A 45,576-nucleotide genomic window follows, 5' to 3' on the forward strand; every position below is an offset into this window, starting at 1 on the left:
TACAAGGCATGATGGATTCGATTTAGAACTGTTTATGATGAGAATTTACAGACGGCACAAGAGGTAGGGAATATCTTCTTGTCTTGGAAACTGTGATTCATAACGAATTACTTCTTTATGGTTTTTTCGTATAAAAAGTTGTTATATGTGCCGTCCAGATAAGATATTGTTTTTTTCAATGAGAGACACTTGCGGACAATTTGATTTAACATGATTGTCACTGTTTCTCAGGTAGGGTTATAGGTTGCATCAATGTTTAGGTTTTCTTAGTCTTATAGGTTTAAGAATGTATACTGTGTATTTATATGAATGAAGATAGATTGTATCTTAGAGTTAAATTTTTAGATTTCATATTTACATTTTCAAATGTTTTTTCTTATTTCTTTATAGTTTGTACATCATGTTAGAAGTATTTTAATATTGGATAACAATCACATTAAAATGTTATACAGATGAGATCTGAAGATCTAAACTCACACGGTTCAAGGTGATCATTATTTCAATAAGAATATAGTGTGAGGAGAATGCCATTTTACAGGCTTTGTTTTAAGAGATATCTCTTAAAGCTCACTTTACGCTGGCGCTCGTGAATGGTACAATGATAAATCCATTGAGCTCCATCATCTTTACACTTATGAAGAAATAAGCTGACGCTATCATATACTTTGCCTATTTGTCAGCCTCCGATGTTGCAATAGATTTTAGCACTTGAGGCATTTATCGGCATTTTTGTGCTTTTTTATACAATTTTTACTTAATACTAATTCCTCTTATGACGTGTAAGAGAGACGGTTTTGTTTGATTCAATATAAATAGGTTTGAAATGAGAAAACATTACGATATTCGGATTTCTCATTGAACATGGCAAACAATAAAACATGATTATAAATCAATGTATTTTTAGAATGAAAAAATTTGCTTTTATCGTGTTTTTTTACTCTTTTTGATATTTTATTATAATTTGTAATTGGTAAACTCAAAATACAGCTCTAAGGTTAAGTGTTTTATATCTATCGAAGTGACTGTGGTTATATCTAACTGTTTGGACAACAAGTGTATACCAATAGACATGAAAGAATTAAGAAAAACAGGGGATAGATCAGGAAATAAACAATATTTTTTAGAACAGAAGCCTATGCTTGTCGAAAGAATTTTAAAATCCAACTTCTAATCTGTTGCAAAATGATGTTGTTATTACGTTTGTGATACTTTTAGATGGCTTCCCCCAAGAGGCGCTATCAGAACGTAAAAAATATTAGAAACACTCCCTAAGGCATGCCCTTTGTAGAGGCATGTTGCAAAATCTTATTTCCGAACCTTTATTTACGCATCCCGCACCTTGGAAGAATACGATAATTCAATAATTTATTTATACTATAAAGTTGAATGGTGGGCGTGACAGGGATTGAACCTGTGACCCCTACGATGTCAACGTAGTGCTCTCCCGCTGAGCTACACGCCCATTCATTGATGTTGCATACACCATATAGAATGCCAAACGTCAATGCCTAATTTCATTTTCTCTTTCAACAGATGCAAATAACTTTAAAAATACTTTTTAAGCAGCGATAAGGATCTTTTCAACTTCATTGACGAGTTCACGTAAGTGAAATGGCTTAGAGAGAACCTTTGCATCAGGAGGGGCATCACTATTTGAATTGAGTGCTACTGCTGCAAAACCTGTAATGAACATTACTCGTAAATCAGGGTCAATCTCAGTAGCACGTCGTGCAAGTTCGATTCCGTCCATCTCTGGCATCACAATATCAGTCAGGAGAAGGGAAAATGGCTCTTCTTGTAAACGTTCATATGCGCTAATACCATTATCGAAATCGGCGACTTCGTAGCCTGCACGTTCTAAGGCTTTTACGAGAAAGCGACGCATATCGTTATCATCTTCTGCGAGCAGGATTCGTTTCATGATTATGTTCCAATGGCTCCATTTGTCAGAGTTTTGCCGCATCAATTATACAATATAGAGTATTTAGAAAAAAGATGGTAAAATGCTCATAATTGAAATGAATGGCAAAATGGTTAATTCTTACATTCTTATTCAGAATACAGCATATTCGTTGTGAGTTGGTTAAATTCGAAATATATGTGATTTTGAAAAAAGAAGGGGGGCTCTAAAACTTCTAAGATGATTCATTGCTATCTTTTCTTTTAAATTTGCTGATTATTATCAGAATTCCATTAAAAAACTTATGAAAACCATTATTGTAGGGACTTCCTATATCGAGAAATTAAAAGAATATTATGTTAATTTATTGTTTTTAAAAAGTTCTCCTAAGAAATAGAAATTTTATAGTTGTTTGTTTTTATAGAGATTTGTAATAAATATTATAAATGCGCTTTATTTCCAGTTTTTTTCCTTAAATAGATGAAAAATATTATTTTTCTAGATATAATATTAAATGAGTATTTTATAACAAATCAAAAATAGTATTTTGATGCTTTATTTATAAATATGTATCATGTTATATTAAGATAGATTTATTATTTTTATTTATATAAATAGTTTTTTATTAAGTTATTTTTTATGATATAAAATAATATTGTTTAATGTAATGATATACTTTGTATATTAGTTTTTTTATTAGAATGCGTGGTGAATATTTAGGTCATGGCTTGTCTGTAGAGGCTAGAAAACGAATCATATGAGTGGTTGGAAAGTAAAATCCATTATATTAAAAAGTGTTTGTAGATCCAATGCTCGTAGAAAATTTCTTTTTTGATAGGGCGGAGCAGAATTAAGGTTTAGTGTTATTTTACAGATACATTATAGGGAATAAATGCATCAAATGCAGCCCAAAATTGCTTTTTATAATCTTCGTTAACCATAATTGTATCCAGTTCAGCGCCTGTAATAGTAATACTTTCTGTCAGACGTGTGTGTTGGCATAATTGCTGCACTTCAATGTTGTTTGCAATATTATTTTGATTGGCAAGAATAAAGAGTGTTGGGATTCGTAAATCTCCATGAAGTACATTTCTCTTCACAGAATCAATCGCATTAAATACTGATGCTATCCATTGGGATGTTGGGGGCTTAATGGAAGAGAGCGGCACTTTATGTATGTGTCCCAATTGTATATTTTTTTGTTTTGTTTTGTTTAATTTTTTACCATCTTTCGCTGGTATAAAGCCAAGACCTATATCAGAAAGAAATTGTGTTAATTTATGTTGAAAACCATTTGTTTTATTGCCGAATGGAGCAAAAAGGGGAGAAACACAGAGCAATCTATTAAACTGATGATTAATGAGATCTAATCCGCTAAGTGCTATCAATCCACCTATGCCGTAGGCAAGCATAGAGTAAGGTGGCGGACAATTAGGATAAACAATATTTTTAAGAAATTTATATAAGTCATTAATATCGTTATTTATATCAAAATAATGATGTCTGTTTTGTTTTCTTATCTTGAGGGATGTTTTTTCTTGATCAAACCAGTCAAATATTGCTGTATGAAAACCGCGTTTAGAAATTTCATTTATTAATAAAAAATATTTTTCTAAAGCATTTGCGTAGCTTTTGAGAATAACAATTGTTCCCTTAGATTTTTCCACCTCAGGATATGTTATAGCAAAACGAATTTCATGATCTATTGCTATTTTAAGAGTACCATGATGGACATTAAGAGGAGTGGCCCCCCAGTCTATGGGATAAAGAGGTGTTTCCAATTGAAATCCTTTACAGTGTATTTGCTGCTTAGTGCTTTGACATTTATGTAATGAAGAAAAAGGATTTAAAAAGGGGTATATTGCTTTTTAGATAGTTTTTATCAATTTAGGTCCCAAAGAGTTGAAATAAAGAAAAACGATTACTAGATAATATAGTGCGGTTGCCATGATGGGGCCGCAGGTTCACAAGTAAGTTTGCCATGTTGGAACTTTGTGAATTAGTTATAAATTATAGTCGCTCTAGAGGAGGGCAATATTATGCGTCAAGTAGATTTTTCACCATTTTATCGTTCCACAGTAGGTTTTGATCATCTTTTTAACTGGTTTGATTCTAGAACACAACCAGACGAAGTTTCTTCTTATCCCCCTTATAATATCGAGCGTTTAACTGAAGATTCTTATAGAATTTCTATGGCTGTTGCTGGTTTTTCTCAAGATGAAATTGATATTGAAACGCATTGTAACCAGCTGATCGTTAAGGGAGACAGAAAGTCTAAAAATGATGATGAAGAGCGAGAATTCCTTTATCGAGGTATTGCTTCGCGTGCTTTTGAACGGCGTTTTCATTTAGCTGATCATGTTAAGGTTATTGGGGCAGAACTTGGAGATGGACTTCTTCATATTCAGCTTAAAAGGGAAATGCCAGCTGAATTAAAACCTAAAAAGATAACCGTACAGATGTCACCATCCATTACAAAAAATGATAACAGCGACATTATTGTGTAAAGAAAATTTAGAAAATATGAGATCGAATAATTATAAATTTTTCTGAAGAATAAAAAACGCGAGACAAAAGGTCTCGCGTTTCGTATGTGTTTTCCTAAGAACGAAGCGCATTTAAATAAAACAGCTTATCTCGAATTTATGATAAAATATCATTGCACATTATTCTATGTTGAAGAAAAATTTCATGTGTGTGCAATTGAAATGCATAATAATTCACTTTTTAAGTAAGCTTATTTTATAGCATTTTAAAAATGGTCGGAGCGGCGGGATTTGAACCCACGACCCCTTGACCCCCAGTCAAGTGCGCTACCAAGCTGCGCTACGCTCCGAGTTTGTGTAAAACGATTAAATGACTGTTTCTTTAAAGGCAAGAGAAAAAATAAACAGAATAATCTAAAATGCTCTTGCACTTAGAGCTTTTGAAAGTAAAAATTTTGGACATCAATATTTTGTTGTTAATTCAAGATAAATAACGAATTTGTAAAATTCTTTGTGATCATTAAATTTTTAGCACTATAGTTAATAGATGTATGCATTTAATTACTTTTGAGATTGTGAGGGGGTAAGATTGGTGACTTTAGGGGTATGAATTGGAGCAAATGAGTGCGGAAGGTATATTTTTTTTTCTTACCTAATCGTTACTTTTCTAAAAAGATAAAGATTTTCAAAAGAAGAGGAGTGAATGTATGGTTTTGAAAAGTTTTCGTTTTTTTAGAGTTTTTATAGATGAGGTATTTTGCATTTTATGTGGACAAAAAATTGTAAGTACTGGATTATATAATCACAAATCTCATTTTACGGGTATGTATTTTTATCCAAATAAACAAGGTCAGAATGCTTTAATTTATGTTTTGTTTTTTTTCTGAAATATCAGATAAAATATTATAGAGGAATAACTTTCAAAGTGTCTATTGAACTAAGAAAAGAGTAAACTATGAGCCGTTTTTCGGTAATAAATTTGACGCAAGCAGCAGTGGATCGTGTTAAAGCGATTATGGATGCAAAAGATGCACAGGGTATTCTTGTTGGTATCAAAAAAGGTGGTTGTGCAGGGATGGAGTATACAATTACTCTTGTCAAAGAAAAGGGGATAGATGCGGATGTTGTTGAAGTGAATGGTGCCCGTGTTTTTGTAGCACATGATGCGGTATTATTTTTATTAGGGACGCAGATGGATTATGAAGTGACAACGCTGCGGTCTGGTTTTATCTTTAAAAATCCTAATCAAGTTTCAGCATGCGGGTGTGGAGAATCGGTGGAACTTCGTCCTGCTACGCAGGATCAATATAAAACAAATTGAGCTGAGCTAAATTATAATTTAGTAATTTTAGAGGATATTGTTCTTTTAGGTAGAAGAAATCTACTATTTTTTATTGTTCATTTTTAGCTTGCTTCCAAAGTGCTTCCATTTCATTCAAGGATGCGTCAGTGAGTGTTTTAGATTGAGTGGATAGCTTTTCTTCAATATAGGCGAAACGATTTCGAAATTTTATATTCGTTTTTTTTAATGCTTTTTGTGAATCAATCGCTAAGTGGCGCGCGAGGTTAAGGAGTATAAAGTAGAGATCTCCAAACTCTGCTTCTATCTCTGAGTTTTGTTTATTTTTGATGGCTTCTTTGAGCTCTTCGAGTTCTTCTTCTATTTTTTCAAAAACTTTATCACTTTTTTGCCAATCAAAACCTACTTTAGCTGCTGCTTCTTGTAAAGCAAGTGCCTCTTGGTTTGCTGGCTGGATTTGTTTTACTTTTGCGAGTATGCTTGTGGAGGAATTGTTGTTTTTTTCTTCGCACATTCTTTTTTGTTCAACCTGTTCTCTTTTTTTTATATATTCCCACTCCTCTTTTATAAATCCTCGTTTTTTTTGCTCGGCATTTCCAAAAACATGAGGATGGCGTCGAATCATTTTTTCCGTGATTGCATAAACAACATCTTCAAAAGTAAAGCTGCCTTCTTCTTGTGCTATGGTAGCATGATAGACAACTTGTAAAAGAAGATCCCCAAGTTCTTCACAGAGATCCTTTCGATTCTTTCGTTCAATGGCATCGATGACTTCGTAAACTTCTTCGAGCATATAGGGTATGAGGGATTCAAAAGTTTGTTTTTTATGCCAGATACAACCATTATCAGAGTTTCGTAATGCAGTGATAATTGCTGTGAGCTCTTTGATATCTTTTGAGGCTAACATTTTGCACTTCCTTTGTAAGCAATAGAGCTTATGTTAGATGTCCCAACGCCTATGTAACCACATCCATTGTCCAGGATATTCACGGACCCAAGATTCAACAATATCATTTAATTTTTGCGTAGAAGCAGCTATATCGATATCATTTTTTTCATCACGTGGAAGTTCTACATGTTCATATAACTCTAAACGATGACGTCCACTAGGCAAACGAATACAACGTGCTGGATAAATATCACAGTCATATTGTCGAGCAAGTTTTATAATTAAGGGGTTTGTTTTAAGAGGTCTGTTAAAAAATGTTCCCATGATACCGCGGCGAAATTTTTGATCAACGAGCATACCAACATTTTCACCTTCTTCTAATTTGGCTGCTAATGCCCATGCTGCTCCGGCCTTGGAGGGAACAAGGTGTCCCATAGAAGTTTGTCGTGCTTTAAGGATTCGTTTGGCAACATAGGGATTATTGGGTGGTCTAAATAATACCGTAACATTAAGATCAAAACTTTGTGCACAAATAGGCAGAAGTTCAAAATTTCCAGTATGTGCGGTGAAAAAAATATGTGGTTTTTTTTCATTTTTTAATCGCTCAAATATTTCAATACCTTTAACCTCAATGAAACCTGGCTCGTCTGCATGAGGATCAAAATCAAAAATTTTATCAAGAAAAATATATTCGGCTAGGAAACGTCCTATATTTTCCCACATTTCTATTGCAATCGCACGGAGTTCTTGCTCTGTTTTTTCTGGATATGCACTCCTAAGGTTTGCAAGTGTGATTTGATGACGATGTACAAGGGGACCAATTTTTTTTGCTAACCAAGCAAAAAAAGAAATTCCCATTTTGGCTGGAAAACATTTTAGAATAAATAAAGAACCAAAGAGCAGATATGCCCATAACAAGTAGGATATTTTTTTAGCTATAATTTTAATACGATATATGAGATTTTTAAGAGAAAGCTTCATCATGATTTAATCGATTTTAAGGATAATTTTACCAAAAACATCACGGCTCTCCATTCGTTTTAAAGCTGTATCAATTTCATCCAGCCCAACAATTGTATCAATGACAGGGTGTACGGCTTTTTGTGCCATTTTTTGCATGGCATTTTTCATATTTTCCATACGGCAGCCAAATGAACCGAATATCTTAAGCTGTTGCTGGAATAATTGCATGAGATTTATTGGTGCTGAAACACCAGAGGTAGAACCGCAAGTCACTAAACGTGCTCCTTTTTTCATACATAACAGAGAACCGTTCCATGTATCTACACCAACATGCTCAAAAACAACGTCAACACCTTTTTTTTGGGTTAATTTACGCACTACACCTTCAAAACGATCTTTACGATAATTAATCACATGATCTGCCCCAAGAGAGTGTGCTTTTGCAATTTTTTCATCTGAACCTACAGTTGTGATAACTGTACAGCCCATGTGTTTTGCAAGTTGAATGGCTGCAGAACCAATACCTGAACCACCAGCCTGTATCAGGATTGTTTCTCCTGCTTGTAGTTTTGCGTTATCGAAAAGCATATGTTCTACGGTACCAAAAGTAATTGGAGCAACTGCTGCCTGCAATTCATCACATTGGGGTGGTGATGGAACTAATAAACGTGCTGGCAAATTGACAAGCTCACACGCAAATCCATCAAGGTGAAAACCGTAGACTCCCTTTACCTGACTGCAAAGATTATCCCGTCCTTCATGACAAGCTTGGCATACTCCGCAGGTTTGTGCACCATAAATTGAGACAATCTGTCCAAGTTGGAGATGTTCAACGCCATCTCCTATTTGTATAACCTCACCAGAGGCTTCTGCACCAATGATGAGTGGCATTTTTCTTTTCGCAAAAGCCATGCCACGCCATCCCCATACATCAATATGATTAAGAGCAACGGCTTTTATCCGCACAGTTACTTCACCTATACTAGGTGAAGATGGCGGGGAAATATTGGTGATTTCAAGCCGACGATCATCGAAGAGTTGCAGTGCACGCATTATCATCCCCCTTAAATATATTATTAGGTTAGCGTTATAAAATTTTATTATTAAAGGATTATCCTTTATATGCAGTGATAACAAGACTCATATTTTGACCACCAAATCCAAATGAGTTTGACAAAACCGCATTGACACAGGCCTTACGGCTATGATGAGGAACAACATCTAAAGGGATCGCAGGGTCAGGATTATCATAATTTATTGTCGGTGGAAGTATCCCCGATTGAATGGTTAAAAGCGAAAAAACCGCTTCTATTGCACCAGCAGCAGTTAATGTATGCCCAATCATTGATTTATTAGAAGAGACTGGAATATGCTTTAAAAGATCACCGAATACTGTTGATAATGCAAGATATTCCATTTTCTCATTTTCAGGTGTTGAAGTTCCGTGGGCATTAATATAGTCAATTTCATTGATGGTTATTTTTGCATCGTCTAAAGCTTTGCGAACGGATTCAATTGCTGGTGATGCATCGGGTTTTGAACGTGTACGGTGAAAGTCATCGGCGGTTTCTCCACAGCCAGCTAAAATTCCTAAAACTGTAGCATTACGGTTTAATGCGCTTTGAAGAGATTCAAGCACAAGAGCGCCTGAGCCTTCTGCCATAACAAAACCATCTCGATCACGGCTAAAGGGTTTTGCTGCTTTTTCTGGAGGCTCATTCTGAGTTGAAAGAGCAGATAGTAACGAAAAACGGATGAGAGATTCTGCTGAAACTGATCCATCTGTCGCAATTATGAGAGCTCGATTTGTTTCTCCCCGTCTAATAGACTCAACACCTAATTGAATTGCTGTTGCACCAGATGCACAGGCAGTGGAAAGTGTAACAGGAAGTCCTTTTGTGCCAAATGTTTTTTGAAGTTTTTCTGCAATTGCACCAAATTGTGTGGCTTCAAAAAGCGTCTCATGGAGTTTATCCTTACAGACTTTAAGAAGATGTGCATAAGAAGGCTCATTATTGAATTCTTCCTCTTGATCAAGACTAAAACGTGCTTTCCATTCAAGTTCAACAGGAGGAGCAGCTAGAAAGAGTGGTCCATTAAATTTTTTTTTATCAATAGCAGCTTGTTCTAAAGCTTCTTCAGCAGAAAGATGTGCAAGCTTCTCAGAGAGAGCTGAAGCACCAAGTGTACTTTCTTTAAGAAAATCAATTGTACCAGCAATATATGTATTTAATCCCTCAACGGGAAAACGTGTTATTTTGTGGATACCACTTACACCACTTGTTAATTTTTGCCAATTTTCATGTTTCCCTTGTCCCAGTGATGTGACAATGCCTGCACCAGTTATTGCTACAAGTGGACGCCCAAAATGATCATGATATTTCACTATAGAAATTCCCCTTCAAACAGCTGTAAGACGCACAATACCTTCAGCTCTTTTTATACCAATAGTTGTAACAAATATTTCACGTACTTCTTTAGAAAAAGGTTTTTCATGAGGACTTAACGCTGGAAAACAATGTTTTTTTTCAATTGAAAGTGCTGCAAGAGCTAGAGCTAGAGGAAATTGTGCTTCCCTCATATAACCAAATAATGTTGTAATGCCACGATAAGATAGATCAGCATTATCAAGAGCATTTTGTTCTGCTTTTGTTGCTTCGTGAGCTCCTGAGGCTGCTGAAATGGCTAAGGCAGATTTAGCGCCAGCAGTTTTCAACATTGTTGCAATTGACTCTCTAAGTGGAATTTTGGTTCTATCTGTTTGGTTTGTAATAATTTGGTTAATTTCAGCATAAGCACGTGCATTGCGTTTTTTGGCATGTTCTCCACTTTCAACAACTAGGAAGATACCACCAGAACCGGCTATGATACCGCCGCCGGGGTGGATTTCACGATCCCACACTGGGCTCCATCCATTATGGGTTAAAAGACCACCAAGCTCATGCGCCAACAACATATCATAACTTTGTGCATTATAGGAACTTCCTACAAGAGCATGGGTGCTTTGACCTGATTTAATACGAGCTACAGCAATTTGAAGTGCAGAAAGACCACTGCCTTCTTCTCCCATAAATGTACGAGATGATCCAGTGACTTTATGAACAATTGAAATGTTTCCTGCCAAAAGGTTTGAAAGTTGTGCCAAAAATAATGTTGGGCGAAGTTCAGTTGAAAGAGCAACATTTAACATAGAGGCATGATCGGCAACTGCGCGCGCTTTAGAAAGAATCTGTGTATCAACAGTAATATCACGTTCTCCCCCACTTGCAGCTACGATCATATCCATTGTTGAAGTGAGTTGTTCATTATTTTTCATGCCGGCATCATCAAGAGCAAGACCAGCCGCATAGGTACCAAGACGCTGCCATGTTCCCATTTGCCGTTGATCACTTTTTTTAGGAATTTGTAAACTCCAATCAATTTCGGGCAATTTATGAACCGTGTAGGGTGAAAAAGTTGTATAATCTAGGTTTGGTGTACGGATTGGATCATTTAAGAGATTCCAATGTTGATCAGTTCCTTCCCCCAGAGAGCTTATGAGACCTATACCAGTGATGAATACAGATTGATCATGCATGGCGAAAAAACTACTCCGCCTGTTTTAAGGCAACGAGATCATCAATTTTTGCACAAAGGTTTTTAAGAACAAAGTATTCTTCTGTTGCAACGGTACCTTCGTTGACTTCTTGTGTCCATTGTTCTAGAGGGACTTTTATTCCGAAAGCTTTATCAATAGCGAAAACAATATCAAGAAAATCAAGACTGTCGATTCCTAGATCGTCAATTGTATGACTTTCAGGTGTAATTGTATTGCGATCAATTTCACTGATTTCTGCAATGATATCAGCAACTTTATCAAACGTGGAAGGCAATGTACGGATTCCTTATTATAGAGTTAGTAAATTCAAAATACATTTAATATTGTTCTTCTAGCCTTTTTTCTCTTTTAAAAAAAGACTTAATCCAGAATATAGCTGTCTTTATCTATAGAGAAAAGAGGTTTACAGTACATGAAATACTATATCTCAATATTTAAAAAACTTTGAAATTTTATTACGCATTTATTTTACGAGACTATTTTTTCTATTGGCAGCAAGGACAGCAAGGGCTGTTATATTAACAACTCCCCGGGAAGTTACTGAAGGTGTTAAGATATGGGCGGGACGTGCTGCCCCGATTAGAATAGGACCAACATGGAGTGCATTTGTGAGGCTTTTAACAGTGTTGAGCGTGATATTGGCTGAATCAAGTGTTGGAAAGACAAGCAAATTAGCTTCACTTTTAAGACGAGAATTAGGAAAAACACGATCACGAAAAACTTTGGAAAGGGCAGCATCAGCATGCATTTCACCATCTGCTTCTAAATCAGGGTGTAATTTGGCAAGAATTTCTGTTGCACGTCGCATTTTACGCGCACTTTCTGTGTTTTTAGAACCAAAGTTTGAGTGTGATAATAAGGCTGCTTTTGGTGTTATTCCAAATGCTTCAACTTCTTGAGCTGCCAACACAGTCATTTCAGCGATTTCTTCTGCAGAAGGATTTTCATTGACGTAAGTATCTGTAAGGAAAAGAGTACGTTGTTGAGAGATAAGCAAACTCATAGCAGAAAAACGGTGAACATTAGGATCAAGACCGATAATTTGTTCAATCAATTCAAGTTGGCGTTCAAAGCGTCCTTCTAAGCCGCAAATCATTGCATCTGCTTCTTCACGCATAACGGCAAGGGCAGCAATAGCCGTTGTTGATGTTCTCACTACTGTTTTTGCCATTTCAGGCGTAACACCACGCCTTCCTGTATAATGAAAAAATAAATTAACATAATCACGAAAACGTGGATCATCTTCAGGGTTTGTTAATTCAAAATCTATACCGGGACGAATTCTTAAACCAAAGCGTTTTAATCTTGCTTCTACGACATGTGGACGGCCGATAAGGAGGGGCGTTGCTGTTTGTTCTTCAATGACAACTTGTGCTGCACGAAGGACGCGTTCATCTTCACCATTGGCATAGATGACGCGTTTACGTTTTGCTGTTTTTGCTGCAGCAAAAACAGGTTTCATTGTTAAACCAGAAAGAAAGACAAATCGATTGAGGATATCATAGTAGGCCTCCATATCTTCAATGGGACGAATGGCGACACCAGTTGTCATTGCTGCTTTAGCAACAGCGGGGGCAATACGCAGTATTAAACGCGGATCAAAAGGAGAGGGGATCAGATAGTCTGGTCCAAAATTGGGTGGTTCTTTTGAGTATGCACGTGCTACAACATCTGAAGTTTCTTCACGTGCAAGGGCAGCAATCGCATGAACAGCGGCCATTTTCATTTCTTCATTAATTGCACTAGCACCTACGTCTAATGCACCACGGAAGATATAGGGAAAACAAAGGACATTATTAACTTGATTGGGATAATCAGAGCGTCCTGTGCAGATCATTGCATCTGGTCGTATAGAGCGTGCTTCTTCAGGCATAATTTCTGGTACTGGATTAGCTAGCGCTAAAATGAGTGGATTTTGAGCCATTCTTTTAAGATATTCAGGCTTTAAAACACCACCCGCAGATAGGCCTAGAAAAATATCCGCATCATCAATAATATCAGATAAAGTTCGTGCGTCCGTTTTTTGTGCGTAATTGATTTTCCAACGATCCATAAGGGTCTTGCGACCTTCATAAACAACTCCCTCTAAGTCACTAAGCCAAATATTTTCAACTTTTGCCCCAAGACGAACCAAAAGATTAAGGCAAGCGAGGGCAGCAGCACCTGCACCTGAGGTAACTATTTTTGCATTTTCAATTTTTTTTCCTGAAAGATTTAAGGCATTTAATACAGCAGCAGAAACAATAATGGCAGTTCCATGTTGGTCATCATGAAAAACTGGAATTTTCATTTTAGCACGAAGCTTTTCTTCGATGTCAAAACATTCAGGAGCCTTAATGTCTTCAAGATTAATACCACCAAATGTAGGTTCTAAGGTCGATATTGTTTGTACCATTTGTTCTATATCGGATGCATCAATTTCAATATCAAAAACATCAATATTCGCAAATTTTTTAAATAAAACGGCCTTGCCTTCCATAACTGGCTTGGAAGCGAGTGGACCAATGTTTCCTAAACCAAGAACAGCAGTTCCATTGGATATAACAGCGACTAAATTAGCACGGGAGGTATATTGAGCAGCAAGATTGGGATCTTCATGAATCGCAAGACATGGTGCTGCAACGCCTGGAGAATAAGCAAGAGCTAAATCACGTTGATTATCAAGAGGTTTTGTTGCTTGTATTTCCAATTTTCCAGGTTTTGGGTGTTGGTGATAAAAAAGTGCGGCACTGTCAAGTTCAGCTTTTGGTGAACTGAAATCACTATTTCGTTCTCTAGACATTTTTATGATATCCAAGTTAGCGTATGTGTATATGAGATGTTCCATCTACGATAAGGTTTTGTCCACTAATAGATCCTCATTTCTCTGAATATCAAAATGCATGAGTATGAGAAAACTCTTCTGGATCGTAAAACCAGTTTGATGATTCTTTTTGTTTGTGCACAATGAATAATTTCATTGATAGCAGCACGATTAGTTTTTTCTTTCCTTAATAAAACGCGTAAAAATTGATTAGTCTACAAACAAATAAAATATTACTAATGATTACATTACCAAGCCATTATTTTTTTTGCAATGCTTACAAATTAAGGAAAAAAAAGAAGAGTGTTTTCTATTAACTTCATCTTCTTTATTTAAATTTCTATAGGGAGATAGAAGAAATTTTAAATAACAATTTGCAATTTATAAATTGTTTTTGCAGCTATTTAAAAGGAAACTGGAACTTTAAAAATGGAAGTCATTTTGTTTATTACTCAATTGAACTCTTAATAATGCGAGCTGTATATTTTTAATATACTTACAAATCTGTGTTTTAATAAACGAAAAGTATATCCGAAACAGCTGTAATTGCATGTTTTATACCTAAAGTTCATATATTCCGTATAATGCGTTACTTTATAATGAATCATCTCGTATGTTGAATAGAAAATTTGAATACAATAAGCTTCTTTTATTTCAAATTCACCTAATATAATAAAAAAACATTTACTTACATAATTCAAACGAGAGTAATATGTGGATAAAAACATTAAAAAAATAAATAGAAGTGTTTCTATAAGCTATTTTAATACAAAAGCATGAATTTTTTTCACAATTAATAAAAATAATTATTACCGATTTTGTACCTTTATGAAACTATGAAAAATAAAGAAGTTAAGAAAAAGATAAGGAAATAGAAAACATGCTTTATCATTCTTAGAATGATATGTTGTTTGATAAGCCATTACGCTTCTTTAGGGTTATTGCTTAGGATATCAAAGAAAACTCGCATGCCAATTATCCCAACCTTTGAAGTACAAAGCTACAGTTGAAAGAAAAGTACTCTATGATAAGCCATTAAAACAACTGGAGAGAGAGAGAAAGTGGAAAAAATATTTTTTCCACTTTTCTTATTTGTTATTGGATTCGACCACTTGCATGAGCAAGCATAGTGTAAACTTTTCCGGTATCTGATATCAAGTACTTGCGAACTGAGTTGGAAGAGCCAGAACTGCGCGATATATCACGTAAGAGCTTTTCGAAATCTGTAACATATTGATTCACTGAACGTTTAAACCCAAAATCGCTCATATATTTTTTCTTAATCATTTCAAATATTTTTTGTCCATTTAAGGTATAAAGGCGTTCTGTTACGATGTTTTTTTGTCCACGTTGATAATGATCCCATAGCTCAACAATGGCATTGTGATTAATAGCTTGCACTATACCAGAAGCTAATGAATTAAGAGAGCAGTTTGCAGGAGATGGTTTTGTTTGCACTGATGTTAAAACATCATCACTAGGGGGAGCATCATAAAATGTTTCTTCACGTGAAGCTCTTTCTAAGAGATTTGATACCCATTTATTTGGTCTTTTTTTGCTTTGATCTTGTTGCAAGATAGGCTTAGGTGGCACAATCTTTTTAACAGACTCAGTGGAACTGTCACTTTTTTGATTAAATATTGATGATGTAGGAAATGCTGATATTAGCTGTTTTTGTACGCTCTTTTGATCATTTTGTATAACACTGACTAAATCTTGTAACGCTGTAATCTGTTCATTCAAAGCTGTGCGAATTGTTTGCGTTGTTTCTTTTGTTTTTTCTGGAAGTTTTTTTACATTTTCATTGATATCATTATTAATCTTTGAAAGCTCTAAACGAACTTCATCAGCGGAGCGACGTATATCTTCTGCTGCTTCTGAAAAACGCGTTGATGCTTCACTAACAAGCTTATTAAGTGATTGTTGGAATGAATTTGTGGAGTTACGCGCATTCTTATCAGAGCGTTCAAGTGCTAAGTTGAAGATTTTTTCATAATGCCCAATCATTTGATTAATTTCATGAGACTTTGAAACAAGAGCATCGCTTAATACAGAAAGCGTATTATGTTTTTCTTCAAGTGTTGCACTAAGTGAATTTTCAGACTGTTCAAGAACATGAATAGTTTGGGAAAGTGTCTTTGCATGTTCACCAAAACTGCTCGTTATATGATTAATTTGTTCAAAGGTACTCTTTGAAAGTCCTTGCAGAATTTCAACATTAGTATTGAGCGCTTGATTTGAGGCTGACAAACGCTCTGCTACTTGGTCCGTGTTGCGGAAAAAATTATTCGTACTCTCATTAAACTGCCCATCAATATTTTGAACAGCCGATAATAAAACATTACTATTTTCGTGAAAATTGTGAATTGATTGATTCAACTGTGTTAAGATGGATGAGACATTATTAACAAGCTCTTCCTTCATAATCGTTATTGTTTGAAGTGTTTCAGAGTTGGCTTTGGTTAAGCTATTCACTAAAGATTCATTATGTGCATAAATTCTTTGTTCAGCATCTTGTGTGGAAAGAGAGAGTTGTTCACCGATATGCTGTGTTAAAGAATCAATTGATTCTGTCGTATTTTGCGCTGCTTGATTTAAGTGATTTGTAAGCTCTGTTATTTTTCCAACATGTTGTGAAATTTGTGTTGTTGTTTGATTTCCAGCATCTTCCAGACGGCTCGTGACATCAGAGAGCTGATATCCTAAATTATTTTTAAGATTTTGCATAGAGTGATGAAGAACATCACAGCGTTCATTAAGGACTTGCTCTATTGCTGTTGTTGATGTGTGAATAGTTTCATTCAATAATGCTTGTGCATTATGACTGGCTGTTGCGAAAGCTTCGACAGTATGCGCTGTTTGTTCAGACAGAACGGACAGAACTTTTTCACTGGTATCATAAACAGTTTTTTTGACATTTGATACAATGCGATTGCCTGATTCTGAGAGAATATTTTCTGCTTGTGCAGTAACATTTGTAACAGATGAAAGAATTTGTTCACTCGTAGAAGAAAGAATATCAGAAGCTTTTATAATCTTATTATGCAGGTTATCTGTAACTGTATTAACAGAGTCTTCTAAGGTTACACGCATATTGTCAACACTACTTTCCAGCGCTTGTTGAATTATCTGACTTTGCTCATTATTAAGAATGAGAGACGTTTTTAACGTGTCAGAACGTTCCTCAATAACAGATGTTTGCATATCAATGGCTTCACAGATTTGGCTGAATTTTTCAGATAATGTTTCCTCTAGCGTTGTTGTTCTTTCAAAAATTTTGTGTGCACGATCTTCTAGATCTGTATCAAATGATTCCATACGTGTTTCAAGGGTTTCAAAGAAAACACCACTCGATTGAGAAAGAGTATTCTTTAAAATTTCGGCATGGTTTTCAAGGTTTCTGATATGATCTTGAACCGTTTCAGTAATGTTTTTATTATTGGCGACAATTGCACTCTCAACTAAATCTATTTGTTGTTTCAATGCAACATCGACACGTATATCACTTTTTGCAATGAGGTTGTGGATTGTTTCCATGCGTTGCTCAAGTGTGCGTGCTTGATCGGCAAGAACTTCATTGAGAGAAAAACTATTAATTGCTAAAGAGTCGCGCAGAGCATCGGCACGGATATCAATATTTCTCGCCTGTGCTTCTAAAGCATCTTGGGTTGTATTGCAGCTTTGTACAATGACATCTTGTAGCTTTTCAGTGCATTGAATGATGTTTGTAATATGATTTTCAGCTTGTTTATCAACGACTTGAACATTATCAGCCAAAACTTTTTCAATATGAGAAGTATTTTGGGACAAAACATCAATTTGATTTCTTAATGTATCCGCAATTTTATTTTTCTCGTTATCGAGCATGTCTGCCATAAGAGCTCGTTGATCAGAAAGTTGTACTTTAAAATCTTGTGAACGTTCTTGTATGATATCAACAATGGCATTGTCGACATATTGAATTTCTTCTCTCAGACTTTCTTTACTTTTATCAATTGCAGAAAGAATAGCTTCACGTCCATTTGTAAATGCATGGGTAATGTCTGCTGTTTTTTCTTGGAGGTTCTCATTTATTTTCAAGACATGAGCTTCCAAGAAGTTACCAAGTTTTTCAGCATTATCCTCTAAAGCCTGACTGCGTTCTATAAAGGAATCAATGATGGAATCACTATGTTCTTTAAGAGAAAGATCAACAGTTGCTAAACGTTGTTCAAAGGCTCCAATTGCTTGCGAGGTTACGTTATCAAATTTAGAAGAGAGTTTATGTGCTTGGTCGTCGAGCTTTAAGATCTTCTCATCAAAATTCTGTAGAGATTGATTATTACGATCAATAAGAGCTTTATCCAAGGCTTTAAACTTTTCATCGACAGCGTGCAAAGTTTGATCTGTTACTGCTTGTATATGTGTTGCAATTTTAGCAACATGTACTTCCGCTTTTTCTGCTGTTTCATTAAAGGTTTTTTCTATTTGTTTTTCATTATGATCAAATCGTTTTGCAAAACCATCAAAGTTTTTTCCTAATTCATGAAAAAATTCCGTGTTTTTCTGCTGAATTTGTGTTGTTGTTTTGTTAAATTTTTCAACAAGTTGATTTGTTACGCCATCACCGGCATAGGAAAGTTTTTCAACAAGGTCTTCACCTTGTTTTTGTAAAGTTTGAGAAAGGGTTTGTGCAAGCTTTTCAACATTGGTCACAATGTTAGAGGTAACCAAACCAAATTCATCACTCAGTTGTTCTTGGGTTCCTTTAATTGTTGATTGTACGCGATCTGCGTGATTCAAAATGGCTATGCGTTCATTACTCAATTCTTTGATTAATGTGTGAATGCGTGATTCATTCTCAGCATAGGCTTGTTCTAGATTGTGAACTTCACCTTGTATGATTGCTTCAAGTTCAACAGCACGTCCGAGGGTACGTTCAATACCTTCGTTCATTGCCGCTACTTCTTCACGAATGGTTTGCCCTATAGCAATAGCTTGTTTTTCAGATAGATGTTGTGGTTCACTAAGGCGCTGTGCAGCATTGGTCATAAGAAGCGCAATATTATGCAAGTCGTTTGAACGTTTTGTTAATTGAGCAACGCCCCAAGATATAAGGATAGGAATTGCTGTTCCGGCTGCTACAGCAAGTCCTGTTGGGGATGTAACAAAAGTGCTGATATTGGATAAGGAGCTGAGTCCGGTAGGTGCGAGCTTATGCGCAATAAAAGCTCCTCCCGTTGCCCATAAAGCACTAAGCGCTGTTGTATACCAGTAGACTCGAGAGGAAGAACGCTGCTTGAATGGTCCAAAATTTACAGGGGTTGTTATATCATCATTTGCAGGAAGAAGTTTTGTAGGCAATAATGTATTATGAACAGTTCCACCTGAAATATCAGGTGAAGGTTTTGGAGCAAAAAGCTGTTCAACAACGGATTTATCAATAACAGCTTCATCATGAATATTAGAAACAAAAGTTGACGTACCGTTTTCAGCAAAAAATTCTTCTTCTGCCATTGCAATTTTTTGAATCAGATCATCGACATTAACAACATTTTCAGAATTATTGGATGATATCGTTTCAAATCCTGTGTCATCGAAATCAAAGTTCATAGCTTTTGTGAGGGCTTCTTCAACTTCAACTTCAAATGTTTGCAATTTGGTTCTGCGTGCCATACTCGCCTCGTACTCTTACAGCCGGAAAAGGGATACGTCCTCTTCCACATAATTTCTATATACTAGCTGTTAATTATTTAGAAAGGAATATGCTTAGGGAAAAATTTTAAAAACTTATCAAGATAAAGTTAACGCAGTTTCTTATACCCTGTTTAAAAATGTTATAAAATATAGTAAAAACAATTTATTATTTAAATCTAACAAAAACAAAAATACTGTTTACAACTTGTGTTTATAAAAAGCTTTATAAGCCGGCAGTCTTTGAAATAAGGACAATTTAATAGCAGTTATATATACAGTAAGGTGCGAACGCTTCTCTTTAATACCGATAATCGTTAATAAATGTTGTTGTCCGCTTACTTTTATTGATTCTAAACGAAGCAGTTTCATCATCACATATAGTCTGTAATAGCTTAGCACGTATAAAAGTATGCCTTTGAATTGTAAGCTCATAAAAAAGTAAACGTGGAAAAATTTTTAATTTAGTATAGCTTTTCGTAAGCTGTACTTTATTATTGCCTTAAAGAGCCGTTTTTTCTCTAATTTCAGTTGTTTGTTGCTGAATTTTGAAGCTTCTACGTTGACAATTGGATATTTTTCAGTCGATATGCATGCACGAATATTTTATGCAATCTAGATAAAGGTGTAAGAATAATGGCAGAGCGATCACAACACCTACAAGATGTGTTTTTAAATACGGTGCGTAAGCAAAAAATTTCCCTTACAATTTTTCTTGTCAATGGCGTTAAACTCACGGGTATTGTAACTTCATTTGATAATTTTTGTGTTCTTTTACGCCGAGATGGACACGCGCAATTGGTTTATAAGCATGCTATTTCTACGATTATGCCTGGGCAGCCTGTACAGATGTTTGAGGGTGAAAGTCCTGAGTAAACATATCATTTTAAGATAGACCTCTTATCCCATTTTAAAAGTACTTAGATTGCTATGATAAATGAAAATGAGAGATTAGGAGGGGTATTTGCGCAGAACACAGGACAGGTGCGCGCACTTGTTTTGATACCGTTTTTTCAAGAAAATAGAAGTGAAAGCTCTTTGAGAGAGTGTTCTGTATCTTCTCGTGTTAAAGAGTCATTAGGGTTAGCGCGTGCTATAGGGTTAGAAGTTGTTAATTATGAAACGATTAATATTGCAACGCCTCGCTCTGCGACTCTCTTTGGAAAAGGTAAAGTAGATGCGTTAACCTGTTATATAGATGAATATTCTATTGAGCTTGCGATTGTAGATCACTTTTTAACGCCAGTACAGCAGCGTAATTTAGAAAAATTATGGAATTGTAAAGTTATCGATAGAACGGCTTTGATTCTTGAAATTTTTGGGGATCGTGCACGAACAAAAGAAGGAGTTTTGCAAGTAGAGTTAGCGCGTTTGTCCTATCAAAAAGGGAGGCTTGTGCGTAGTTGGACACACTTGGAAAGGCAACGGGGGGGGCGTGGCTTCCTAGGTGGACCTGGTGAGACGCAAATTGAAGCAGATAGGCGTCTTTTACAAGAGAAAATTATTCGTATTCGCCGCGAATTAGAAACGGTTATTAAAACACGTGCACTTCATAGAGCAAAAAGGAAAAAAACATCTTATCCTGTTGTGGCACTGGTAGGATATACGAATACAGGAAAGTCAACTCTCTTTAACCGTTTAAGCGGTGCAGATGTTTTAGCAAAGAATATGTTATTTGCAACGCTTGATCCGACTTTGCGCAAAGTTGTTCTTCCCCATGGAAAAACTATTCTTTTGTCTGATACTGTAGGGTTTATTTCTAATTTGCCAACAAATTTGATTGCAGCTTTTAGAGCAACCCTTGAAGAAGTGGTTGAAGCGGATCTCATTCTTCATGTAAGAGATATGTCAGATCTTGATCATCGAGCACATGCTCAAGATGTTTTAGAAGTGCTTTCAAGTCTTGATATCGATATTGATGATATGGAGCATATCATAGAAGTTTGGAACAAGATTGATATGTTGGATGGGCAAGCATTGAGTGTTTTACAAACAAGCGCAAAAACACGATTAAATCCTGCTCTCATGGTATCAGCACTTAAAGGGGATGGACTTGATCAATTATTAAGAGCTATTGAAATGCGAATTTTTGGAGAGGTGCAAAGCATTGAATGTCTTTTACAGCCTCATGAAATGTCGCTTATCGATTGGTTTTATGAAAACTCTGCGGAAATAGTGCAAGAAGGACATGATGATGGGTCTATTACCATTAGAGCCGTTATTACTTCTGAAGCAAAAAAGCAATTAGAGAATATCAAAAAAAATATGAATTAAGTTCTTTAAAGCTATTGTTGAACATTTATGCTTAAATTTTATGTTTTTCTTATCTCAAAATAATATGACAGCAAATTAAGAGGATAGTTACTACTTTCTCTTAATAAAACAATATGAAGAAGTATTTTGCTGGTTAAAATAAAGATGAGTCTTAAGTGTAATAAAAGACTATTCGTACGTACCGTATGGCGAAGCATTTTGATTGTTTTGCTATTACAAATGCTATGTGTATCTTTGATTTGGTTGTATTATTTTGTCCAGCCCCGTGGTTACCAAGCAACTTTAGTATTTTCATTATCTGATTCTGTAGGAAAACCATTACCAATTAAAAAGCAAGACGATGTTATCGCTTTTTTGTTTTCACAGCCTATGTTCTTCAATGATTCGAATTTTTCTTTAAGTGCTTCTTATAAGAAAAAAAATCATGAAAATATCCATTTATCGCGTCATGGTGATTTTATCGATCTTACTTTTGAAGCCGAGACACTTGAAGCAGCTCAACGTGGGTTGGAAATTTGGTTTTCCGCATTTTCACAAGCAATCATAAAACAGAAACAATTTTTGTTAAATGATAAATTAGAAGACAAACAATATGATAATACTGCAATCGTTAATATCGTGCAGGAATTTCGTAAATCTGTTGATTCTTTTATTCAGCATGGTGTAAAACAAACAGAGCTTCATGATCTTTCGATGCAATTAACGCAAGCAACTTTAAAGCGTATTCATTTAACAAGTTTGAATTCAACAATTAATATGATGCGTGAAAATGGGCAGTCTTTACTGTCTTTATCGTTTATTGCAGGCAATTCAGCAATTGTTTCTCTGGAATCTAAACGTGACCTCTTGGAAACACAAAGAGCACATATGGCTGCGCAATTGGGGTGGACACATCCTCAAATTAAAGCGATGACTGCAGAATTAGAGACAGTTTCTCATCAATTAAAAAATAAAATTTTACAAATCGTTTATCAAGTTCATTCAGATGAGGTTATTGCAACGGAATTAGAAAAACAGCTCAAAAAAAGAATGAACTTTTTTGTAAAAGATCAATCCCAATCTTTGAATGAAATATTTAACGAGTTTGAAAATAAAATAAAAGCAGCAGTCGATGCACAAAATGAAGCGATGAGCAAGTCTGCTCAACGAAGAGAAAAAATTATTGATTCATATCGGAGATTGAGTGATGATCCTCTTCTCTTACAAAATACAAATATCCACGTGGTTATGCCAACAACGTTAGCACCAATTTCTTTTATGGCTCTTTATGGAAAAAATATTCTTGTGAGTGCATTGGCCAGCTTCCTTACTCTTTTGCTAGGAATATTGTTATTTTATCCGTGCTTTAAAAGCAAAAAAGACCAACTCTCAGAAGAGGATTTGAGATCAAAAGAAAATGCTCTTAAGAAGAATGAGAGTATTTTAGTCTCTCAAGAAATGAAAAATTTTGAAGCTTTTATTACGATAGAGGGATTATCTGATGTTTTGAAATGGCGTGCTTCAACCATTGTTTCAATCATTGGACCAGAGGCTGCACGGACAGCGGCAAAGCTTTCACTTCATCTCACAAAAGAGAATAAAACAATTTTGTTGGTCGATATTTCTGGTCAACAAATAGAGAAAGTCATTGGCCCACATCGCGGACTGAGTGATATTTTAACGGGCAATGCCAAGTTGCATGATGTTATTTACCGTGATTATGATACGGGGGTTGATATTCTTCCTCAGGGGTTAACAAGTGCTATTTCTGCACAAGATTTTTCAAATGATATTTCTCATATATTACAAGAATTTAAAAAAGAATATGATTTTATCATCCTAGAGATGGCAAGTGAACCAACATATGGATTTGAGCAATTTGCAGAGCTAACAGACTATTATATTTGTAATACTGTTCTTAATGAACAAGAATGGATGATGCGGATGGTAGACAGCTTTCCAAAGACTGTTTATCGCATTGTTGCATCATAAGCTTCGTAAAAAAAGAAATATGTATCGCATGTTATAGTGGTATGCTTGTTTTTTGCTAAAGTTGTAGTACATACTAAAATAGACAAAGAGTTAATGTTTAAATTTTAAAATGCATTTTAGTTGGAGAGAAGCGTGGGGCAATCAGAGATGGCAGTAAAGAGATTAAACAATAGCATTTTAACACCTGTGCAAAAGAAAAATAGAAAACAAATACAGGTGTGGCTTTACTCTATTTTATTGCTTTGTTTGGCAATTGTCTTAGTGGGTGGCGCTACTCGTTTGACGGGATCAGGATTATCTATAACGGAATGGAAGCCAATACATGGCGTTATTCCACCGATTGGTGCGGATCAATGGCAAGAGGAATTTTTAAAATATCAACAGATAGCACAGTATAAGCTGCTTAATCCTGATATGACTTTAAGTGCTTTTAAGGTCATTTTTTGGTGGGAATGGGCGCATCGTTTTCTTGGGCGTCTTGTTGGTCTTGTTGCTTTATTGGGGCTCATTTGGTTTTGGGCGACTAAGCGTGTTGAAAAAAATATCTTACTTCCGCTTATTGTCGTGCCTATTCTTATCGCCTTTCAAGGCTTTATTGGTTGGTGGATGGTTGCTTCAGGGATTGGGCAAAGTAATTTAACAAGTGTGAGCCAATATCGTTTGGCATTTCATCTTATAACGGCATGTTTTGTTATTGTTTTTGTTACTTATTTATCTCGAGGACTTGCAGAATACTCAGAAAAGCCAGCAAATCAAAAGGTGCAATATTTTGCGGCTTGGCTTGTTATTCTCGTCTTGATAGAAATTTATTTCGGAGCTTTGGTTGCAGGGCTTCATGCTGGAAAAGTCTATAATACATGGCCGCTTATGGATGGGCAGATTATTCCTGATGGATTGTTGCAGCATCGTCCTGTTTGGCTCAATTTATTCGAAAATTCCTTAATGGTTCAATTTATTCATCGGTTTTTTTCTTATTTTTTATTTATTGTCTCAGTTGTTCATGCTTTCTATGTACAAAAAAATGTTCCACATTCAACCCATTCTCGTCGTGCATTTCTTATCTGTGTTATGATTATTATCCAAGCACTCTTGGGTATCTTAACACTGTTACATGAGGTTCCGATAAGTTTAGGGCTCATTCATCAAAGTATGGCACTAGCAGTGTTATGTTTTGCGGTTGCGCACTGGCGAGCAACAAAAGGGGCATATCGCGTTGTTGAATAAAAGTTTGTGTTTAAGGAGGTTTAGTCGCTTGAAAGCATTAAATCGAGGTTTTGTATAGCCGCAGCTGATGCGCCTTTTCCTAAATTATCGAATATGGCGCTGAGATTAAAAATACCTTCACGATCATTTCCAAATACGAACAGTTTCATATCATCTTTATTGGCTAAACACTCTGGATTAAGTCTTTGAAGTGAAGCAGTTTCTTCTTGTGATGCAACTAAAATGGTATTTTGTCCATCGTAATGGTTTGCGAGAATTTCGCGCAAATCAGAACAGTTTGCTGATTTTGTGAATAAATGGCGATGCAGAGGAAGATTCACAATCATTCCCTGAGAAAAACGACCCACACTTGGTATAAAAAGTGGGGTTTGATTGATTTGTCCATAGATTTTGATTTCTGGCACATGTTTGTGTTCAAGATTAAGACCATAGATAAAATAATTGTCCTGAATATTTTGTTGAGATTGATTTTCCATTTGTAAAATCAACTGTTTCCCACCACCGGTATAGCCGGAGATTGCATTAATCGAGATGGGATAATAGGCGTCTAGTAGTCCTGCTTCACGGAGGGGGCGAATCAAACTAATGGCCCCGGTAGGGTAGCATCCGGGATTGGTTACATAATGTGCAGCTTGGATGCGCTTTCTTTGTCCTGCTGTCATTTCAGGAAAACCGTAAACCCAGTCTGGTGCAACACGGTGGGCTGTCGAGCTATCAATAATCCTAATGTTTTTATTTTTTTTAAGCCAATGAACTGTTTCGCGTGCAGCATCATCTGGAAGACACAAAATAGCAATATCGGCTTGATTAAGATAGTCTTGTCGCAGATGAACATTATGGCGATCTTTATGAGCAAGAGAGAGTAGTTTTAAATCTGTACGCCTTTCTAAGCGTTTTTGTATTTGTAATCCGGTTGTGCCATGTTCACCATCAATAAAAACTTTGGTTAGCATTCTTATTTGCCTTCGTATTAACTTTGCCTATTATATTCTGCTTTTCACATTATAAATTATTTCTAATCATTAAATTATTGAATTTCTTTAGATTATAGATATTTTTTGTAAAAGGTGTAAACAAATTAAGAGTGTAAAAAAAAAGAAATGTAATCTCATTTTGTACCATTCTTGAGAGGGAAGTTTTTCGCTGTTTTTATAACAAAGAATAAGATAAATATTTGCTTCATTATTTTTGAGTGTAAGTGGTTTAAAATGTTTGGTTTGCATGGTTTGCTGTGTTATCGTTTCTTGACTTTATTTTTTTATGTTAGGAATGTGTTTTATGACTCAGCAAGAAAATGACGCACAAAAGCGCTTTTTTAATGATAGTTTACAAACTGTTGATGGTGCAATTTTTGATGCAATTAGAGGGGAGTTTGAGCGTCAACAACATGAAATTGAACTGATTGCTTCAGAGAACATTGTTTCAAGAGCGGTTCTTGAAGCGCAGGGGTCTGTTTTAACTAATAAGTATGCAGAAGGTTATCCAAGAAACCGCTACTATGGTGGATGTCAATTTGTTGATGTCGTTGAAGATTTAGCCATTGAAAGGGCAAAACAGCTTTTCGGTGCTGCTTTTGCGAATGTACAGCCTAATTCTGGTAGCCAAATGAATCAAGCTGTCTTTTTAGCTTTACTGAAGCCTAATGACACATTTATGGGATTAGATTTAAATGCTGGTGGTCACCTTACGCATGGTTCATCTGTTAATATGTCAGGAAAATGGTTTGATGTTGTTTCCTATGGTGTACGTAGAGAAGATCAGATTATTGATATGGATGAAGTTGAGCAGCTGGCAAAAGAGCGTAAGCCCAAACTTATTATAGCGGGTGGTTCATCTTATCCACGGCTATGGGACTGGAAGCGATTCCGTGAAATTGCAGATGAGATTGGTGCTCATCTACTTGTTGATATGTCTCATATTGCTGGTCTTGTTGCTGGTGGCGTGCATCCTTCACCTGTTCCACATGCGCATATTGTAACAACAACAACACATAAGTCGCTTCGAGGTCCTCGTGGTGGTTTAATATTGACAAATGATGAGGCTTTATCCAAAAAAATTAATTCTGCAATTTTTCCTGGTCTTCAGGGTGGTCCTTTAATGCATGTGATTGCCGCAAAGGCTGTTGCGTTTGAGGAGGCTTTGCGTCCCTCTTTCAAGAGCTACAGTGCCAATGTTGTCGCTAATGCGAAAACTTTAGCAAAAACATTACAGAGTAATGGTTTTAATATTGTTTCTGGTGGTACAGATAATCATTTGTTGTTGGTTGATTTACGTTCCAAAAATCTAACAGGTAAACGTGCTGAATTGGCTTTGGGACGCGCTCATATTACCTGCAATAAAAATGGTATTCCTTTTGATTCTGAAACGCCATCTATAACATCGGGAATTCGTTTGGGATCACCTGCTACCACAACGCGTGGTTTTTTAGAAAAAGAGTTTATTCAAGTTGGTCATCTGATTTCAGAAGTTCTTGATGGTCTTCGGAGCGCAAAAAGTGATGAAGATAATCATGCTGTTGAAATGGCTGTTGAGAAAAAGGTAAAAGATATAACGAATCAATTTCCTCTTTACTCTTATCTTAGCACTCGTTAAGGATACAAAGGATGCGCTGTCCTTACTGCCAATATGAGGATACACAGGTTAAAGACTCACGTCCAGCAGAAGAGGGGGCAGTGATTCGCCGCCGTCGTGTGTGTTCCGTTTGTGGTGGTCGTTTTACAACTTTTGAACGTGTTCAGTTGCGCGAGCTCTTGGTTGCTAAAAAAAGTGGACGATGTGAACCCTTCGATCGTGATAAGTTAATGCGATCAGTTGATGTGGCTGTACGTAAGCGCAATATTGATCCTGATCATATTGAACGAGCAATTTCTGGCATTGTACGTCAGCTTGAAAGTTTGGGAGAACCAGAGATTTCTTCAGAAAAAATTGGACGTCTTGTGATGGAAGCATTGAAGAGAATTGATGATATTGCTTATATTCGTTTTGCTTCTGTGTATCGAGATTTTCGTAATGCAAGCGATTTTCACGATGTTATAGATGAATTGTCAAAGGGTATCGCGGATACAGAATCTCGTTTTGATGAATAAAAAAGTGCAAGATGAACGGTTTATGGCTGCAGCTATTCGTTTAGCAGAACGTCATGTCGGTCTTACAGGTGGGAATCCTTCTGTTGGTACGTTAATTGTGCAAAACGATAATGGTGCGGGAGCTTTTATTGTTGGCTATGGCGTAACAGCTATTCATGGGAGTCCTCATGCGGAAGTGCAAGCTTTACACATGGCAGGTTCTTTGGCTCAAGGAGCGACTGCTTACGTTACTTTAGAACCTTGTGCGCATTATGGAAAAACTTCGCCATGTGTGAATGCACTTATTGATTCAGGTGTTTCTCGAGTTGTTGTTGCGCTGACTGATTGTGACAAGCGTGTTGATGGTCATGGTATTGCTCTTTTACGAGCGGCGGGTATTGAAGTGGTTGAGGGCATTTTAGCTGAAGAGGCTTTTGAATCCTTATGGACGCATTGGTGCATAAGGAAGATACAACGCTGTGCGGTTACTTTTAAAATGGCAATTTCTGCCGATAATGGTGTTGGAAAAAGAGAGAAGGGCAGCGTAAAAATTAGTGGAACACTTTCTCATGCCCATACGCATATTCTACGTGCTCAAAATAATGCTATCCTCGTTGGTATTGGTACTATATTAGCAGATGATCCACAACTCAATTGCCGCTTGCCAGGGATGGAGATGCGCTCACCAATTCGTATTATTTTGGATGCAGATTTATCTATCCCCCTTGATGCAAAAGTTGTCCAAACAGCCATAAAAATTCCTACATGGGTTATTTGTGATGTGGATCTTTCAAAGAAAAGCAAAAAAAATGCATTGGAGCAATATGGTGTGTCTGTTTATTCGGTCGAGATGAACAATGGTTGTGTAGAACCCTTTGCTCTTTTACAGATGCTTTATAAACATGGGATTAATAGTGTTTTATTGGAAGGGGGCGTCAAGACAGGGGAAAAATTTTTGAATGCTGGTTGTGTTGATCATTTGATATGTTTTCATACCCCCATTGTTTTAGGCAAAAATCGTATTGAAGCCCCTCATTTTGGAAATTATCTCTCGCAGTTTCATGAGATTGAGACAAGAATGTTTGGAAATGACCGTTTTTATAAATGGAGACGTAAGACATTATGTTCACAGGAATTATAACGGATATTGGTTGTGTTGAAGATGTTCAACCTTTAAAGCAGGGGATGCGTTTAAAGATTTCTACCCGCTATGCTATAGAAAGCTTAGCAATTGGCGCGTCAATTGCTTGTTCAGGAATTTGTCTGACAATTGTAGAACGAGGATTAAAACAAGAAGATTCCAATTGGTTTGTTGTCGAGGCGTGGGAAGAAACATTACGTTTAACGAATCTTGCACAATGGATAAAAGGAACTTTTGTTAATTTGGAACGTTCGCTTCGATTGGGTGATGAAATGGGAGGACATTTGGTTTCTGGTCATATTGATGGTTTGGCTGAAATCATTGATCAAAAAAATGAAGGGGATGCAATTCGTTTTTATTTAAAAGTTTCAAGACAATTTATGCCTTTCATTGTTAATAAGGGATCTATTGCTCTTAATGGGACATCTTTAACTGTTAATGGTGTTGAGGACTGTGTTTTTGATGTTCTTATTATTCGCCATACACTCGAAATGACAACGTGGGGACAAGCTAAAATTGGAGATCGGGTCAATTTGGAAATTGATCAACTTGCTCGTTATGCTGCAAAAATTTTAGCTTTAAAAAGAGAAGATGAATAAGCCAAAACTTTCTTGATCGTTTTCAGAATTTTATGCTTTATAACCTTGGTTTTTTTGATTCGTTTTTTGTGGAATTCCATTATGATGAAAGAGATACGTAAAAAGCCTCACGTATTGATTGTTGAAGCACGTTTTTATGGGGGGATTTCTGATGCGCTTTTGAGAGGTGCAGTGAATACTTTGCAAAAAGCTGAAGCAAGTTATGATGTTGTAACGGTTCCTGGAGCATTAGAAATACCAAGTGCAATAGCTTTTGCTGAAAAAAATAAGATATCGTATGATGGTTATGTTGCTCTTGGTTGTGTTATTCGGGGTGAAACATATCACTTTGAAATTGTTGCTAATGATTCTTGTCGTGCATTGATGGATTTAACTGTTCATCAGCACTTGGCTATTGGAAATGGTATTTTGACTGTTGAAAATGAAGAACAAGCATGGGTGCGTGCAAAACTAGATGATAAAAATAAAGGTGGTTTTGCGGCTGAAGCTGCTTTATGTATGATCGCTCTAAAAAAGAGATTTGGAGATAATCGTTAAATATGGCTGATATAAAAAGCAGACATTTTCCGCGTTCAGCCAATAAACGTGGAGCAGCAAGACTCGCTGCAGTTCAAGCACTCTATCAAATGGATATCGTGGGTTCGGGAGTGTTGGAAACGGCAGCTGAGTATGAGGCTTATCGCTTGGGAAAAGATATTGATGGAGAGCAGTATCTTGAAGCTGATTTTCAATGGTTTTTGGCGATTATAACGGGTGTTGTAAAAGATCAAAAGCAGCTTGATCCTCTGCTTCATCAACAGCTTTCAGCAGAGTGGTCTCTTTCACGTCTTGATTCTATATTGCGAGCAATTTTACGAGCAGGTTTATGGGAGTTGATCAACCGTAAAGATGTCCCCGTTGCGGTTGTCATGAATGAATATGTTGACATAGCAAAGGCGTTTTTTGAAGGTGATGAACCGAAACTTGTTAATGCAGTTCTCGACAGTATGGCAAAAAAAGTTCGCCTCTAAGAGCTACAAATTCCCCTATTATTAGGTCTGATAGTATCAGACCTATAATATTGAAACGGTATGTAGACTATATGATTTAGTTATGGCGTGGCAAATTCGCAGGGCCTTTTATAATTTGAATTAAGAAAGGATGTTCTTTTGTTACAGTTGGCGTTGTTTGTGTAATAAAATCAAACACTTGACCGTCTTGTAATCCGTAATTTGCAACTTTTGCAACCTGATTATTTTTATTGAAGTAAATGGCTAAAACTTTGCGATCAATAATCTTTGTTTTCATAAACTGCATCCCACGATAACGTGTCTGTGAGATGTAATAAAAAACTTCATTATCATATTTTGTTTTTAATGAAGGGGTCCCTAAAGTTAAAAGAACTTGCTCTTGACTTGAGCCAATAGAGATAGAACTTAAAGCATTTTTATCAAGAACATAGCCCTCTCTATAAATTTGGCTCGAACCTGAAGAATCAAGAAGACTACACCCAGCAAGCATTCCTATGCTTGCTATTGATAGACCAATTAATAATTTACGTTTGATTAAGGCTATTATGTGAGGCATTTGAAACAATGATATCTCCTTTTTATACTGAGATGTAGGACAAGAAGGCAACCTCAAGTTTTTTCTAATTTTAACTTAATCTACCGTAGCTTACACTGAGTTTCCTTGTTATAAAGCAAATTATGCCATATAGAATTTCTTTAGAAAAGAAAAAAATGCATAAATACTTGAGATAAATAAAAACACAGTGCTTTATGCGTTTTTATGTTTGGGAGTTGTCAATGAATGTTCAAAATGTTCCTCAAATGACATTTGCTTTGGCTTATCCAATATCCGTACGTTCTCTACCTGCTAAAGGTATAAGGGTTCATCTTTGTGCAAATAAAAAAGAATGTACACATTTAGCCCAGAACCATAATTTAATTGAAGTAAAATCTTGTGAGGGAAAATTCCATATTTTCCCGTGGAAAAAACGCGGAGTGCGTATAAAAGGTCTATTGCAAGCGCGTATACTGCAGTTATGTGTTGTTACATTAGAACCATTAGAAAATATCCTTTGTGAAAATATTGAGGTTGTTTTTGTTCCTGAAGATTCAAATTTGATGAAGCCTAAAATATCAGAGGATACAGGAGAATTGTTTTTAGATGTGGAGGGGCTTGATACTCCTGAAGTGTTTTATGATGATAAAATTGATATTGGTGCAATCATGGAAGAGTTTTTTGAGTTGTCTATTAATCATTATCCACGTAAAGAGGGGATACAGATGAATATGGTTGAAAATTTAGAAGAAGCAGAGCAAAAATTCTCTCCATTTTCTGTTTTGAAAAATTGGAAGTGATTGTAAAAACATACAAAAAATATCTATTTGTATGCTAAACGGCATTTCTGCGGAGCGATGTTTTCGCAAGATGTGCTGTGTGAGTGTTCAGGAGCCAAAAATCATAATATGTATTTAAAAATGAAAAGATGTGGGATATGCAAGCGTGATTAGAATTTCTGTGGATGTCATGGGCGGTGATTACGGTCCAGAAGCAGCTATTGCAGGAGCAGCAATTGTACAAAAATATTTATCAAATATTTATTTTCTGTTTTATGGAGTAGAGGAGGCTGTTCGTCCGGTTTTAAAAAAATATCCCTGTTTGGATTCTGTATCGCGCTTTTGCCCTACAGAAAGTTATACACGCATGGATGAAAAGCCAAGCCAAGCACTTCGTAATGGACGTGGTAAATCATCAATGTGGTACGCCATTGAAGCGGTAAAAAATGGTGAAGCTGATGCTTGCATTTCTGCTGGTAATACGGGTGCACTTATGGCCATGTCGTATTTTTGTTTGAAAATGCTTGCAGAGGCTGAGCGTCCTGGTATTGCGGGTATCTGGCCAACACTGCGCAGTGAGAGTATCGTTTTAGATATTGGAGCAACAATAGGTGCCTCGGCTAGTCAGTTGGTTGATTTGGCGGTTATGGGAGCGGGTATGTTTCGCGCTTTATATCACACTGAAAGACCAAGTGTTGGGCTTTTAAATGTGGGGGTGGAAGAGGTTAAAGGACTTTATGAAATAAAAAAAGCAGGAATGATATTGCGTGAAGTGCAATTAGAAGGATTGGAATATAAAGGATTTGTTGAGGGCAATGACATTGGAAAAGGAACGGTCGATGTTGTTGTGACAGAGGGGTTTTCTGGTAATATTGCTTTAAAAACCGCAGAAGGAACTGCGCGACAGATAGGGGAGATTTTAAACTCTGCACTGCGCAGTTCTTTTTTAACATCTCTTGGTTATTTTTTATCGCGAGGTGCTTTTCGTATACTGAAACATAAAATGGATCCCGATAGGGTGAATGGAGGAGTGCTTTTAGGTTTGAATGGTGTTGTTATAAAAAGTCATGGCAGTGCCAATGCTAATGGTTTTGCTTCTGCTATCCGCGTTGGTTATGAAATGGTTAATAATGGACTTTTAAAAAAAATAACGGCTGATTTACGGCGGTTTCATGAGAATAAAGAAACACTTCTTGACCAAGAAGATGAAGCGGTGATGAATGGAGAGTCCTTATGATAAGCTCTTATAATAGAAATGAAAAATTTGAAGAAAAGGTAAGAGCTGAATGATTCGCTCAATTATACGTGGTGTAGGAAGTGCTTTGCCAAAAAGAAGTTTATCAAATGATGAGATTGCAAAGTTTGTTGAAACGTCAGATTCATGGATTGTTCAGCGTACAGGAATACGCCAACGTTATATTGCCAGTGAAAATGAAACAACTGTTTCTTTAGGAGTTGAGGCTGCGCAAGCCGCCCTTATAAATGCGGGTCTTACAATAAAAGACATTGATTGTATTATTTTAGCAACGTCCACCCCGAATCGTACTTTTCCTGCTTCTGCTGTTGAAATTCAGCATGCTTTGGGAATGAGCCATGGATTTGCTTTTGATATTCAAGCTGTTTGTTCTGGTTTTATTTTTGCTTTAACAACAGGAGATTCTTATTTACGATGTGGAGCGGCTAAAAGAATTTTAGTTATTGGATCCGATACATTTTCTCGAATTTTAGATTGGGAAGATCGTACGACATGTGTTTTGTTTGGTGATGGTGCGGGTGCCGCTATTTTGGAAGCTCAAGAAATTGAGGGGACTATTGCTTTTGAGCGTGGTATATTGTCTGCAAAACTGCGCTCTAATGGTGCTTATATAGATAAGCTATATGTTGATGGTGGACCTTCAACAACACAAACGACAGGCTATTTGCGTATGGAAGGACGAGAAGTTTTTAAATATGCTGTTGGTATGATAACGGATGTGGTTGATGATTGTTTTGCAGCTGCAGGTATGGATTCTTCACAACTAGATTGGTTTGTACCTCATCAGGCTAATAAGCGCATTATTGAAGCATCTGCTAAAAAGTTGGGAATTTCACTAGATAAAGTTGTGATTACCGTTGATCAACATGGTAATACGTCTGCCGCATCAGTTCCGTTGGCTTTAACAACAGCTGTTTGCGATGGAAAAATAAAAGAAGGAGATCTTATCATGTTAGAAGCCATGGGAGGTGGATTTACATGGGGAGCAATTCTTATTCGTTGGTAAATTATGGCTACTTGACCATATTTCAAGAAAACGTATAAGTCATTTTGTAATTTTAAATATTTTAATAGGTGGTTATAATGACAAGTAAGACAGTAACGCGTGCAGATTTAGCGAGCGTAGTTTGTAAAAGAGTGGGCTTGTCACATACTGAATCAGCAGCTTTAGTCGAATTGGTTTTGGATGAGATTTGCAACTCACTTGTAAGAGGTGAAGCGGTTAAATTATCTTCTTTTGCAACTTTTCAGGTTCGCAGTAAAAATGAACGTGTTGGACGCAATCCAAAAACAGGTGTTGAAGCACCTATTCCGCCGCGACGTGTTGTGACGTTTAAGGCTGCCAATGTCCTTAAACAGAGAATTTTAGATTCGCATCGTGCAAAACAGAAAAAATGATATCTCATAAATAAATGCCATGGTATGTTTGGTATTTGTTAAAAAAATGTATAAAATAAGGGTCTTTGTTTTTTAGAAAAAGACTGTTGAGTAAGTTGTCAATGATGGTCTTATTTTTGACTAATCTTGTTGAGAAATTGAGACAGAATGAGTCATTGTGAAGTAATTTATTTTGTTTTAAATAAGGTGTTGCAAAATGGATAAAAGCTCTGATGCTTTTCGCACAATTAGCGAAGTAGCGGAGTTATTGGAGCTTCCGCAGCATGTCTTAAGATTCTGGGAAACACGTTTTAGGCAGATTAAACCAATGAAACGTGGGGGAGGAAGGCGCTATTATCGCCCTGTCGATGTTGATTTGCTCAATGGTATTAAGCAGTTACTATATGATCAGGGTTATACGATAAAAGGTGTGCAACGCCTTTTGAAAGAAAATGGTGTTGCTTTTGTGACTGCATTTGGTAATGGTGATCTTGATGCTATGAATGTGGTCATAGAAAAGAAACATGCAGGACAAACTTCTGAAAATGCTAGCAATAAGCCTAAGAAATCTTCTTTTGGGCTTTTAAGTTTCATAAGGAATGAAGGAGAAACATCTGTCGGTTCTGTGAATCTTTACAAAGATAAAACTGATAAAGCATTGTTGCAAGAAATCCTGTTTGAACTCATTGAATGTAAGCGTATTCTTGATAGAGCACGATAACAATAATATTTTTTATTTTATATGTGTTTTTTTAGCAAAACATGTGTTTTGAAATTGTTTTACAAATCAATATCTAGCGTCGAGCGTGGCAATGTGTTTCGTAGAGATTAGACGTTTTATGGTGTGCCCAGAGTTTTATACGTTCAACGAGTAGTAATGTATCGTATGTGTATATTTAACGAGTTTTTTTATTTGGTAAAATATGAAGAGGAGAAAGAATAAACGCTGAGTTTTGCCATTTTTCTTTGATTTGGCTTTATAAAAAGTTAAGGCAATGTCTCATCAGTGTAGATTGTAGGATGCCATTGGTTTACCAATTCATGTGCTTGTTTTAAAGAGATGTTTCTTAAGGCTCCTTAAGCTTATTTTACCATGATGCCTCGTGAATGATATAATGGCAAACCCGTTAAGTACTGCTATTTTTACATTTATAAAGAAGCAAGTCAGCATCATCATTATAGTTATAGCCGGTCCTCAATGATTGCAACAATCCTTAGCACTTTAGGCGGTTCATTGTGGGCATTTTAAAAGTCCTTTCTCAATAATTTTTATCCACACACTCATTCTGCTTGTTTCGTGCAAGCAAATGATTTTGATAGATTCAACATAAACATATTTAAAACGAGAGAAGCCTATGATATTCGAAACCTTATTTAATATGAATAACGATATATTACCATTATAAATCAATATCTTGTCTTTTTATAAGAGCTTATCTTACGAATAAGACATATCATTGTTCAGCTAATTTTACATATTTTTTATTAATAAATATAATCTTGTTTTCAGCCTTCTTGCTTGATGTTGCTATAATTATCGTAATGATCTATCCATGATAGTAGCAGCATCTTTTCATTATAAAAGTAAAAGATTAATGTTATTATTAATATTCAATTGTCTATGTTTTTTGCATTTAAACAGCTCATAGCTTACATTCAACTTTTTCACCAAACCACCTTGTAGAGAGAGCACGTAATTCTTTCTGGTGATAGGTAGTTGTGCATGAAACAAAAACACACTACAATATCAAATCATTTCATTTTGTACAAAAATTGAAGATTTATAGTAAAAAAATTAACGTATTACCATCTTCTGTGATATTATGCATTTATTACACGTTGCAAATCTGGAGGTGTTGCCTCATTTGAGAGTTGTTTAATTGCATCTTCTACAGATAAAAGGGTTTGATTTGTACTTCCTAAGCGGCGCATATTTACGCTGTTTGTTTCAGCTTCACGTTTGCCACATACCAAAATTACGGGAACTTTTTGTAAAGAATGTTCTCGTATTTTATAGTTAATTTTTTCATTGCGGAGATCTATTGTTGCGGAAAGCCCAATAGCTTTAAGTTTTGCTGTTATTTTTTTGGCATATTCATTTGCTTCGGATGTAATTGTTGCAACAACAATTTGTTCAGGAGAAAGCCAAAGTGGCATATGTCCAGCAAAATTTTCGATTAATATACCAAGAAAACGCTCCATTGATCCAAAAATAGCACGGTGGATCATAACAGGTTGACGTTTTTCTGAATCTTTATCAATATAGAATGCACCAAAACGTTCAGGAAGATTAAAGTCTATTTGTGTTGTTCCACATTGCCATTCACGACCGATAGCATCCTTTAATGTATATTCAAATTTTGGACCATAAAATGCTCCTTCACCCAGAAGGATGCTTGTTTTGATTTGTCCTGCAAATTTTGTTTCAATCGTTTTAAGGACAGATTCCATGATACTTTCTGCATGATCCCATAATGCATCAGATCCAACTCGTTTTTCTGGACGTGTTGAAAGCTTAAGACTAATTTCTTTAAAACCAAAATCAGCATAAGTTGATAAAATAAGATCATTAATACTGAGACATTCATCGGCTAATTGTTCATCAGTACAAAAAATATGCGCATCATCTTGTGTAAAACCACGCACACGCATAAGACCATGTAAAGAGCCTGAAGGCTCATAACGATGAACAAGTCCAAATTCAGCAAGTCTAATAGGCAAATCACGATAAGATTTTAAACCATGTTTAAAAATTTGAACATGACCAGGGCAATTCATTGGTTTAAGGGCATAAACATTCCCATGATCTGAATCTTCTGCTGCTGGAATTACTTTGAACATATTCTCCTTATACCAGCCCCAATGACCAGATATTTCCCAGAGTGACCTATCGAGAACTTGTGGTGCATTAACTTCAGCATATTGATGATCATCAAGGCGTCTACGCATATAGCTGATTAAATTTTGGAACATTTTCCAACCTTTTTTGTGCCAAAAAATCATTCCTGGCCCTTCTTCTTGAAAGTGAAATAAGTCCATCTCACGTCCCAAGCGGCGATGATCACGTTTTTCAGCTTCTTCTAGCATATGAAGGTAGGCTTTTAAGTCATTTTCATTTGCAAATGCTGTTCCATAAATTCTCGTGAGCATTGGATTATTGGCATCGCCACGCCAATAAGCTCCTGCAACTTTCATTAATTTGAAAGCATTCCCAATTTGCCCTGTAGATTGCATGTGCGGTCCGCGACAAAGATCAAACCACTCCCCTTGATAATAAACTTTTAAATCTTGATTTTCAGGAATGCTATCAATAAGTTCAACTTTATAAAATTCCTTTTTCTCAGAAAAAATTTTTCTCGCTTTTTCACGAGACCAAATTTCTTTTCTAAAAGGTTTATTGCGCTGGATAATTTCACGCATTTTCTTTTCAATAACAGTGAGATCATCTAATGTAAAAGGTTGTTGGCGTGCAAAATCATAATAGAATCCATTCTCAATAACAGGACCTATTGTTACTTGCGTTTCAGGAAAGAGTTCTTGTACTGCTTCAGCAAGGACATGGGCGCAATCATGCCTTATGAGCTCAAGAGCGCGTGAATCTTCTCGGGTAATAATCTCTACTTGACCAGATTGTCCCAATGGATCCGATAAGTCTCGCGTGATACCATCAAGACTATAGGCGACTGCTTTTTTTGCAAGTGATTTAGAAATAGATTCTGCTAATTCCAAGCCTGTCATTTCGGCGGGGTAATTACGTTTTGAACCATCGGGAAAAAAAAGAGAAATAGAGCAAGACATAAAAACACCCTTTTAATCCAATTCCGCTAACGATTGCGGATGGTTTCGTGAAAATTGAGTAAAAAGCTTATAGACTGATTTTTTATCAATACATATGAAAAAAGAAAAGGATTATTTGTTGTGTTTGTCAGAAATTTTCCAGTAACGCCAAGGTTTATAAAAACAGCAAGAATTTCCAAGCGAAATAGGTACTGGATCAAAGCCATCTGTTCCAAAGGGCCCACAACGCATGATACGAAAGAGTCCCATCCATGCACCAGCCCAAAGCCCATGGCGTGCAATCGCTTCATATATATATTCTGAACAAGTCGGGGCATGGCGACACTGATTGCCTATAAGGCTCGAAAGTGTTATTTGATAGAAACGTATTAAGAAAATTCCCAATAATCGTCCGGGTGTTTTTTGCCAAGTGCCTGTGTAATTTCGAGTCAATTTTTTTTGTTGAGATTGTGATTTGAACATTTATTTTTCTTCAATTTGTTGAATGCAATCTATCGTTGCATCAAAGGGTAGTAGTGTTGCTGTATGGCGCACTTTATAGTCTTTAATGGGCTGTAAGCAAGAAAAATCCTCAAATGGAGCTTGAGGAGAAGGACCATTTTGCGTTAGCATTTTGTAGATAACTTCACGCAATATTTTAAGATCTTGTGTTGTTTGTCCGATGATATGAGATGCTAAAAGTGAAGCCGAAGCTTGCCCTAGCACACATGCATGTATTTCGTGAGCAAAATCCGTAATAATACCATTTTCCACTTTTAAATCTACAGTGATTGTCGAGCCACAAAGATGTGCATGTTTTCTTGATGTTGCATCAGGATTATTAAGACGCCCAATTTTGCCTATATGTGCAGCATATTTAAGTATTTTATCATTATAGATATTATCAATCATGCACTATTGCCTGAAATTTTGAGAGTCGTGATTGTTTAAACTTTTAATTCGCTTATATAGAGATTATACAAAATGAAATAGGTATGGAGCAAATGCTTTGTATAGAGTAAGCTTGGAGTTTTTGAATGCGTAATGTTGTTAAAGAAGACGCAAATTTATCTGAAGAAAAGCGTCCGAGTATTGAAGAGGTGGAAGAAGCGATTCGTACATTACTCTTATGGATAGGGGAAAATCCAAATAGAGAAGGGCTTTTAGATACTCCAAAACGTATAGCCAAGGCATATCGCGAGCTTTTTAATGGTTATAGTCAATCTGTTAAAGAAACCTTAGGTACAGTTTTTGAAGAGGTTTCAGGATATAATGAATCCGTAATCGTAAAGAATATACCTTTTTATTCACACTGTGAGCATCATATGATCCCAATTATTGGGAAAGCACATATAGCATATCTTCCTAATGAGAAAATTGTTGGTCTTTCAAAAATTGTACGTGTTGTAGATATTTTTTCTCGTCGTTTACAAACTCAAGAAGCTATGACAGCGCAAGTGGCTCACGCGTTAAAAACGTATCTGAAGCCTCATGGTTTAGCAGTATTGATTGAGGCTGAGCACATGTGTATGGCTATGAGAGGAATCCAAAAACAGGGCTCTACAACAATTACAAAAAACTTTCATGGTTATTATGAAAAAGATCAAGCGGCACAAACACATTTTATGATGATGGTTCAAAGGTCATAGTAGAGCCCATATTTCTCGTAATCTCTATTAAGTTATAAGTCGTCTGAATAAAATAAATTATGAGAAAAAGAAAATTGGCTTGTACCTTTCTTTATGATTTGTTAAAGGCTAAAAACCAAGGTTTTTTCTTTCCACGTGCGGTCGTGGCGGAATTGGTAGACGCGCAGCGTTGAGGTCGCTGTGGGGCAACCCGTGGAAGTTCGAGTCTTCTCGACCGCACCAGTTAGCAGTGAGTCTCTCTATAATGAGATGAAGTTATGTTAGAGAGAGGGGATTTATACGTATTATAGAAAAATCTTTTTTGTATGTTATTTGTTGGTGTGTTTCTAAGAATGTTTCGTTTTTTATTACTTTATCTATGCATTTGAAATGTTATATTTTTATAAGGTGGGGTGAAATTGCAGTGAGAAGTATAATGATTCTGAGATATTTAACACTTCTTATTTGTATTTCTTTATTGCCAGCATGTAGTGATTCACGTGCTGTACTTTGGCATGGGGTGCATGCAACACCTTCTATGACTGCCGTAGAAAGGGAAGTTGGAGGGAAACCAGTTTCTCCAAAAGCCATCGTTCCAGTGTATGTTGCAACAAGTCGTATGATGCAAAATAATTACGCTCAACCTTATGGTGCAGAGCGATCAAATAAAGTTCATTATAATCGCGTTGACGTAGGAATTCCTCAGCAACATGTAAAGGGAGTTGTTGAAATAAATGCGTATAAACCTACACATGATAAGTATTTTGCAGCAGTAGCATTGCAAAAATACGATAATAAAGAACAGTTTAAACAGCAATTAAATGCTGCTTTAGCAAAAAAGCCAAAAGGAAAAAGAGAAATTTTTCTTTTTATCCATGGGTATAATAATAATTTTGCAGATGGTACATTTCGTACAGCACAGTTTACACACGATTATTCTTTAAATGTTGTCGCTGTGCATTATTCTTGGCCTTCTGCCGGATCTGTTCCTCTTTATATTTATGATCGTGATAGTGCTAATTTTGCCCGTGACGGATTGATAGAGCTTTTAACGCTTATTAGTGAAACCAATGCTGATCAAATTTCGGTTATTGCACATTCTATGGGCAATTTTGTTATAATGGAAGCATTTAGAACATTAGCTTTACAGGGAAAATATAGGCCTATTCGTCGTATTACAAGTTTATTAATGGCTGCACCCGATATTGATGTTGATGTATTTGAGCGCCAACTTAATGATATAAAAAAACTCCCGCAGCCAACAGCTATTTTAGTATCCAGAACGGATAAAGCTCTCGCGGTTTCAGGACGTCTTACGGGTGGACATCATCGTGTGGGCGATGGCTCAGATATTGAAATGTTGCGTAAAAATGGAATAGCTGTTCTTGATTTCTCTCATGTGGATGGGGGAGCACACAATGTCTTTGCATCTTCACCAACGTTGATGGCTCTTTCTCGAGAAGGTTCTTTGGCTTCCACAATTATGCAAGGTACAGAATTGTCACCTAGTCAAGCCCTTCTTGCTGATGGTAGTAGTGTGTTGGAGAAAACAACACATCTTATCCTTTATACACCTGTACGTTTTCTCTCTCCACGGATTCCACGTTGATAGTGAAAAGAGAGAAGGAGCTCCATCAAATAATGTATTGGAGGTAATGTTTTTTAGCACTTTCTTTAGAATGGTTTTGTAAAATGAAAAATAAATAGCGGGATGAATGTAAAAAACAGTCATTAGGTGAGTTTGTGATGATCACACGGAAACGCTATGTTAATACGCCTACAGTTGTTGATTATTTATCTCATTCCGCAATTAAGTTGTTAGACATTCATGCTATGCTTGTGAAGGTGAGAAAAGGTGATATGGGGGAAAAACCAAATTTATTGCGTCAAATTGATTCTACAAAAAAACAGTTAGATGAGATAAGCCATGCTCTTATTTTAGAATATCGTAAACGCCAAGAAAATGAGCGTTTTTTAAAACAAATTCTGCTATCCATTTCTGATCAACTTTTTGCACTTGATAATGGTTTTAAGGAAACAGGGCGTCTTTTTTTTCAAGAAGTTAGAATACTTCAATCTCAGATGCAATGTTTATATGAGGGAAAGGAGAGGCTGCATTTATTGAATAGCCAAGAATCTTTTTGTTCTCCGTCAAAGATTGATGAGGTCATTAAACAGTTACAAAAAGCACGAGAAAAGCTTATTCTTGAAAGCCCACATCTCTTTGAAAAAAACACAAAAGCTAAACAATAAAAGTTCTTTAGTTGAGCAGATAGATAATTTGAATTTTACAGCAAACAACGCTGTTAGATAGAAGGCTATAACCTTTTTAAAGAAAAGAATTTGCTTTAAAAAATGAAACACATGTATTTTATAATCACACTCTTTATCGCATTAAAGCTTTAGAAGACTTTGGTTATATCTTTGCTAAAGTTAAGGCTGATGAATCAGGTGGCTTTATTGAAGAAAATGTTTGTGAAAAGAATTTACAAAAAAACTTTCTGATTCTTTTAATAATAGCTCGCCGGATAATTTTGCCAATGTTATGAAGTTGTTAGTATATTCATTAGAAACTTAAACTTTAATATTTTCCTTGGTATAAATTAGCTGAATTTAAAGCATTAAAAAAGAAGTTTGATAAAAATAACATGTTTTGTAAATTCACGTTCATCTCTACCTTCTCTTGGATTTAAAAACACTCGGAAAATGAATAAGCTACACGTAATTAAAAAATATATGGTACCCCCAGAGGGTGGAGCGGGCTTTTGCAACAAGATTCAAGTTATGTAAATATGTGCAAGAGCTATTGATGCAGATAATTTTTTATGTTCCAATAAAAAATTAAGTATTAAAGAAAAAATCTCAAATCAGAAATTAAAGGTGATCTAAGAGGTGGACGAGAGGGGCGTTAAGTGAGGGCTATTCATTGGTTATCAGCATCATTCGTCAAGTCATCTTCACAGGGTAAATTATTGAGATGGGGCAGGGCTATGGTTGAATGTTCTAAAAGACAATACACGCTCTTGGTTTTTTCGCTATACGCACCACAATAAGCGCCGTGAAATGGGACTTGGTCCTGTTACGAAACTCTATTTAAAAAATTAGATGCCATACCAGCCGATCAAGAAGCGGCTGCTTTAATACGCTTACAGATTGAAAATTGTTGTGCGCCTGACATTGCAGTGTTGCGTTTTGCTTGTGTGGATGATTTAAAAAATCAATCGGATTATCAACGAAGTCAAGCTGCTTTTAATTGGTGTGAGGGGCGCTTAAAACCTCTTCATATTGGGCTTGACCGACGGCGCCAACATGTTTTTGGTGTTGATCTTGCCAGATCGGGCGATGCGACGTCGATTGTGGTGATGGAAGTGGGACAAGATTTGGTGCGCCGTGTTCGGTTTATGGTGGAATTGCGCAATACGCCGTTTGACCAACAAAGAGAAATTTTATTTTATGTGGTGAATAGTTTGCCGCGTTTGTTGGGGGGCGCTTTGGATGCACGGGGCAATGGGGCTTATTTAGCCGAAAAGACGGAGCAGCGTTATGGGGGGCTTGTGAAGGAAGTACAATTGTCGCAAAGTTGGTATGGCAAAGAAATGCCGGCTTATTTAGAAGCTTTTGGGGATGGGCTAAACAAAGCCTTTCCAATTTTTGGCAATGGTTGAAGAGTTTTTTTGCCCGCGAAAAGCATCTCTGAGGGTGCCAAGGTTGGTATGGAACAAGCTGGGGAAGATTTAGCAAGTTGGATTGTCGATGGTTTTATGGGCACCATCTCACAATTGACGGATTTTTGTAAATCTTTGCCCTATCGCATTAAGGGGTGGATTGGATCCATTAATTTAAGAGAGTTTTTGCCAAGTTTTTTGGGAGGCAAAACAACCATTCAACCGATTGCACAATTTGCGGGGGCGGGGCGTGCAAATTCCCCTTTCACAGAAGCAAAAGGCAAAGAGCGCTCCACCATCACACACAATCAAAATGTCACGGTGCATGTCAATGGCGCTCGTGATCCTGTTGTCACTGGTCGTGCGGTTGCCCATGCCATTCAACGGGCACGCGCTAACGCTCTGCATGGCGGGACAGAATGATACGGGTTACAGAATAAGGGAAAAGACGGCGTGCTGGAAAGAACACAATGAGGGGAGGGATGAAGTGCTAGGAGGGCGCAATGGTAGGAGAGATGCAATGATACGTTTCGAAAGAGATGACGTGCTGGAAGGGATACAATCAATGGGAGGGAGCCTATGAGAGATCCTTTGATGATGTTAGGACCGCATCAATTTTATGTGGATTGGCTGAATTTCCAATCTTTTGAAGAAGAGTTTTCTGCCTCATGGGTTTGTATGGAGCGTTTTGGCAGGTCCCCCAGTTTGCAATTTACCGGCTATGGCAATGATGCAAAAACCATTCATGGGGTTTGGTTTCTAGAAGAATTTGCTGATCGGGTAGCCATTGATGCCATCACTACAACTATCCGAAGAGCAAAGCCGGTCCAGATGCTTCGTTGGATCAATGATACCACCTATAGTGTCCTTCTCCATGGACCCGTAGTAATCACCACGATCAATAAAGACCATGACTATATCAGTCGTTCTGGTCAATCCCAACGCATCCGCTATTCCATTACGCTCTTTCCCTTTTTTAATGGCGGAAAACCACAAGGACAATACCAAGAGGGACAAATCCAAGTGGGACAAACTCTATGAAGATACCAGAAAAGCATGTTATTGTAGAGCTAGAGGATATGAGCCTCGATCTCCTTTGCTTTCACCATGTCATGGCAGTGTTCAGAGACCGGAGGCAAGCTGGTTTACTCAAAGGCTATTTAGAAGCCACACTGGAAGCTAATCCAGAGATTGCCAAATATGGTGTGTTTTTACCGCGGGGCTTAAAGGTCATTCTGCCTGAATTTGTTAGCCAAGAAAAGAACAGCATGGTGAAGCGGTTATGGGATTAATGCGTACACACCCTTTTATTGTGGTCAAGGTGGGAGACAAACCTGTTCATGAGGTTTTTTACCAGCGTCTTTTAACCGCAACGATTACGGACCATGCCGGTAATGAAGCCGATACATTTGAAGCAGAGTTTGATGATAGTGGTAATGATTTAGAGGTTCCCTCAAGCAATAGTGCGCTACAGGTGATCTTTGGCTATGAGAACAGCATCAGTGCATTTATGGGGTGTTTTGTTGTCGAGTCGGTTGTAAGTTGTGGTGGCAGTGATGGAGAGATCTTGCGCCTTTGTGGCAAAAGCGCCTCGATGCGTAAAGAGCTCAAAGAACAGGTGAGTGAGCATTTTGATCACAAAACTGTTGGTGAGATTGTTGAGA

Annotated in this window: 38 protein-coding genes, 3 tRNA genes and 3 pseudogenes; 27 read left to right on the forward strand and 17 right to left on the reverse strand. The window is 36.6% G+C overall.

Translation table 11 applies throughout. The annotated features are described in order from the left end of the window. Positions 1–1,387 precede the first annotated feature (1,387 nt). From ACFIK7_RS06345 to ACFIK7_RS06355, 3 genes are all read right to left on the reverse strand, one after another. Positions 1,388–1,462: transfer RNA gene (locus tag ACFIK7_RS06345), tRNA-Val, on the reverse strand. 96 nt (positions 1,463–1,558) lie between these two features. Continuing rightward, the gene (cpdR, locus tag ACFIK7_RS06350; protein WP_005773448.1) at positions 1,559–1,921 is read right to left on the reverse strand and encodes a cell cycle two-component system response regulator CpdR; all 363 of its coding nucleotides are present in this window, start codon (positions 1,919–1,921) and stop codon (positions 1,559–1,561) included. Between the two features lie 842 nt (positions 1,922–2,763). Further along, a complete protein-coding gene (locus ACFIK7_RS06355) occupies positions 2,764–3,681 on the reverse strand; it encodes an alpha/beta hydrolase (RefSeq protein WP_375663111.1) in 918 nt (305 codons plus the stop codon). 258 nt (positions 3,682–3,939) lie between these two features. On the opposite strand from ACFIK7_RS06355, the gene ACFIK7_RS06360 reads away from it, so the two are divergent. After that, a complete protein-coding gene (locus tag ACFIK7_RS06360; protein WP_273791398.1) occupies positions 3,940–4,407 on the forward strand; it encodes an Hsp20 family protein in 468 nt (155 codons plus the stop codon). Positions 4,408–4,659: 252 nt separating this feature from the next. On the opposite strand, the gene ACFIK7_RS06365 is transcribed toward ACFIK7_RS06360, so the two are convergent. Continuing rightward, positions 4,660–4,736: transfer RNA gene (locus ACFIK7_RS06365), tRNA-Pro, on the reverse strand. 605 nt (positions 4,737–5,341) lie between these two features. Here ACFIK7_RS06365 and ACFIK7_RS06370 point away from each other — a divergent pair. After that, on the forward strand, positions 5,342–5,707 hold the full coding sequence (locus ACFIK7_RS06370; RefSeq protein WP_273791397.1) for an iron-sulfur cluster assembly accessory protein: 366 nt from the start codon (positions 5,342–5,344) through the stop codon (positions 5,705–5,707). A 70-nt stretch (positions 5,708–5,777) separates the two neighbouring features. Here the strand turns inward: ACFIK7_RS06370 and mazG are convergent, their stop codons facing one another. From mazG to ACFIK7_RS06410, 8 genes are all read right to left on the reverse strand, one after another. Then, positions 5,778–6,593: a nucleoside triphosphate pyrophosphohydrolase gene (mazG, locus tag ACFIK7_RS06375; RefSeq protein ID WP_375631261.1), complete on the reverse strand. Its 816-nt coding sequence runs from the start codon at positions 6,591–6,593 to the stop codon at positions 5,778–5,780. Positions 6,594–6,626: 33 nt separating this feature from the next. Beyond that, positions 6,627–7,556, reverse strand: a complete 930-nt coding sequence (locus tag ACFIK7_RS06380) for a lipid A biosynthesis lauroyl acyltransferase (RefSeq protein ID WP_273791402.1) — start codon at positions 7,554–7,556, stop codon at positions 6,627–6,629. A gap of 6 nt (positions 7,557–7,562) precedes the next feature. After that, entirely contained in the window at positions 7,563–8,591 is a 1,029-nt protein-coding gene (locus ACFIK7_RS06385; protein ID WP_375637475.1) for a zinc-binding dehydrogenase, read from the reverse strand. A 58-nt stretch (positions 8,592–8,649) separates the two neighbouring features. Then, positions 8,650–9,924, reverse strand: a complete 1,275-nt coding sequence (locus ACFIK7_RS06390; RefSeq protein ID WP_375631263.1) for a beta-ketoacyl-ACP synthase — start codon at positions 9,922–9,924, stop codon at positions 8,650–8,652. 15 nt (positions 9,925–9,939) lie between these two features. After that, positions 9,940–11,115 (reverse strand): beta-ketoacyl-ACP synthase, encoded by a 1,176-nt coding sequence (locus ACFIK7_RS06395; protein WP_375663112.1) that lies wholly within the window; start codon positions 11,113–11,115, stop codon positions 9,940–9,942. Between the two features lie 10 nt (positions 11,116–11,125). After that, positions 11,126–11,410: an acyl carrier protein gene (locus ACFIK7_RS06400; RefSeq protein ID WP_005773457.1), complete on the reverse strand. Its 285-nt coding sequence runs from the start codon at positions 11,408–11,410 to the stop codon at positions 11,126–11,128. Between the two features lie 189 nt (positions 11,411–11,599). Further along, complete coding sequence (locus ACFIK7_RS06405; protein ID WP_375637478.1) at positions 11,600–13,918, reverse strand: NADP-dependent malic enzyme; 2,319 nt, start codon at positions 13,916–13,918, stop codon at positions 11,600–11,602. A 1,116-nt stretch (positions 13,919–15,034) separates the two neighbouring features. Then, positions 15,035–19,594: a hypothetical protein gene (locus ACFIK7_RS06410; protein WP_273791391.1), complete on the reverse strand. Its 4,560-nt coding sequence runs from the start codon at positions 19,592–19,594 to the stop codon at positions 15,035–15,037. A 654-nt stretch (positions 19,595–20,248) separates the two neighbouring features. Here ACFIK7_RS06410 and hfq point away from each other — a divergent pair. From hfq to ACFIK7_RS06430, 4 genes are all read left to right on the forward strand, one after another. Continuing rightward, entirely contained in the window at positions 20,249–20,488 is a 240-nt protein-coding gene (hfq, locus tag ACFIK7_RS06415; protein ID WP_005773461.1) for an RNA chaperone Hfq, read from the forward strand. Between the two features lie 54 nt (positions 20,489–20,542). Then, positions 20,543–21,886: a GTPase HflX gene (gene hflX, locus ACFIK7_RS06420; protein WP_375663113.1), complete on the forward strand. Its 1,344-nt coding sequence runs from the start codon at positions 20,543–20,545 to the stop codon at positions 21,884–21,886. A 144-nt stretch (positions 21,887–22,030) separates the two neighbouring features. Beyond that, positions 22,031–23,857: a hypothetical protein gene (locus tag ACFIK7_RS06425; protein ID WP_375663114.1), complete on the forward strand. Its 1,827-nt coding sequence runs from the start codon at positions 22,031–22,033 to the stop codon at positions 23,855–23,857. 147 nt (positions 23,858–24,004) lie between these two features. Further along, positions 24,005–25,081 (forward strand): COX15/CtaA family protein, encoded by a 1,077-nt coding sequence (locus ACFIK7_RS06430; RefSeq protein ID WP_375663115.1) that lies wholly within the window; start codon positions 24,005–24,007, stop codon positions 25,079–25,081. A gap of 20 nt (positions 25,082–25,101) precedes the next feature. Here ACFIK7_RS06430 and argC read toward each other — a convergent pair whose 3' ends face one another. Further along, complete coding sequence (gene argC / locus ACFIK7_RS06435; protein WP_273791387.1) at positions 25,102–26,034, reverse strand: N-acetyl-gamma-glutamyl-phosphate reductase; 933 nt, start codon at positions 26,032–26,034, stop codon at positions 25,102–25,104. Positions 26,035–26,359: 325 nt separating this feature from the next. On the opposite strand from argC, the gene glyA reads away from it, so the two are divergent. The 6 genes from glyA (at position 26,360) to nusB (ending at position 30,896) form a co-directional block, all read left to right on the forward strand. Continuing rightward, positions 26,360–27,673, forward strand: coding sequence for a serine hydroxymethyltransferase (gene glyA / locus ACFIK7_RS06440; RefSeq protein ID WP_375631269.1), 1,314 nt, complete (start codon positions 26,360–26,362; stop codon positions 27,671–27,673). Between the two features lie 11 nt (positions 27,674–27,684). After that, positions 27,685–28,167, forward strand: coding sequence for a transcriptional regulator NrdR (nrdR, locus tag ACFIK7_RS06445; RefSeq protein WP_273791385.1), 483 nt, complete (start codon positions 27,685–27,687; stop codon positions 28,165–28,167). Next, positions 28,160–29,287, forward strand: a complete 1,128-nt coding sequence (gene ribD / locus ACFIK7_RS06450) for a bifunctional diaminohydroxyphosphoribosylaminopyrimidine deaminase/5-amino-6-(5-phosphoribosylamino)uracil reductase RibD (protein WP_273791384.1) — start codon at positions 28,160–28,162, stop codon at positions 29,285–29,287. Before nrdR ends, ribD begins: the two co-directional genes overlap by 8 nt. Next, positions 29,269–29,886, forward strand: a complete 618-nt coding sequence (locus ACFIK7_RS06455) for a riboflavin synthase (RefSeq protein ID WP_273791383.1) — start codon at positions 29,269–29,271, stop codon at positions 29,884–29,886. The genes ribD and ACFIK7_RS06455 overlap by 19 nt, the downstream gene beginning before the upstream one ends. Positions 29,887–29,967: 81 nt before the next feature. Continuing rightward, the gene (locus ACFIK7_RS06460) at positions 29,968–30,423 is read left to right on the forward strand and encodes a 6,7-dimethyl-8-ribityllumazine synthase (RefSeq protein WP_375631271.1); all 456 of its coding nucleotides are present in this window, start codon (positions 29,968–29,970) and stop codon (positions 30,421–30,423) included. Positions 30,424–30,425: 2 nt separating this feature from the next. Then, a complete protein-coding gene (gene nusB, locus ACFIK7_RS06465) occupies positions 30,426–30,896 on the forward strand; it encodes a transcription antitermination factor NusB (protein ID WP_273791381.1) in 471 nt (156 codons plus the stop codon). Positions 30,897–30,972: 76 nt separating this feature from the next. On the opposite strand, the gene ACFIK7_RS06470 is transcribed toward nusB, so the two are convergent. Further along, positions 30,973–31,452, reverse strand: coding sequence for an outer membrane protein assembly factor BamE (locus tag ACFIK7_RS06470; RefSeq protein ID WP_273791401.1), 480 nt, complete (start codon positions 31,450–31,452; stop codon positions 30,973–30,975). 221 nt (positions 31,453–31,673) lie between these two features. On the opposite strand from ACFIK7_RS06470, the gene ACFIK7_RS06475 reads away from it, so the two are divergent. The 5 genes from ACFIK7_RS06475 (at position 31,674) to ACFIK7_RS06495 (ending at position 35,563) form a co-directional block, all read left to right on the forward strand. Beyond that, positions 31,674–32,231 (forward strand): DUF177 domain-containing protein, encoded by a 558-nt coding sequence (locus ACFIK7_RS06475; RefSeq protein ID WP_273791380.1) that lies wholly within the window; start codon positions 31,674–31,676, stop codon positions 32,229–32,231. Positions 32,232–32,376: 145 nt separating this feature from the next. After that, complete coding sequence (gene plsX, locus ACFIK7_RS06480; protein ID WP_273791379.1) at positions 32,377–33,447, forward strand: phosphate acyltransferase PlsX; 1,071 nt, start codon at positions 32,377–32,379, stop codon at positions 33,445–33,447. A 49-nt stretch (positions 33,448–33,496) separates the two neighbouring features. After that, a complete protein-coding gene (locus tag ACFIK7_RS06485; RefSeq protein ID WP_273791378.1) occupies positions 33,497–34,471 on the forward strand; it encodes a beta-ketoacyl-ACP synthase III in 975 nt (324 codons plus the stop codon). Between the two features lie 77 nt (positions 34,472–34,548). Further along, a complete protein-coding gene (locus ACFIK7_RS06490; protein WP_273791377.1) occupies positions 34,549–34,863 on the forward strand; it encodes an integration host factor subunit alpha in 315 nt (104 codons plus the stop codon). Positions 34,864–35,059: 196 nt separating this feature from the next. Next, entirely contained in the window at positions 35,060–35,563 is a 504-nt protein-coding gene (locus ACFIK7_RS06495; RefSeq protein ID WP_375663116.1) for a MerR family transcriptional regulator, read from the forward strand. Between the two features lie 1,100 nt (positions 35,564–36,663). Here ACFIK7_RS06495 and thrS read toward each other — a convergent pair. From thrS to ACFIK7_RS06510, 3 genes are all read right to left on the reverse strand, one after another. Next, positions 36,664–38,640, reverse strand: coding sequence for a threonine--tRNA ligase (thrS, locus tag ACFIK7_RS06500; RefSeq protein ID WP_375663117.1), 1,977 nt, complete (start codon positions 38,638–38,640; stop codon positions 36,664–36,666). Positions 38,641–38,751: 111 nt separating this feature from the next. Beyond that, positions 38,752–39,102, reverse strand: a complete 351-nt coding sequence (yidD, locus tag ACFIK7_RS06505; RefSeq protein WP_273791374.1) for a membrane protein insertion efficiency factor YidD — start codon at positions 39,100–39,102, stop codon at positions 38,752–38,754. Further along, a complete protein-coding gene (locus ACFIK7_RS06510; RefSeq protein ID WP_273791373.1) occupies positions 39,103–39,531 on the reverse strand; it encodes an iron-sulfur cluster assembly scaffold protein in 429 nt (142 codons plus the stop codon). Between the two features lie 125 nt (positions 39,532–39,656). On the opposite strand from ACFIK7_RS06510, the gene folE reads away from it, so the two are divergent. The 10 genes and pseudogenes from folE to ACFIK7_RS06560 all read left to right on the forward strand — a co-directional run. Then, complete coding sequence (gene folE, locus ACFIK7_RS06515) at positions 39,657–40,268, forward strand: GTP cyclohydrolase I FolE (RefSeq protein ID WP_273791372.1); 612 nt, start codon at positions 39,657–39,659, stop codon at positions 40,266–40,268. Between the two features lie 137 nt (positions 40,269–40,405). Continuing rightward, a tRNA-Leu gene (locus ACFIK7_RS06520) sits at positions 40,406–40,490 on the forward strand. A 193-nt stretch (positions 40,491–40,683) separates the two neighbouring features. Further along, on the forward strand, positions 40,684–41,856 hold the full coding sequence (locus tag ACFIK7_RS06525; RefSeq protein WP_375631276.1) for an alpha/beta hydrolase: 1,173 nt from the start codon (positions 40,684–40,686) through the stop codon (positions 41,854–41,856). 137 nt (positions 41,857–41,993) lie between these two features. Beyond that, a complete protein-coding gene (locus ACFIK7_RS06530) occupies positions 41,994–42,500 on the forward strand; it encodes a hypothetical protein (RefSeq protein ID WP_375663118.1) in 507 nt (168 codons plus the stop codon). A 659-nt stretch (positions 42,501–43,159) separates the two neighbouring features. Continuing rightward, a pseudogene (locus ACFIK7_RS06535) lies at positions 43,160–43,346 on the forward strand (Arm DNA-binding domain-containing protein); the annotation flags it as partial. Further along, positions 43,346–43,876: pseudogene (locus tag ACFIK7_RS06540) on the forward strand (hypothetical protein); the annotation flags it as partial. The pseudogenes ACFIK7_RS06535 and ACFIK7_RS06540, both read left to right, overlap by 1 nt. 45 nt (positions 43,877–43,921) lie before the next feature. Further along, complete coding sequence (locus tag ACFIK7_RS06545; protein ID WP_375663119.1) at positions 43,922–44,335, forward strand: hypothetical protein; 414 nt, start codon at positions 43,922–43,924, stop codon at positions 44,333–44,335. A 156-nt stretch (positions 44,336–44,491) separates the two neighbouring features. Next, on the forward strand, positions 44,492–44,953 hold the full coding sequence (locus ACFIK7_RS06550; protein WP_375663120.1) for a phage tail protein: 462 nt from the start codon (positions 44,492–44,494) through the stop codon (positions 44,951–44,953). Then, on the forward strand, positions 44,950–45,204 hold the full coding sequence (locus tag ACFIK7_RS06555; protein ID WP_375663121.1) for a tail protein X: 255 nt from the start codon (positions 44,950–44,952) through the stop codon (positions 45,202–45,204). The genes ACFIK7_RS06550 and ACFIK7_RS06555 overlap by 4 nt, the downstream gene beginning before the upstream one ends. Further along, positions 45,195–45,576, forward strand: a pseudogene (locus ACFIK7_RS06560) (late control protein); the annotation flags it as partial. The gene ACFIK7_RS06555 and the pseudogene ACFIK7_RS06560, both read left to right, overlap by 10 nt.

The sequence above is a fragment of the Bartonella sp. CL266QHHD genome (genome assembly GCF_042195355.1).
In the GTDB taxonomy this organism is placed as follows: Bacteria; Pseudomonadota; Alphaproteobacteria; order Rhizobiales; family Rhizobiaceae; genus Bartonella.

Bases quoted from the DNA above. Each gene is read 5' to 3' on its own strand.
- cpdR (WP_005773448.1), bottom strand. From the start codon at position 1,921: ATGAAACGAATCCTGCTCGCAGAAGATGATAACGATATGCGTCGCTTT.
- ACFIK7_RS06360 (WP_273791398.1), top strand. From the start codon at position 3,940: ATGCGTCAAGTAGATTTTTCACCATTTTATCGTTCCACAGTAGGTTTT.
- ACFIK7_RS06370 (WP_273791397.1), top strand. From the start codon at position 5,342: ATGAGCCGTTTTTCGGTAATAAATTTGACGCAAGCAGCAGTGGATCGT.
- mazG (WP_375631261.1), bottom strand. From the start codon at position 6,593: ATGTTAGCCTCAAAAGATATCAAAGAGCTCACAGCAATTATCACTGCA.
- ACFIK7_RS06380 (WP_273791402.1), bottom strand. From the start codon at position 7,556: ATGAAGCTTTCTCTTAAAAATCTCATATATCGTATTAAAATTATAGCT.
- ACFIK7_RS06385 (WP_375637475.1), bottom strand. From the start codon at position 8,591: ATGCGTGCACTGCAACTCTTCGATGATCGTCGGCTTGAAATCACCAAT.
- ACFIK7_RS06395 (WP_375663112.1), bottom strand. From the start codon at position 11,115: ATGCATGATCAATCTGTATTCATCACTGGTATAGGTCTCATAAGCTCT.
- ACFIK7_RS06405 (WP_375637478.1), bottom strand. From the start codon at position 13,918: ATGTCTAGAGAACGAAATAGTGATTTCAGTTCACCAAAAGCTGAACTT.
- ACFIK7_RS06410 (WP_273791391.1), bottom strand. From the start codon at position 19,594: ATGGCACGCAGAACCAAATTGCAAACATTTGAAGTTGAAGTTGAAGAA.
- hfq (WP_005773461.1), top strand. From the start codon at position 20,249: ATGGCAGAGCGATCACAACACCTACAAGATGTGTTTTTAAATACGGTG.
- hflX (WP_375663113.1), top strand. From the start codon at position 20,543: ATGATAAATGAAAATGAGAGATTAGGAGGGGTATTTGCGCAGAACACA.
- ACFIK7_RS06425 (WP_375663114.1), top strand. From the start codon at position 22,031: ATGAGTCTTAAGTGTAATAAAAGACTATTCGTACGTACCGTATGGCGA.
- ACFIK7_RS06430 (WP_375663115.1), top strand. From the start codon at position 24,005: ATGGCAGTAAAGAGATTAAACAATAGCATTTTAACACCTGTGCAAAAG.
- argC (WP_273791387.1), bottom strand. From the start codon at position 26,034: ATGCTAACCAAAGTTTTTATTGATGGTGAACATGGCACAACCGGATTA.
- glyA (WP_375631269.1), top strand. From the start codon at position 26,360: ATGACTCAGCAAGAAAATGACGCACAAAAGCGCTTTTTTAATGATAGT.
- nrdR (WP_273791385.1), top strand. From the start codon at position 27,685: ATGCGCTGTCCTTACTGCCAATATGAGGATACACAGGTTAAAGACTCA.
- ribD (WP_273791384.1), top strand. From the start codon at position 28,160: ATGAATAAAAAAGTGCAAGATGAACGGTTTATGGCTGCAGCTATTCGT.
- ACFIK7_RS06455 (WP_273791383.1), top strand. From the start codon at position 29,269: ATGTTCACAGGAATTATAACGGATATTGGTTGTGTTGAAGATGTTCAA.
- ACFIK7_RS06460 (WP_375631271.1), top strand. From the start codon at position 29,968: ATGATGAAAGAGATACGTAAAAAGCCTCACGTATTGATTGTTGAAGCA.
- nusB (WP_273791381.1), top strand. From the start codon at position 30,426: ATGGCTGATATAAAAAGCAGACATTTTCCGCGTTCAGCCAATAAACGT.
- ACFIK7_RS06470 (WP_273791401.1), bottom strand. From the start codon at position 31,452: ATGCCTCACATAATAGCCTTAATCAAACGTAAATTATTAATTGGTCTA.
- ACFIK7_RS06475 (WP_273791380.1), top strand. From the start codon at position 31,674: ATGAATGTTCAAAATGTTCCTCAAATGACATTTGCTTTGGCTTATCCA.
- ACFIK7_RS06485 (WP_273791378.1), top strand. From the start codon at position 33,497: ATGATTCGCTCAATTATACGTGGTGTAGGAAGTGCTTTGCCAAAAAGA.
- ACFIK7_RS06490 (WP_273791377.1), top strand. From the start codon at position 34,549: ATGACAAGTAAGACAGTAACGCGTGCAGATTTAGCGAGCGTAGTTTGT.
- ACFIK7_RS06495 (WP_375663116.1), top strand. From the start codon at position 35,060: ATGGATAAAAGCTCTGATGCTTTTCGCACAATTAGCGAAGTAGCGGAG.
- thrS (WP_375663117.1), bottom strand. From the start codon at position 38,640: ATGTCTTGCTCTATTTCTCTTTTTTTTCCCGATGGTTCAAAACGTAAT.
- yidD (WP_273791374.1), bottom strand. From the start codon at position 39,102: ATGTTCAAATCACAATCTCAACAAAAAAAATTGACTCGAAATTACACA.
- ACFIK7_RS06510 (WP_273791373.1), bottom strand. From the start codon at position 39,531: ATGATTGATAATATCTATAATGATAAAATACTTAAATATGCTGCACAT.
- folE (WP_273791372.1), top strand. From the start codon at position 39,657: ATGCGTAATGTTGTTAAAGAAGACGCAAATTTATCTGAAGAAAAGCGT.
- ACFIK7_RS06525 (WP_375631276.1), top strand. From the start codon at position 40,684: ATGATTCTGAGATATTTAACACTTCTTATTTGTATTTCTTTATTGCCA.
- ACFIK7_RS06530 (WP_375663118.1), top strand. From the start codon at position 41,994: ATGATCACACGGAAACGCTATGTTAATACGCCTACAGTTGTTGATTAT.
- ACFIK7_RS06550 (WP_375663120.1), top strand. From the start codon at position 44,492: ATGAGAGATCCTTTGATGATGTTAGGACCGCATCAATTTTATGTGGAT.
- ACFIK7_RS06555 (WP_375663121.1), top strand. From the start codon at position 44,950: ATGAAGATACCAGAAAAGCATGTTATTGTAGAGCTAGAGGATATGAGC.